Origin of the sequence: Nocardioides sp. (genome assembly GCF_036493135.1) — a bacterium.
Classification (GTDB): Bacteria; Actinomycetota; Actinomycetes; order Propionibacteriales; family Nocardioidaceae; genus Nocardioides.
The window spans coordinates 1-56,591 of sequence record NZ_DASXQG010000024.1 but is presented as its reverse complement, the minus strand read 5'-3'; the positions used below and the strand labels follow the sequence as shown (position 1 = coordinate 56,591).

Here is a 56,591-nt window from a genome sequence, read left to right as displayed (position 1 = left end):
CCGCCCGTGAGAACCCGTGGGCGCTGCGAGGGCTGGCGCTGCTCGCCGAGGATGATGATCGCGCGTGCGACCTCTACGCGCGGGCGCGGCGGCTCCGACCGGACTGCCGGGGGCTGGCCGTGGAGCACCTCGAGCGGCTGCTCGCCGCCGGACGGCCGGGTGACTGCCTGGATGCCATCGCGGCCCTGATCCCTGCGCTGCGCGAACACGGTCGGACCCGGCTGCTGGAGGCCCGCGCGTGGCTCGCCGAAGGTGAGCGCGAGCGTGCCGCCGGGATCATGGAGTCGCTGGTCGTCGAGGATCTCGCCGAGGGAGACATCATCCTCGGTGAGGTCTGGGACGCACTGCACCCGGGCGCGCCCCTCCCCCCACATCTCGACTTCCGGATGACCGACACAGCAGAGACCGGTGAGGGTTGAGTGGCCGGTCAGCGGAACGTGCCCTGGGACACCGATCCCTCCAGCCGTCGCTGGAAGAGTAGGAACACGATCAGCACCGGCACGACCGTGATGACGACCGCGGCGAAGAGCGCTCCGAAGTTGACCGCGTAGCCGGCCTGCGACGCGAACTCCGCCATCCCTTGGGTCAGCACATATCTGTTCGGGTCGGTGTTCAGAGCAACCGGCAGCAGGAACTGGTTCCACAGTCCGAGGAAGTTGAAGATCGCGACGGCGGCAATGCCGGGCCGCGCCATCGGCAGCATGATCTGGAAGAAGATCCGCCAGTCCCCGGCGCCGTCCATCACCGCAGCCTCATACACCTCGTCGGGCAGGGTCTTGAAGAACGAGAAGAGGAAGAACACCGTGAACGGCAGCGCGAACGCGACGTACACCATGATCAGGCCGGGCAGGGTGTTGAGCAGCCCGCCGTCCTTCAGGATGAAGAACAGCGGCACGATCGCGAGGAAGATCGGGAAGGTCAGCCCCGCGAGCATCGAGTAGTAGATGAACCGTGCCCCGGGGAAGACGAACCGCGCGAGCACGTAGGCGCACATCGCGCCCAGCAGCATGACGAGCACGAGGGCGGCACCCACCACGATGATCGTGTTCAGGAAGAAGTGGCGGATCCCGGCGTCGGTCCAGGCGTTGACGTAGTTGTCGAAGCTCCAGTGCTTCGGGAGTGAGAACGGCGAGGACAAGATCTCCTTGGTCGTCTTGAACGACGACAGCACGACCCACAGGAACGGGACGATGACGATGATCGACCAGATGGCCAGGAGCGCGTGCGAGGTTGCCTCCACGGCCCGGTCGCCGCCGGTCCACTCGCTGCGCTTCTCGGTGACGACCCTCTCGTCGGGGGCGACGGCAGTCATCGGCGCAGCCTCCGTTCACCGCCGCCGGTGAGATGGTTGATCGCGAACACGATCGCGGCGAACAGCAGCGTCACGACCGCGAGCACGACACCCATCGCCGTGGCATATCCGAACTGGCCCTTGCGGAACGCCGTGTTGTAGAGGTCCTGGCTCATCGTCCGCGTGGTGTTGTTGGGGCCGCCGTTCGGGTTCAGCGCCTGCATGTAGACGAAGGCGTCCAGGACGGTGATCCCCAGATAGATGTACGCCGTCTGCACGGTGTCCCGGATGAGCGGGAGCGTGATCGAGATGGCCGTACGGAACCGGCCGGCGCCGTCCATGCGGGCCGCCTCGTAGAGCTCACCCGGGATGCCCTTGATGGCCGCGACGAACAACACCGTGTAGAAGCCGACGAAGCTCCAGATGATCACGAACATGGACGCCGGCATCGCCGTACCCGGGTCGCCGAGCCAGGCGAAGTTCTCGAACCCGCTGAGGCCGATCTTGGTGAGGAAGGCGTTGAGGATGCCGGCCGAAGGGTCGTACACCTGGGCCCAGATGAGGCCGATGACGATGGCCGGAACGGTGTACGGGAAGAACGACACGACCCGGTAGAAGCCGGAGCCGCGGATCCCACGGACGTTGCCCTTGCTCGGCCCGCCGACGGTGACGACCGACGCGATGGCGAGCGCGAGCACGATGGTCACGAACGGGACCACGATCGCCAGCTCGAGGTTGTTGCGCAGCGCGCGCATGAAGATGTCGTCGTGGAACAGCTTCGTGAAGTTGTCGAGCCCGACGAAGTTGTACGTCGGCGTGAAGCCGCTCCAGTCGGTCATCGAGTAGTACAGCGCCCTGCCGAACGGGTAGATCACGAAGATGACGTAGATCGCCAGCGGCACTCCGAGGAACACCACCATGAAGCTCAGCCGGTCCAAGCTCGGCATCCGGCGCCGCCGGGCGGCCGGCCGGGGCCGGCCGCCGGTGGTCGCCGTCACACTGGTCCCGGTGCTGGTCACGTGATCTTGAGCTTCTTCACCGAGGAGTCGTTGGCGATCTTGTCGGTGATCTCCTGCAGAGCCTTGGTGAGCCCTGCCACGTCGAGCTGGCCGGACAGGAAGGAGTTCCAGGGCACCAGCTGGTCGGTGTTCATGCCGTAGTAGTCGACGAACTGGTAGTTGAAGGTGTTGCTGCCGGCGGCGTCCAGCATCTTCGTCTGCGAGACCAATGCGGTCGACCCGAACCCGCTGGCCGGCACCAGGCCCTTGACGATCGTCGGCGCCAGGCGGGTCTTGGAGAAGTTGGTCGCGGCTGCCTTCGACAGCATCGCCCGCAGGATCTCCTTGCCGCCGGCGACGTTCTTGCCCTGTGACGGCACGATGAACGGCTCGCCGGCAGCGGCACGGAGCCCCGCCAGCGGGATCGCCGGGCTGGAGGTGAGGGTCGGCTCCGGAGCGCCGGTCATCTGGAAGTTGCTCTTCGTGGCGTCCTTCATCTCGTTCTCGATCCACCCGCCGGACGGGTAGAGGATCGCCTGCTCGTCGTTGCTCCACTTCGCCTGGGCAGCGGTGAACTGGGTGCCCGCGCCGCCGGGGACGAAGTAGCCCTTCTGCACCATCTCCCCGAGGGCCGTGAAGACGCCCTGGATCTGCGGCTTCGACCAGCAGCCCGACTCGAGGTTCTCCAGCGCCAGCCGAACCTCGTCGCCGCCCTCCTTGATGGCGGAGTTGACCGACATCGTCTGGTAGTACGTCGCGGCCTCCTTGCCCCAGACCCAGAGGTACTTGCCCTTGGCCTTGGCCTTGGCGCCGAGGGCCATCGCGTCGTCCCACGTCTTCGGCGGGGTCCAGCCGTTCTGCTGGAACAGCGTTGCGGAGTACCAGATGCCGTAGACCGTCATCACGTAGTTCATCGCGAGGAACTTGCCGTCGAAGGTGCCCGGGAGCTTCACGTTGGGGTACAGCGTGTCCGAGATCTTCGTGCCCTCGTAGTTGTTGGCTTCGAAGACGTCGTCGAGCGTCTCGAGCTGCTGCTCGATGGCGCTGAACCCGATGGCGTTCTCACCGGAGTTGTCGATCAGGTCCGGCGGGTTGCCGCCGACGAAGCGTGGCTGCAGCTGCTGAGCGATCTGCGTCGACGGTGACACCTTGATCGTGACACCGGTGAAGTCCGACTGCTTCGGGACCTGGGCGGCGGCGAACTTGACGTAGTCGTAGCCGTAGCCGCCGTTGAAGATGACGGCCTCCACGCTCGAGCTCTTCGCGAGCCCGAACGGGTTGGTGGCCGACTTCGTGGCGGTGCCGGCGCCGCTCGAGGACGACCCGCCGCAAGATGCGAGCGCTCCTGCGAGCGGCACGAGCGCCGTTGTTGCGAGGGCGCCACGGAGCAGGGTCCGGCGGTCGAATTGTGCAGTTTCTCGGCTCATCGTGGGGGTCCCTTTCGTGATGATCACTTCTACTGGGTGGTGCTGGGGTCCTGCGGGTGTCCAGATGCGGGCTGCCGATCCCTCAGGTCAGGACAGGCCGGCGATGCGTTCGCCGTACCGCGCCTTGAGGGCGTCGTTGTGCGTGTCACCTCCCGGGATGTTGGCGGAGATGTAGAGCGGCGGGACCTCACCCGCGTCCCGGAGTCGCTGAGCCGCGCCGAGGGTGAGGAGCTGGGCGATGTAGGCGGATGTGATCGAGGAGACCGCGCCGGCGGACAGCCCGTCGCCGAGGCCGATCGTGGTGTCGCCGAACGGCGCGCGGTTGTCGATCACGATGTCGGCGACCTCCGCGAGCCGCTTGCCGCTGCTGTGCTTGGGGGTGACGGCGTTCGTGTGCTCCAGGCTCGTCACCGCGATGACGGGGTGGCTGTCGGCCTTGGCACGCAGGGCGAGGCCGACGATCGACCCGTTGACGCCGGAGTTGGACGCGATCAGGAAGACATCGGCCGGGTCGAAGGAGTACAGCCCGTAGAGCTCGTCGGCGACCGACTCGTCGCGCTCGAGGGAGGCGCCCCGGAGCACCGAGACGTCTCGGCCGCCGCGCAGGACGACGTCGCGCAGCACGATCGCGTGCGTCGGGATCAGCCCGCCGGCGCGGCCCGCGACCTCCATGGCGAAGGCCTGGGAGTGGCCGGTGCCGAAGGCCTGAAGGACGCCCCCACGCTGCAATGACGACACGATCAGGTCGATGGCAGGGTCGAGGCCGCCGGCACGGACCTCCTGGTCCAGGTCGTCGAGCCGATGGCGGACCTCGGTGGAGAAGTCGGCGAGGAGTGCGCTCATGCGGTGGCCGTTTCTCTCGACGAGGGCACGGTCCGTCGCTGGGTCGCCGAGCGAAGCGGACGGCGATGCGGCGCGACGGCCGCTGCGGAGGCCGCCAGGAGGCTCGTCGTACGCGAGAAGTCCTGTTGGGCCGCGAGGAGGTAGAGCAGGTCGATCACGAAGAGCTGGGCGTGCTTGGCCGACAGGTCGTCGGGCTGGAGATACTCTCCCGGCGCGTGGCTGGTCAGGTGGGCGTCGGCGACCTGGGCCATCGGGGAGGCCGGGTCGCTGGTCACTGCGACCGCGTAGGCACCCGACGACTTCGCCAGGGCCAGCATCTCGATGGTCTCCTCCGTGCGGCCGGTGTTGGAGAAGGCGATCGCGACGCTCGAATCCCCCAGCAGGGCTGCGCTGGTGAGGCCGACGTGCGCCTCGCTCCACGCGTGCGCGTTGATCCCGATCCGGTAGAGCCGGGCCTGCAGCTCGACCGCCATGCCGGCGCTACCGCCGATGCCGTAGATGTCGACGTGGGTGCTCTGGGCGACGGCCTCCGCCACCCGGCCGACGACCGCCGGGTCCAGCCCCTCCGAGGTGGACGCAAGCGCCACGGTGTGGGCGTTCACCAGCGTGCGCATCACCTCGGTCGCAGTGTCACCCGGGTGGAAGGCGCGTCCGATGTCGGAGTTCCAGGTCTCCTGGGCGCTCGACCGGCCCTGCTCGGCCGCTGCGCCCACGCGAAGGGCGAAGTAGCCGGTGTAGCCGATCGCGCGGCAGAACCTGGTGGCCGTCGCCGGCGACGTACCGGCCCGGGCGGCGAGCTCGGTGATCGACAGCCGCAGCGGGAGGGAGGGGTCGTCGAGCAGGAGGGTACCGATCTTGGCCATGGCCTGCGGCATCTGCGGAAGGGCGGCGCGGATCCTGCTGCTGGCGCCGTAGCCTTCCAGCGCACGGGCGGCCGGCCCCTCAGGAGCGATCATTGAAATTCCTTATCGGCGATGCCAAGTGAATGAGAAAACTATTTCCATGTCGTGGCCCCGGTCACAATGACGTGGAGGTAACGAATAGGTAACGAATGACCGAACAACTCATCGGGTGGGTCGCCGTGGACGCCGGCGGCACCAGCACCCGCACCGTGGTCGTCGATCCCACCGGTCGGTGTCTGGGCTACGCCGTCGCAGGCAGCGGCAACCCGATCGCCGTCGGGCCGGAGGCCGCCGCCGCGTCCGTGGCGCAGAGCGTCAGGCACGCGCTGGGGGAGGCGGAGGTGCCGAGCGCGCGGATCCGGCAGGTCGTGCTCGCGATGGCTGGTGCGGGCAGTACGTCGGTCGCACCAGAGATCCGCCACCGGCTCGCGGGCATCGGCCTCGACGCGCCGCTGGTCTTCGAGTCCGACCTGCTCGCGACGTACTTCTCGGGCACCCATCTGCCGGACGGGTACGCCGTCGTCGCCGGGACCGGAGCGGGCGCGATCCGGGTGGAGGACGGGCGCCAGGTCGCCGTCGCGGACGGGCTCGGCTGGCTGCTGGGCGACGAGGGCTCCGGCTTCTGGATCGGGCAGCGCGTCGTACGCGCGGCCCTGGCCGACCTCGACGGCCGTGGCCCGTCCACGGCGCTCACACCGCTGATGCTCGCGCGGCTCGGCGTGCCCGCGCCGTCGGATGACGGCGACCGGAAGCCGATCCTGGCCGTGGTGCGGGCGCTGTATGCGAGCCCGCCGGTCCGGCTCGCCGACTACGCCGGGCTGGTGTTCGAGGTCGCCGGGGACCGGACCGCCGACGACATCCTCGACGAGGCAGCCGCCACCCTCGCGCGAACTCTCACCGCCGTCAGATCCCCCACCGTCTCGGGTCCGATGGTGCTCGGCGGCGGCATCCTGGGGCGCGGCCGTCAGCTCGCCGATCGACTCGCCACCGCGGCTGACGCCGGAGAGGTCCATACCGTGGCTGATGGGGCCGTCGGCGTCTGCGTCCTCACCCTCCGCCACGCCGGGACGTACGTCGACACCGCCGTGTTCCAACGGCTGACGACCTCACTCGCCACGCTGCGCTGATCCGCGTCCTTCCCCGTCGGGTCACTGTCACCTGGATGGGTAGTCCCTGACGAAACCGTTCGGAAATCGCCCGGATCGGAACGGTTTTGTCAGGGACTACCCCGTCACGACGGGTCGGTGGTGGTGACCTTGGAGAGCCCGCGGGGGGCGTCGGGGTCGAGGCCGAGGCGGCGGGCCAGGGACTCCACGACCAGCTGGGCGGGGACGATCAGGCCGAGGGGGGCGACCGGCTCGGGGAGGTCGGGGCCGGGGAGGTGGTACGCCGCCACGCCCGCCAGTGCGGCGTCCCCGCCGACCGCCAGCACCCGAGCGCCCCGCGCGGTGAGGTCCCGCGCCAGCTCGACGAGGGCGCCGAGCATGGGTCCGTCCTGGGCTGCCACGACGACCGCCGTGAGCCCGGGTCCGACCACGGCGATCGGCCCGTGCCGCAGGTCGGCGTAGGACAGGCCGCGGACCGGTCGTAGGCAGGTCTCCTCCAGCTTCAACGCGACCTCGAGTGCGGTGCCGAAGGCCAGCCCGCGACCGGTCACCAGGGTCTCGTCGGTCGATGCGAGGGCGTCGACGGCGGCCGCCACACCCTCCTCCGCCGACTCGAGCCGGCTCAGCTCGGCCGGGGCTCGCTCGAGAAGCGGCCACAGGACCGCACCACCCTCGAACGTCGCCACCATCCCGGCCAGCGCCGCCAGCTGGGAGGAGTAGGACTTGGTCGCCGGAACCGCTCGCTCGGCCCCGGCCTGCGTGGTCAGGGGTACGTCGGCCTCGGTGGCCAGCGGGCTGTCCGGATCGTTGCTGATCGCGACCGTGGCCGCCCCCAGCGAGCGGGCCCAGCGCTGGACCTCGACGATCTCCTCGGTCCGCCCGGACTGGGAGATCGAGACGACGAGCGTGTCCGACAGGTCCACCCGCGCGTGGTAGTGGGTGGCCACGCTGGGCGCGGCCAGAGCGGCCGGGACGCCGAGCTGGGTCTCGGCCAGGTAGCGGCCGTACACCGCCGCGTTGTCGGAGGAACCGCGAGCCACGAAGAGGATCCGGCGCCGGCCGACGACCGCTTCGCGCACCTGCTCGGCCCGCCGGCGCACCTCCTCCAGCGTGGCCGCGACGGCCTCGCCCTGCTCGGCGATCTCGCGTCGCATCCAGGTCGGAGACACCCTGGGGACTATAGGGTCGCGCTGTCGCGCCCGAGACACCAGGGCACGGCCGACACCGGGCGCGCGACCTACCTCGGCACGGGCGAACGGCTCGGACCGGTCGACGTCCGCCTGCAGCAGGACCGTCCCGTCGTTCTCCGCGAAGGCCGAGGCGAGCACCGCGCCCGACCTCCCGATCAGCTGCGCCAGCGTGCCCTGCGTCGTCGTACGCCGCAGCGCCATCACCGGAGATTCGGGTCGCACCTGGCGCCGCCGTACGCTTGGCGACTGTCATGAGCAGCACGATCGAGTCGTCCGGCGCGCGCACCTACGAGGTCAAGACCTACGGGTGTCAGATGAACGTGCACGACTCCGAGCGGCTGACCGGGTTGTTGGAGGAGGCGGGGTACGTTGCGGCCCCCGATGGGGAGCAGGCCGACGTCGTCGTCTTCAACACCTGCGCGGTCCGGGAGAACGCCGACAACAAGTTGTACGGCAACCTCGGCCACCTGGCGCCGGTGAAGGCGAAGAGGCCCGGCATGCAGATCGCGGTCGGCGGCTGCCTCGCGCAGAAGGACCGCGCCACGATCACGAAGCGGGCGCCCTGGGTCGACGTCGTCTTCGGCACTCACAACATCGGCTCGCTGCCGGTCCTCCTCGAGCGGGCGCGGGTGCAGGACGAGGCACAGGTCGAGATCCTCGAGTCCCTGGAGGTGTTCCCCTCGACGTTGCCGACCCGCCGCGAGTCGGCGTACGCCGCCTGGGTGAGCGTCAGCGTCGGCTGCAACAACACCTGCACGTTCTGCATCGTCCCGAGCCTGCGTGGCAAGGAGAAGGACCGCCGGCCCGGCGACATCCTGGCGGAGGTCCGCGCCCTGGTCGACGAGGGCGTCAGCGAGGTGACCCTCCTCGGGCAGAACGTCAACGCGTACGGCGTGGAGTTCGGCGACCGGCGGGCGTTCTCCTCGCTGCTGAGTGCCTGTGGCGAGGTCGAGGGACTGGAGCGGGTGCGCTTCACCAGCCCGCACCCCGCGGAGTTCCGCGATGACGTGATCGCGGCGATGGCCGAGACGCCCAACGTGATGCACCAGCTGCACATGCCCCTGCAGTCCGGCTCCGACCGGGTGCTGCGGGCGATGCGGCGCTCCTACCGGCGCCAGAAGTACCTCGGGATCATCGAGCGCGTCCGCGCCGCGATGCCCGACGCCGCGCTGTCGACCGACATCATCGTCGGCTTCCCGGGTGAGACCGAGGCGGACTTCGCGCAGACCCTCGAGGTCGTGCGCGAGGCGCGGTTCGCCGCGGCGTACACCTTCCAGTACTCCATCCGCCCCGGCACGCCGGCGGCGACGATGCCCGACCAGATCCCGCCCGAGGTCGTCCGCGAGCGGTACGAGCGCCTTGTCGAATCGGTCAACGAGATCTCGTGGGCGGAGAACCAGAAGCTCCTCGGCTCACGCGTCGAGCTGCTCGTCGCCGAGGGCGAGGGTCGCAAGGACGCCGCGACCCACCGGATGACGGGCCGCGCCCGCGACAACCGCCTCGTCCACTTCACCTCCCCGCCGGTCGAGGAAGGCGCCCTGGCACCCGGGGAGGCAACCATCCGGCCCGGCGACCTCGTCGAGGTCGAGGTCACCTACGCGGCGCCACACCACCTGGTCGCCGACGGTGCGTTGCTGAACCACCGTCGTACCCGCTCCGGCGATGCCTGGGAGTCGCGCGCGACACCCGCGACCGCGGTTGGCCTCGGCATGCCCACGATCGGGACGCCGCCGCCCCCGCTCGAGCCCAGCGTCTGCGCCTGAGGATCCTGGTGCCGACCGAAGGGCGAGATCAGGCGTCCTGGTACGGCGTGTCCTCGCTGCGGGGGTCCTTCGAGGGGTAGCCGGCCTTCGGGGCGATCCCCTCCGGGTTCTTCTCGGGTTCTGCGCTGCTCTCCGCGTCCGAGCCGATCACGTCGCCCACGTCGTCGCGGTGGTCGGGAGCCGACGTGTCGCGCTCGCCGTCCGTCGACTCGGCGCCGCCTCCGGTGGGCCCGACGCGTTCGCTGCTCACACCCATCCCGCCGGCGGCGCGGTCGGGGCCGCCGGCGTTGGGGCTGGAGTCCACGAGCTCCGTGGGTTGCTCGTTCCCGGTGCCATCTTCGGGTCCGCTCATACCGGCGCCTCCTTCTCGGGCTCGCTCGCGCCGTCGGTACCGGCGCCCCGGTCGATCACCTCGGGCTCGGTGATCTCCTCGGGCACCTCCTCCTTCGACGCGGTGTTCCCCACGCCCACGAGGTCGGGCACGAGAGGATCCGGCTCGTACTCGGCGTCCTCGACGGCGTCCACGCCGCCCGGCGGGGGCTCGGACGGCTCGGTCTCCGGGGTGGGTTGCTCGCCCAGGTCGGTCACCATTTCTGTTCTCTCCCTCCATCGCCCCGTCGGGCCGGCGCGCCTCGGTCAGAAGCCGAACGTGGTGTAGCTCTCCACTCCCGTACCCAGCCGGTCGAGAACGAAGCGCTCGTGCGGGACCACCCTCTCCGGGAGCGCGTCCAGCGGGAACCAGTCCATGCCCGCACACTTGGCCGGCTCGACGATGCGCGGCTCGCCGGTCCAGGCGCGACAGGTGAAGAAGAAGTCGATCCGCTCGTCGACCAGCTCGGCGTGCCGGGTGCGCTGCATCGAGGTCACGAAGGACAGGTCGTCGACGTCGACGCCGATCTCCTCGCGCGCCTCCCGCGCGGCTGCGTCGTACGCCGTTTCGCCGCGCTCGACGTGTCCGGCTGCCGCGGCGGCCCAGTGGGCGTCCATGTAGCCGGTGTTCTGCCGGAGCTGGAGCAGCACTTCGTCGCCATCCCCGGTGCCCGGCCGGAGCAAGAAGACATACGACGCCGGGACGACGACGAAGCGCTCGATCACTCGCGGTGGTCAGTGGTCGCCGGTCTGGTTCTCCAGGGCCTCCTGGGCCTTGTCGACCTGGCCCTCGAACTTGCCGCCGGTCTTCTCGTCGACCAGGTCACCGGCCTTCTCGATGCCCTCGTCGACCTGGTCCGCGTGCTCGTCGACCTGCTTCTTCGCGTCGTCGAGGAATCCCATCTCCACCTCCAGGTCCGGGCCGCCCGCTGACGGCCAGTGCGTCCACGCTAGCGCGGACGCGATCAGTGAATCCCGAGGTCCTGCACCAGTCGGATGACGTAGAACACCACCGGCATCCCGAACACTGCGAGCATCACCCACGCCACGACCCGGTGGTAGGTCCGCGACGAGTCCAGCCGGCCCGCGAAGTCGAGGAGCGCGCCGTCCGGCACGTGGTGGGTGAGCCCGATCCGACACGCCTCGTCGGGCATCCGGGTGCCCTGGAACCAGTACGGCGGGGCCGGGTCGTAGCTGGCATCGTCGGGCCCGAGATCCTCGTCGAACTCGTCCTCGCGGATCCCCGCCATGACACCACAGTAGGCCGACCCGAAAGCCGGGTCCGCGGCTGCCAGACTGACCCGCATGTCGAGCGCGGCGGTCCCGCCGATCGTGGCGGTCGTGGGGGCGACCGCGGCCGGCAAGAGCGGTCTCTCGCTCGACCTGGCCGAGCGACTGGGTGGCGAGATCGTCAACACCGACGCGATGGCCGTCTACCGCGGGATGGACATCGGCACCGCCAAGGTCCCGGAGTCCGAGCGCCGCGGCATCCCGCACCACCTGCTCGACCTGCTCGACGTCACCGAGCCGTTGACGGTCGCGGAGTTCCAGGGCCGGGCACGCGCGGTGGTCGCCGAGATCCGTGGTCGGGGTCGTACGCCCGTCCTGGTCGGCGGCTCGGCGCTCTACACGAGGGCGGTGCTCGACCGGTTCGAGTTCCCCGGCACCGATCCCGTCGTACGCCGCGAGCTCGAGGCCGAGCTGGACCGGGTCGGCGCGCCCGCTCTGCACGCCCGCCTCGTGGAGGCCGATCCGGAGTCCGCTGCCCGGATCCTCCCCGACAACGGCCGCCGGATCGTCCGGGCGCTGGAGGTCGTCCAGATCACGGACCGGCCCTTCAGCGCACAGCTCCCCGAGCACGAGTACGTCGACCCACACAGCATCCAGATCGGCATCGACATCGACCGACCGACCCTCGACCCGCGGATCGAGCAGCGGGTGCGCGCGATGTTCGAGGCCGGCTTCGTCGACGAGGTACGACGCCTCCTCGACGCCGGTCTCCCCGACGGCCGCACCGCCCGCACCGCGATCGGCTACCGCGAGGTCGCGTCGTACCTGGCCGGCGAGACGTCCCTCGACGAGGCGATCGAGCAGACGACCACCGCGACCCGCCGTTTCTCGCGTCGGCAGGACGGCTGGTTCCGCAAGGACCCGCGCGTGGTCTGGGTGGGGTGGGACGACCCGGACCGGGTCGACCTGGCGGAGGGGGCCGTGAGGGCCCGGGGCTGACCGGGTCGTTGTGAGGGTTGTCCGGCTCAGGCGCTCGCCGCCTGCGGCTCGCGCGAGAGCAGCCGCGGCAGCTGCAGGGCCGTCTGCTCGTTGGCGGGCGTGTAGACCATCGTCCAGCCGTCGCCCTCGGCATGGAGCAACCGGTGCGGCAGCATCCGGAGCCTGCCGACCGAGCTCGGGAAGACCTTGTAGCCGGGGTCGTTGCGGGCGACGTCGTGCTGCGACCAGATCTCGGCGAAGAACGGCGACGCGGCGAGCAGCCGGCTGACCAGCTCCTGGCCGAGCGGATCGCCGAGGTGGGAGGCCACGTGGGTGCGAAGCCTCGCGACCGCGAGCCTGGCGCCGCCGTCGCGGTCCTCGACGAAGTCGACGTAGTCGGGGTGGGTGAAGAACAACCAGAGGAAGTTCCGCTCCTCGGGCGGTATCTCCTCGAGGTCGCCGTGCAGGAACCGGTACGCCGTGTTGAACGCGAGGATGTCGTAGCGCCACGAGAGCGCGACCGCCGGGAAGGGGTCGAGCTGGTCGAGGAAGAGCTGGTAGCCGGGAGCCAGCGCCGAGCAGCGCCGAGCCTCGGCCTCGAGGTCGACGGTCGCGCTCAGGGTGAAGAGGTGGGCCCGCTCGCGCTGGTCGAGCCGCAGTGCCCGGGCGATGGCGTCGAGCACGGGGGCCGAGACGTTGATGTCGCGGGACTGCTCGAGCCAGGTGTACCAGGTGACGCCGACCCCGGCGAGCTGCGCCACCTCCTCGCGTCGTAGCCCCGGCGTACGGCGCCTGCCACCGCCGGGAAGGCCCACGTCCTCGAGTGTGATGTGCTCGCGCCGGGCCCGGAGGAACGACGCGAGCTCGGCGCGCCGTTCACGCGCTGCTCTGCTCATTCCTTCACGGTAGATCGACCCGACCCGGTGAGCCAGGGTCGGCTGGTACCTGGATAACCCGACTCTGGATACCCCCCTCGCCCCGCGCCACAGTCGAGCCATGAGCACCTCGGTGATGTCCGGGACGACGGCGGATCTCGCTCGGCCCACGGGCGGCCCGACCGACCTCGGGGGGCTCGGGCTCGCCGCCGTGCTGGTCTCCTACGGGCTCCAGGTCTTCAACTTCTTCGTCGTCACCGTGGCGCTCGGCTCTCTGGAGAATGAGCTGCACGCCAGCGCGAGTGTCCTCGAGCTCGTGGTCGCCGCCTTCGGCGTGGCCTACGCCAGCACGGTCGTGCTCGGCGGGCGGCTGGGTGACAACCTCGGCCGGCGCCGCGTCCTCCGGATCGGGCTGGTGTGGTTCGGGGCGGCCTCGGTGTGGTGCGCGCTGGCCCCGTCCGCAGGCCTGCTGGTGGCAGCCCGGATCGCCCAGGGGCTGGGTGCCGCCCTTGTCGCACCCCAGGTGCTCTCGACGATCCAGGCCAGGACCGCAGGGGCGGCCCGGGCGAGGGCGATGGCGTGGTTCGGCGCGATGGCGGGGATCGCGACCTGCGTCGCGTTCATGGTGGGCGGGGTCCTGGTGACGGCCGACCCCGCCGGGCTCGGCTGGCGCGCGGCCTTCTGGCTCGACGTACCGCTGGTGGCAGCTGCCCTCCTCGCGTTGCGTTGGGTGCCGGAGTCGCGCGCCGAGCATCCTCATCGGGTGGACGTGGTCGGCACCGCACTGCTGTCGGTCGCGGTCGTCCTGGTCGTCCTGCCCCTCACCGAGGGCCGCGCCGCCGGATGGCCCTGGTGGACGTGGACGATGCTGGCGGCGTGTGTCCCGGTGCTCGGGGCGTTCGGGTGGTGGGAGTCGAGCATGGAGCGCCGGGGCCGCGATGCACTCGTGCCGCCCAGCCTGATCCGGACCCGCGCGATGACGAGTGGCCTCACCATGGGCGCGATCTTCTTCGCGGTCTTCGGCGGCTTCATGTTCGTGTTCGCACTCGCCGCCGAGGTCGCGGCCGGAATGGACCCGCTGGGCATCGGCTGGACGCTGACGCCGTTCGCGGTGACCTTCCTCGCCTCGTCCTTGGTCGGAAGCCGTATGGCGCAGCGCGACCCGGTCGGGTTGATGCAGCGCGGTGCGGTGGTCGCCGCGATCGGCCTGGCCTCGCTCGCCGTCGTGCTGCACGCGACCTGGCCGGGGTTCTCCTCCTGGCAGCTGGCCCTTCCGCTGCTGGTGCTCGGCGCGGGGCAGGGCATGCTCGTCGTGCCGCTCTACGGCACGATCCTCGCGTCGGTGCCCGCTCACCACGCCGGGATGGGTGGCGGCGTCCTGATCACCACGACCCAGATGGCGCTGGGGGTGGGGTCGGCCCTCGTCGGGACCGTGTTCCTGCAGCTGGGCGGGGCCACCGGTGGCCCCGCACCCGTGGAGGTCGTGCTCGCCGCCTCGGTCCTCCTGCTCCTGGTGATAGCGCCGGTGGCCCGTCGGCTTCGCACCCCCGGTCCGTAGGCCACACTGGAGAGGTGAGCTACCCGTTCCTCAAGGGCCACGGCACGGAGAACGACTTCGTGCTGCTGTCCGACCACGACGGATCGGTGCATGGTGACCTGCCGGCATCACGCGTGCGCGCTCTGTGCGACCGCCGTTCCGGCATCGGCGCGGACGGCGTCCTCCGGGTGGTCCGCGCGTCCTCGGGCTGGTTCATGGACTACCGCAACGCCGACGGGTCGCTTGCCGAGATGTGCGGCAACGGCATCCGCGTCTTCGCTCGGCATCTGTACGACGAGGGGCTGGTGCCGGCGGACGAGCCCGTCCGGATCTCGACCCGCGACGGCGTCAAGACCGTGACCCGGCACGGCGATTTCTTCAGCGCCGACCTCGGACCCGCGACGATCCTGGGCGAGACCAAGGTGTCGGTGGGGGATCGGTCGTGGCCGGCGATCCACGTCGTCGTCGGCAACCCGCACGCGGTGGTGATGGTCGACGACCTTGCCGAGGCCGGCCACCTGTACGACGAGCCGTCGTACGACGCGGACCTCTACCCCGACGGCGTCAACGTGGAGTTCGTCGTACGCCGTGGGCCTGACCACATCGCGATGCGGGTCCACGAGCGCGGCTCGGGTGAGACCCGGTCCTGCGGCACCGGTGCCTGTGCCGCGGCCGTGGCCGCGGCCGGTGACGGACCTGGGCGGTGGCGGGTCGACGTACCTGGTGGTGAGCTCGAGGTGTCGCGCGACGAGGAGGGCCGCGTCTCTCTCACCGGCCCCGCTGTCATCGTCGCCCGGGGTACGACCTCCCTCTGACCCGCCGAAGTGGGAGTTCTCCGCTGCCGAAGTGGGGCTGGTCCCCTGTCGAAGTGGGCGTAGTCCGGCTGAGCAGTTGGGGAGATCCACTTCGTCGCGCCCGGAGAACTCTCACCTCGGGCCCGGAGAACTCCCACCTCGGCGGTGGCTAGGGTCTGCCCATGGAGATCTCAGGGTCCGCCGCGATCGTCACCGGCGCCGCCTCGGGGATCGGCGCCGCGGTCGCCCGGCAGCTCGCCGGGGCGGGGGCGACGGTGCTCGTGGCCGACGTGCAGGACGACAAGGGCCAGGCACTGGCCGACGAGCTGGGCGGGGCGTTCGCGCACGTCGACGTCACCGAGACCGCCCAGGTGCAGGCCGCTGTGGATCGGGCGAGCGAGCTCGGGTCGTTGCGGATCCTGGTGAACTCGGCCGGCATCGGCCCGGCCGCCCGCACGGTCGGACGCGACGGCAGCTACGACTCGGCACACGACCTCGAGCTCTACAAGAAGGTGATCGCGATCAACCTGATCGGCACCTTCGACATGATCCGGATCGCCGGCACCGCGATGTCGCGCCTCGAGCCGCTGGACTCCGGCGAGCGCGGCGCGATCGTGAACATGGCCAGTGTCGCGGCGTTCGACGGCCAGATCGGGCAGGCGGCGTACTCCTCCTCCAAGGGCGGCATCGTCGGCCTGACCCTCCCGGTCGCACGCGACCTGGCCGCGATCGCCGTACGGGTCAACACCGTGGCGCCGGGCCTGATCGATACCCCGATCTACGGCGAGGGCGAGCAGGCCGAGGAGCTCAAGGCACGGCTGGGGGAGTCGGTACTGTTCCCCAAGCGTCTCGGGGCGCCGGACGAGCTCGCCTCGATGGTCCTGGAGTGCCTGCGGAACTCGTACCTGAACGCCAGTGTCGTCCGCGTCGACGGCGGCATCCGGATGCCGCCGAAGTGACGGCCTGAGATGCGCGCCGTCGTCGTCGAGCACCCGGGCGGACCCGAGGCGCTGACCCTGGTCGATGTCCCTCACCCGAACGCCGGCGAGGGTGAGGTCGTCGTCGAGGTCGAGGCCGTCGGGGTCAACCCGGTCGACCTGGGCAACCGCGCCGACCCGTCCTGGGCCGGGATCAGTCCGCCGTACGTCGTGGGGTACGAGCTCGCCGGGCTCGTCGTCGAGACCGGCGAACCGGTCTGGGCGCTGCTGCCGGTGCAGGGTACGACGCGGGGGGCGCTGGCCGAGCAGGTCGCCGTACCCCGTCAGTACGTCGCGCCCCGACCGCCCGAGCTCCACCCGATCGTCGCGGCCGCGCTGCCGATGGCGGGCTGTACCGCGCTTCAAGTGATGCAGCGGATGCCGCTGGAGGCGGGGTCGTGGGTGCTCGTCCACGGTGCGACCGGCGGGGTCGGGCACCTCCTCGTCCAGATGGCCCGCGGGCTCGGGCTGCATGTCGCGGCCGCGTCGCGCCCGGACGAACGCCGTCGGCTCGAGGAGCTCGGCGTCGACATCTGGCTCGACCGGTCCGGCCCGGTCCCCGCTGCCGCCGCTGCCCGCGAGCTGGGCCACGACCTGGACGCGGTGGTCGACCTCGTCGGCGGTCAGCTCGAGCCCTCGCTGCCCCACGTGCGCGTCGGCGGCCACGCGGCCACCATCGTGGATCTCACCGGCGACCTCGACCTCGCCCTCGACCGCAACATCGACCTGCACGGCGTCCTGATGCGCGCGGGCCGGGACCGGCTCTACGAGCTCGCGGCCGAGGTCGCCGCCGGGGTGCGCCCGCACATCACCGACACCTACCCGATCGAGCGCATCGCCGACGCCCACCGCCGCCTCGGGGCCGGCCGCGTCGGCGGCAAGCTGGTGATCACCCTCTGAGTGTCGGGACGTCATACGTTCTGGTCGCTAGAACGACCACTTCGTATGACGTCCCGAGGGTCAGCCGCGCACGCGGGCGCTGGTGGGGTCGTACATCGGGCGCAGCGAGACCTCCGCGGCGTACCGCTCGCAGGCGATGTCTACCTCCCAGGTGCCGGCGTCGAGCCAGTCCTTGGTGACCTTCTGATCGGCACTGAGGAAGGCGAGGCCGACCGAGGCGCCCAGGGTCCACCCGTACGACGCAGCGCGGACGTAGCCGACGACCTCGCCGTCACGGAGCACCGGCTCGGCGTGGTACAGCAGCGGTTCGGGGTCGTCGAGCCTGATCTGCACCAGCCTCTGGGTCGACGGGAACGCCGCCTTGCGCTCCAGCAGAGGCTCCTTGCCGCAGAAGTCGGTGTCCCACGCGACGGCGAACCCGAGCCCGACATCCAATGGACAATCGGTGTTGTCGATGTCGTGGCCGTAGTCGCGGTAGGCCTTCTCCATCCGCAGGCTCGCGAGCGCCTTGAGACCCACGGGCTGCACGCTCTCGCCGGCCGCCAGCGCGTCGTACAGCTCGAGCGCCCGGTCGGCCGCGACGTACAGCTCGTAGCCGAGCTCGCCGAGGTAGGTGATCCGTGCGCAGGTGACCGGGACGCCGGCGACGTCGATTGCGCGGACACCGCGGAAGGGCCACACGTCGGTCGACAGATCGGAGTCGGTGAGCTTCGCCAGTACGTCGCGCGACAGCGGGCCCTGGAGGTTGAGCTGCGCGAAGTCCGTGGTCGCGTCCTCGATGCGTACGTCGCGGCCGCGCGCCGCGCGGTCGAGCATCGCGGCGACGTGGCCGTGCGCGGTGTCGGAGGCGACCACCCAGAACTGCTCGTCGGCGAGCTTCGAGACGGTGAGGTCGGCCTCGATCCGGCCGTCGTCGTTGAGCCACTGGGTGTAGGTGATCCAGCCGGGCTCGCCGTTCACGTCGCCCGCCGACAGGTGGTCGAGCACGGCGCCGGCCTCGGAGCCGGTGAGGGAGAACTTCGCCATGAACGACATGTCCATCAGCCCGACGCCCTCGCGGACGGTGCGGTGTTCGGCCTCCCACCGGTCGAACCACGGCGCCCTGCCCCACGTGGGCTCGGCCTCGGGCGTGAGGCCCGGTCCGGCGAACCAGTCGGCACCCTCCCAGCCCGAGACCTCGCGCATCAGGCCGCCATTGGCGACGAGTCGGTCGTGGACGGGGGAGAGCCGCCGGTCGCGCATCGTGTGCAGCTGCTTGCCCGGGGTGTGCGCGGCGTACACCGTGCCGAGGATCTCGGTGGTCCGCTCACGTCGGTACGCCGGCTCGAGCTGGTCCTTCCGGAAGCGTGCGACGTCCCACGCGGTGACGTCGACGTCGGGCAGGCCGGCGATGATCCAGTGCGCCAGCACCCGGCCGAGGCCGCCGGCGGACAGCACGCCGACGGAGTTCATGCCCGCGGCGACGAAGTAGTTGCGGATGTGCGGAGCCTCGCCGACCGCCGGCATCAGGTCGGGCGTGAACGACTCGGGTCCGCAGAAGAAGGTCCGCACGCCGACCTCGAGCGTCACCGGTACCCGGGTCATCGCCCGCTCCAGGAACGGACTCATCCGGTCCCAGTCGGGCTTGAGCGTGGTGAAGCTCGCCGTGCGGGGGATGCCGTCGACCGACCACGCGGCGGCGTGCGGCTCGAAGAGGCCGACCATCATCCCGCCGCCCTCCTCGCGGTAGTAGCCGTACGACGCGGGGTCCTCGAAGATCGGCGCGTCCGGGTCGATGCCGTCGATGGTGTCGGTGATCAGGTAGTAGTGCTCGGCGGCCTGGTTGGGGATCACCACGCCGCTCCTCTCACCCAGCTCGCGGGCCCACATGCCGGTGCAGTTCACGACGTACTCGCACTCGATCTGGTCGCCGCTCTCGACGCGTACGCCGCGCACCTCGCCGCCGTCGACCAGCACGTCGTCGACACGCACGCCCTCGACGACTCGGACGCCGAGGTTCTTCGCGCCGCGGGCGAGCGACTGGGTGAGGTCGACCGGGTTGACCCGCCCGTCGCCGGGCACGTGGAAGCCGGCCAGCAGGTCGTCGGTCCTCGCCCAGGGGAAGAGATCGGACATCTCCTGCGGCCCGATCTCCTCGACCTCGAGCCCGAGGTGGCGCTGGAACGCCGCGACACGTCGGTACTCGTGCAGCCGGTCCGTGTCGGCCGCCGCCTCGATCAGCCCCACCGGCTTGAACCCGGTCGAGACCCCGGTCTCGGCCTCGAGCCGGGCGTACAGGTCACGCGAGTACAGCCGGATGCCGGTGCTCGTCTCCGACGTCGAGCCGAAGCAGGTCATCAGCCCCGCCGCGTGCCACGTCGTACCGCTCGTGAGCCGATCGCGCTCCAGCACGACGACGTCGCTCCAGCCCTCGTGGGCGAGGTGGTAGGCGATCGAGCACCCGATCACGCCGCCCCCGATGACGACGACGCGGGCACGGTCGGGCAGCGCTGACGTGGGGGCAGTCGGGGTCACCGGCACAACCTAGCCGCCCGGGACGTCATACGTTCTGGTCGCTAGAACAGCCAGAACGTATGACGTCCCGAGCGGCCGCAGGCGTACGCCGTGAGCAAACCGGCTCGCACGGGGGAGCGCGCCGACCTACGCTGGGTAGTCGTATGACGAACGCACGAGAAGACTTCTCCCTCGACTCCGAGCTGGCCGGGACGGCCGGTTGGGACCTCGAGGACGACCAGGACGAAATCCAGGACGAAATCCAGGACGAAATCCAGGACGACATCCGGGACCCGGCCGTCGACGACGACGGCTGGGAGTCGGGCTATGCCGACGACGACCCCGAGCTGATCCTGGGCGAGCTGACGGCGGGCGAGCAGGACCTTGCCGAGCGGTATGCACTGCGCAGGGTCGCCGGTCTGAGCACCGAGCTCGAGGACATCTCCGAGGTCGAGTACCGCCAGCTGCGGCTGGAGCGGGTCGTCCTGGCCGGGGTCTGGACCGACGGCAGCGTCGAGGACGCCGAGAACTCCATGGCCGAGCTGGCTGCCCTGGCCGAGACGGCCGGGTCGGAGGTGCTCGACGCGATCTACCAGCGCCGCGACAAGCCCGACCCGGCGACGTACATCGGCCGCGGCAAGGTCGAGGGCCTCGGCGAGATAGTCCGGCACACGGGCGCCGACACCGTGATCTTCGACGGCGAGCTCGCGCCCAGCCAGCTGCGCAACCTGGAGGACAGGCTCAAGGTCAAGACGGTCGACCGCACCGCGCTGATCCTCGACATCTTCGCCCAGCACGCCAAGAGCAAGGAGGGCCAGGCTCAGGTCGAGCTGGCCCAGCTCAACTACATGAAGCAACGCCTCCGCGGCTGGGGCGGGAACCTCTCCCGCCAGGCCGGCGGCCGGACTGCCGGGGGCGAGGGCATCGGCGGCCGCGGCCCCGGTGAGACCAAGATCGAGACCGACCGGCGCCGCATCAACACCAAGATCGCCAAGCTACGTCGCGAGCTCGCCCACATGAAGGGCACCCGCGACACCAAGCGCCAGGAGCGCCGTCGCCGCCACATCCCGAGCGTGGCGATCGCCGGCTACACCAACGCCGGCAAGTCCAGCCTTCTCAACCGGCTCACCGGCGCCGGGGTGCTCGTCGAGGACGCGTTGTTCGCCACCCTCGACCCCACGATTCGGCGTACGACGACCAGCGACGGCCGCGTGTACACCATGTCCGACACCGTCGGCTTCGTCCGCCACCTGCCCCACCAGCTGGTCGAGGCGTTCCGCAGCACCCTGGAGGAGGTCGCCGACTCCGACCTGATCCTGCACGTCGTCGACGGCTCCCACCCCGATCCCGAGGGTCAGATCGCGGCCGTGCGCGAGGTGTTCGCCGAGATCGGTGCCGACAAGGTCCCCGAGGTCATCGTCGTCAACAAGGCAGACGCGGCCGACCCGCTGGTGATCGCTCGGATCAAGCAGCGCGAGCCGCACTCGGTCGTGGTCAGCGCCAAGACCGGCGAGGGCATCGACGACGCGCTGATGCTGGTCGAGGACGACCTGCCGCGGCCCGGGGTCGAGTTCGAGGCCCTCCTGCCGTACGCGCGCGGCGACCTGCTCGACCGGCTCCATCAGCACGGCGAGATCGAGTCGCTGGAGCACACCGGCGACGGCACGTTCGTGCGCGGCCGCGCCCACGCCGACCTCGCGGGCGAGCTCTCGGCGTACCCGGTCTGAGCCTTCTCGGTCGCCCGGCCCGGCCGTAGGCTCGTGCGGTGTTCACGACGTTGACGCTGTCCGATGGGCGGGCCTTGGAGTACGCCGAGCTGGGTGCACCGTCCGGGCAGCCGGTGCTCTTCTTCCACGGCACGCCTGCGACCGGGGGACAGGCGGCAGTCGTGGCCGACGCCGCAAGCGCCCAAGGCCTACGCCTCGTCGCACCGACCCGCCCCGGGTACGGCGACTCCACGGTCAGCCGGCCGGGTCTCGCAGCCACGGCAGCGGACACGCTGGAGCTGGTCGACCAGCTGGGGCTGGGTCGCTTCGCCCTGATGGGTAGCTCCGGTGGTGGCCCCTTCGCGCTCGCCACGGCGGCGGCGGCTCCCGACCGCGTGAGCGCGATCTGGGTGCACGCCTCACCGGGCTCCTACGCCGAGGTGAAGCCGGACGTGTTGGGGGACGACGACCGTCGCGCGCTCGACCTGGCGGCGGACGGCGACGTCGAGGAGGCGATGCGGGTCATGGACGCGCTCGGTGATGCCGACCTGGGCGAGCTCCGCGGGTTGTCGGAGGAGGAGTTCTCCCAGGCGATGAGCAGGATGGCGCCACCGGGGGAGAGCTGGTTGGACCGGCACCCCGCCCTCAAGCAGGCGTTCCAGGCCGACTTCCGGCGTGCGATCACGACGTCGGCCGGCATGTCACGCGACAACCTGTCGTGGCTTCGCGACTGGGATGTCGACCTGGAGGCTGTCCTGACGCCCGTGCGGCTCGTGTACGGCGACAACGACCGCATGGCCGAGCTCGGGCACGCGGAATGGCTGCAGGCCCGCCTCTCCCGCAGCGACCTCCACGTCGTACCCGGCAGCCACGGCGATGTCGTGTTCGGCGCGGCTGCCGACTCGTTCGCCGCCATCTGAACCGCCGAAGTGGGCTCTCTCCAGCGCCGAAGTGGGAGTTCTCCGGCGTCGAGGTGGGTGCTCCCCGCGCGGGCCGACGGACAGGTCCCACCTCGCGGGCGGACAAGGCCCACCTCGCGGCCGGACAAGGCCCACCTCGCGGGCGGACAAGGCCCACTTCGGCGTCAGGAGGACTTGCGGGTGCGCTGGGCCGACGGGTCGACCAGGCGTACGCCGACTCCGCGCACGCTCTCCAGGTAGCGCGGCTGGGCCGCGGTCTCGCCGAGCTTGCGACGCAGCCACGACAGGTGCACGTCGACGGTCCGCTCGGAGCCACCGTCGGCCTGCTGCCAGACCTCCGCGAGCAGCGTGCGCTTGCTGACCACCTCGCCGGAGCGCGCGGCCAGCGCGAGGAGCAGGTCGAACTCCCGGCGGGCCAGCTCCAGCTCCTCGCCGGCCAGGGTCGCCGTACGCGTCGGCTCGTGGATGGTCAGCTCGCCGACGCGGATCGGCTCGGTGGAGGCGCCCCGGTGGGTACGACGCATCACCGCGCGGATGCGGGCGGTGACCTGCTCGAGCCGGAACGGCTTCACGACGTAGTCGTCCGCGCCGGAGTCGAGGGCACGGACCATCGTCGGGTCGTCGTCGACGGCGGTGATCACGATGATCGGGACCGTACTGGCGGCCCGGATCATGCTGATCACGATCAGTCCCTCCACGTCGGGAAGGCCGAGGTCGAGCAGCACGAGATCGGGGCGGTCGCCCAGCACGGCTTCGAGGCCGGCGATGCCCGTGGCCGCGGTCTGCACGGTGTGGCCGCGTTCGGCCAATCCGCGTTCCAGCGCGGCGCGGATCGAGGCATCGTCCTCGATCACGAGAATGCTGGTCATCGGTGATTCCAACGCCTTTTCGGGTCGATGAACTGGTCAGGGACCCGAGCCCCCTCACGGGTTTCGTCGCGCCCACCCCCATCGGATGGGCCCTCCCCAACGCAGGTTTCCACCCGGAAACCGTTGTCCCCCGTCGCGGATAGGGTGCACCAGTGCCCGACGTCCGTCTACCCGTCACCGACATGTTGGGGACGGCGGTCGAGGCCCTCGGCGGGGAGGAACGCCCCGGACAGGTCGCCATGGCCGAGGCCGTCGCCGACGCGCTGACCGACCATCGGCACCTCGTCGTCCAGGCCGGCACCGGCACCGGCAAGTCGCTGGCCTACCTCGTGCCGGCCCTGCTCCACGACCAGCGGGTCGTGGTCGCGACCGCCACGTTGGCCCTCCAGCACCAGCTCGTGGAGCGCGACATCCCGCGGCTGGTCGAGGCGGTCGCCGGCACCCACCCCGAGGTCGACACGTCGTACGCCGTGCTCAAGGGTCGCTCCAACTACGCCTGTCTCCAGCGGGTCCGCGAGGGGATGCCCGACGACGAGCAGGGCACCCTGGTCGAGGTCGCGCAGAGCACGCGGCCCAGCTCGCTGGGCAAGAAGGTCCTCGAGCTGCGGGCCTGGGCCGAGCAGGAGGCGGAGAACGACGGCAACGGCGAGCGCGACCGCGCCCCGCGCCACACCGACCGCGAGTGGCGCCAGGTCAGCGTCAGCCATCGCGACTGCCTCGGGGCGGCGCGGTGCCCCTTCGGCGAGGAGTGCTTCGTCGAGGTCGCCCGCGAGGAGGCCCACCGCTCCCACCTGATCGTCACCAACCACTCGCTCCTGGCCATCGACGCCATCGAGGGCGTGCCGATGATCCCCGACTACGACGTCGTCGTGGTCGACGAGGCGCACGAGGTGGTCGCCCGGGTCACCCAGGCCGCGACGGACGAGCTGCTCGCCTCCGACGTCGACCGGGCGTCGCGCCGCTCCCGCCGGTACGTCGAGTCCGGCGACGCCGACTCCTCCGCGGCCGACGACCTGGCCGACGCGGGCGATGCCCTCGGCGCGGCGATCGCCGAGTGTCGACCGGGCAGGTTCGACGAGGTGCCGGAGATGCTCGCCGACGCACTGGCACTGGTCCGCGACGCCGCCCGCGCCTGCCTCTCGGCGTACCCGAAGGAGGTCGACTCCGCTGAGCCCGACGCCGGTCGCACCCAGGCCCGCGGCTCGGTCCAGGAGGTCTTCGTCACCGCCGAGCGGATGGCCGCCCGGTCCGAGCTCGACGTGCTGTGGCTGAGCGAGGGAGGTGACCGCATCCCCCCGCGGCTCTGCGTCGCGCCGCTCGAGGTCTGGGGTCCGATGCGCGACAAGCTGCTCACCGACAAGACCGTGGTGATGACCTCGGCGACCCTGATGCTCGGCGGCGACTTCAACGCGATCGCCACCTCGGTGGGGCTCAGAACCACCGAACGTATCGACCTCACCACCGGTGATCCCGCAGCGCCCGGTGGCGACGGCGCCGAGGCGCTGCCCTGGGTCGGCCTCGACGTCGGCTCACCGTTCGACTACGGCCGGCAGGCGATCCTGTACGTCGCGCGCCACCTCCCACCGCCCGGCCGCGACGGGCTGGTGGAGGCCCAGCTCGAGGAGATCGCGTCGCTGGTCGACGCCGCCGAGGGCCGCACGCTCGGGCTCTTCAGCTCACGGCGCGCCGCCGAGACCGCGGCCGAGGCGATCCGCGAGCGGCTGCCCCACCTGACCACGCTCGCCCAGGGTGAGGCGCAGCTGCCCGAGCTGGCCCGGCAGTTCGTCAGCGACCCTCACACCTGCCTGTTCGGCACGCTCAGCCTGTGGCAGGGGCTCGACGTCCCAGGCGACACCTGCCAGCTGGTGCTGATCGACCGCATCCCGTTCCCACGGCCTGACGACCCCCTGATGAGCGCCCGCCAGCGGGCCGCCGACCGCGAGGGCCACAACGGCTTCATGCAGGTCGCGGCCACCCACGCCGCGCTCCTGCTCGCCCAGGGCGCCGGCCGGCTGATCCGTACGACGAGCGACCGCGGGGTCGTGGCGGTGCTCGACTCGCGGCTGGCGACGGCACGCTACGGCGGGTTCCTCCGGGCCAGCCTGCCGCCGATGTGGACGACGTACGACGGCGCGCTGGTGCGGAAGGCCCTCGCCCGGCTCGCTCAGCCGGAGCAGCCGGTCAGCTAGCGACTAAGTGCTCGTCGACGGAACTTGTTCGGGGCCCCCGCGTCCCGGGCACGCACCTCGCTGCGTTGTCGGAGACTCGACGGGCCTCGGCCCGCCTTCGCTCCTCCGCCTTGCGATGCACGCACCCGGACCACGGCTGCCACTCGAACAACTTCCGTCGAGGAGCACTAGCAGTCGTAGCGGCGTTTCGGTGGCGGGTCGGCGAACTCGTCGAGCGCCTCACTGGTGAGCGGCTCCTCGGGCATGGAGCCTGGGATCGTCTCGATCGGCCGCGCGGTGCCGGAGACGCGCCTGTTGAACTCGATCTGGCGCCGCTTGACCAGCTGCCGCTTGTCCTCGAACCACGGGTCGACCAGCCACATCGCCACGATCACCAGTGCCCAGCCGACGGCCACGTCGAGGATCCAGTGGTTGCCGGTGCCGATCACCACGATGGCGGTGATCAGGGCGTGCATCCAGGCCAGGCCGCGGGCCCAGTAGTTGCGCGTCGAGCGACGGACCACCAGCGCGACCCACAGCGCCCAGCCGGCGTGCAGGCTCGGGAAGGCGGCCAGCTCGTTGGTCAGCTGGCCCATGCCCTTCGGCGCGGACGCGTCCGTGCTCCACCAGCCGTCAGCGGCGTGCAGGCTCAGGACGTCGGTGTAGCCGCTGAGCATCCGCGGCGGGGCGGTCGGCAGCAGGAGGTAGCAGGCCAAGGCGATCAAGCAGGAGACCACCAGCGCCCAGCGGGCCGGCGTGTAGTGCTGCGGACCCTTCCGGTACAGCCAGACCAGCACGAACGCCGTCACGACGTAGTGGGCCGCGGCGTACCAGTAGCAGGCCGGGATCGCGGCCCAGGCGTGGGCGACGAACCAGTTGTTGATGTTGTGCTCCCAGTCGAGGTGGAGCACGCCCTCGAGGTGGAGCAGGTCGCCGGCGCGGTCCTGGGCCGGGCCGAGGTCGCCGTCGGCGAAGGTCCGGGTCACGCAGTAGAAGACGTAGAGGGCGCCGATCAGGAGGATCTCGCGCACGCCACGACGCCCGAGGAAACTCCCCCGGGCGATCGTCATCTGCACGCTCGATCGAACGCTCACACTTCATCCTCTCAGGTGATGCAAAGGATTTGCATCAGCCCTATGACGTAGAGGAGAGCACCGAACGTGACGAGATACTTCCCCGTGAGGTACCTCAGATTCTGCGAAGGACCGCGGTGACCTTGCCGAGGATGGTCGCGTCGGTGCCGTCGATCGGGTCGTACGCCGCGTTGTGCGGCAGCAGCCAGACCTGGCCGTCCTTGCGCTGGAGCGTCTTCACGGTGGCCTCGCCGTCGATCAGGGCGGCCACGATCTCGCCGTTCTCGGCGGTCTGCTCCTGGCGGACCACGACGTAGTCGCCGTTGCAGATGGCGGCGTCGACCATCGAGTCGCCGCGCACCTCGAGCATGAACAGAGTGCCCTCGCCGACCAGCTGCTTGGGCAGCGGGAACACGTCCTCGAGGGTCTCCTCGGCCAGGATCGGTCCGCCGGCGGCGATCCGCCCGACCATCGGCACGTAGGTCGCCTCCGGACGCGCGTCGCCCACGTCGGTCTCGTCGTACGACGACTCGGGCGTGTCGGCGCCGCTGATCGACCGTCGGGCCGCCATCAGCTCGGGCAGGAACACCTCGAGCGCCCGCGGCCGGTTGGGATCGCGCTTGAGGAAACCCTTCTCCTCGAGCACCCGGAGCTGGTGGGCGACGCTCGAGCTGCTGGTCAGGCCGACTGCCTGGCCGATCTCGCGCATGCTGGGCGGGTAGCCGCGCTTCTCGATCGCTTCCTTGATCGTGGCCAGCACCCGCTGCTGGCGCGGGGTGAGCCCGGTCGCGTCGGGCGGGCCGTCCGGCAGCTCGCTGAGATTGCCCTGTCGGCTGCTCCGGCCGCTGCCCGACGCGCCTTGTCGCGATCCACTAGCCATGAGCCGAACCGTACGGCCGCGACCGCCCGCGAATCAAACATCTGTTCGAACGGGCGTGTCGCGGCCGCCTGCGGATCGGCCCTGGCTCAGTGACCGAAGCCGGACCGGTGGTGTCGTCGTCCCGCAGGAGGACTCGCGTGGGGCCGGTCCAGCGGCTCTGGTTGACTCGCCGGGCATGGAGAGCTGTGTGGTGACCGGCGGGGCTCGGGGGATCGGGCGGGGCATCGCCGAGCGGATGGTCGGGCGTGGGTACGCCGTGGTGGTCACCGACGTCGACGGCAACGGCGCGCGTCGTACCGCGGAGGAGATCGGCGCGGCGGTCGGCCTCGAGCAGGACGTGCGTGACGCGGCCGGGCACCGGTTCGTCGCGACCACGGCGAGTGACCTGGGCCGGCTGACCGCGTGGTTCAACAACGCCGGTGTCGGCGACGACGGACGGCTCGCCGACCTGACCGACGAGCAGGTGCAGCGGCTCGTCGAGGTCAACCTGCTCGGCTGCCTGTGGGGGATGCGCGCGGCGCTGGACGCCTTCGGCTCCGGTCGTGGCGACATCGTGAACACCGCCTCGCTGTCCGGGCTCGGCCCGGTGCCCGGCTACTCGGTGTACGCCGCCACCAAGGCCGCGATCGTGTCGGCGACGATGTCGGTCTCGGCCGAGGTGCCCAGACGTGTGCGGGTGCACGCACTGTGTCCCGACGGTGTGCAGACCGCCCTGCTCGACGGCCAGGACCCCGATGGGCTCGGCTCGCAGCTGGTGCACTCCGGCTCGCGGATCCTGACCGTCGACGAGACCGCGGATGCCGCGGTGGCGCTGCTCGGCTCGCGCCGCGTCGTCCGCTCGCTGCCCGGGTGGCGCGGCGGCCTGGTGCGATCGTCCACGCTCGCGCCGTCGGTCGCGCAGCACGGCACCCGGCTGTTCGCCGCCCGGGGCCGGAGGGCGATCGCCCGACGTTCACGCCCCCGGGGCGGTGGCTGACCCACCGTTGCCGGCCCTGGGAGCGGGGAGAGTGCGGAAAACGTTCGAACATTTGTTCGTGTCGCCCTTGAAACCGTTCGAACACCTGCTCTACCGTCGTACACATGTTCGATCGAACGTCTGATCGGATCCCCACTGTCGGTGGGCCCGGTTAGACATCAGGTCAAGCACTTCCCCAGGAGGCCCAGAGATGAGCAGCATCACCGCCACCCGCACCCCGCGGCTCACCCCGCCGGCCGCGCCGACGCGCAAGCCGACGCCGCGACGCCGGACCCTGGGTCAGGGTGCGGCCCTGGTGGGCCGCGCCGACCGGCCGATGCTGCGCATCGTCGCCGACGACGAGCAGAGCCCGGTCGTCACCCGGGTCGCTCCTCCGATCCGGCGGGTCGTCCTCGAGGAGTTCTTCGCCGTGGAGTACGACGGCGACGAGCAGGTGCTCGAGGTCGTGCGGGCCCGTCCCAGCTCGCTGCGGCTGACCCGTCGCGGCCGCCTGGCGGTGTTCGTCGCGAGCCTCTCGGCCCTCCTCGGCCTCGGCTTCGTCGCCGCCACGGGCTCGCTGGCCGACGACCAGCCCGAGCCGACCCGCGTCGTCACGGTCCAGCCCGGTCAGACCCTGTGGGACATCGCCTCCCGCGTCTCCGACGGCGACGTGCGGGCCACGATGGCCCACCTCGAGACGATCAACCACCTCGACTCCACGACGCTCCAGGTCGGCCAGCACCTCCGCGTTCCCACCGGTGGCTGAGGAGGCGCGCCCGCGCCGTCACGAGACCAAGGTGCCCGACTCGAGAGCTTCCGCCCGGCCGATTCGACCCCGGCCAGCGCGGAGAACCGGGGAAGACGGGAGGCAGCGTGACCCATGCACGCTGCCTCCCGGCGCTCGAGCGAGGGAAACCCTGGGGAGTGACATTTCGAGGATGAGGGCGCGTGATGAAGGGGAAGCGTGCTCCAAACCCACTCGTGGACAGGCTGGATTCAGCGATCGACCACGCGCCGGACGAACTTCATTCCCGACCACACCTCGCTGATCGCGGCGATCTTCACGTCCACCCAGCCGATCTCGAGCCCGACGCGACGTACGACATTGTCGTTGAGGTCCGTGGCGATGCCGAGCCTCTTGGCCGCCACCTGCTTGGGCCAGGCGACCCAGACCATCCCGTTGGTGACGGTGTGCTCGAACAGCACCGGCAGCCGGTCGGTGAGCGTGGAGAGCTCGGTGTGGAACGTGACGGTCAGGTCGAGCCCGGCCCGGATCCGGCGTACGACGATCGCGGTCGGCGGCAGCCCGAGGTCGAGCCCGTCGGGCAGCCGGTCGAGGAGGACGACGTGACCGTCCTTGACGCCCAGCTTCTTCGGCAGCGGGGTGCCGGAGTAGTCGGCGGTCTGCCCCTGCTGACTCGGTGCCATGGCTCAGCGCGCCGCTCGTCGGCCGCCCGGGGGCCGCGGGGGAGGCGGTGGCGGAGCGGCCGCCCGGATGCGGGTGACGAGCCGCATGCCGAGCATCAGGCCCACGAACAGGCAGGCGATCGCGCCGATCGTGGCCAGCGCGAGAAACCACCAGGCGGTCCCGTCGCCGTTGCGGCCGGTCGTCCCGAAGTCGATCGCGAGGTAGACCAGATAGCCCCAGGCGACGACGGCCGCGGTGACCCCGAGCGCGAGCAGCAGCAGCGGGGCGAACGACGAGGGTTGGCGGGGGGCCTGCTCCTCCTGGAGGCGCGCGGGGCCGGCGTGCCTTCCCGCGCCCCGCTTGCCCGACGTCACCGGGCCATTGTGACCGATCCGCTCGGCACCCGACACGCCGATCAGCCAACCCCGATCCTGGGCCCCGCATGGCCGCTGACCTGTGCATTTGCCGCCCGGCCAGGGGTACGTCGAGACCACCGCGCCGAATCTTCGCGAAGTCCTTGCCAACGTCGCGCGCTCGACGTACGGTTACCACTACATCTAGTAGTTACACCGGTGTGGTTTTCCACATGTAGTTCACATCGACAGGGGTCCGCACCCACAGAAGATCGCCGGTTCTCCACAGGCGTGGGGGTGCCGGTCCACAGGGAGATACCCCCGTCACGGGGGACTTCGGCGCGCCCGTTGAGCGTTACCCCAGCAGGCGTCGTACCGAGCGAGGAGAGGAGACCGAGATGCACTGCCCGTACTGCCGGCACACCGACACCAAGGTCCTCGACTCGCGGGTCTCCGAGGACGGCAGCGCGATCCGCCGTCGGCGGCGCTGCGAGAGCTGCGAGAAGCGGTTCACCACCGTCGAGCTGATGCAGCTGACCGTGCTGAAGCGGTCCGGGACGACCGAGCCGTTCAACCGCGAGAAGGCGATCGCGGGCGTCCGGAAGGCCAGCAAGGGACGCCCGGTCTCCGAGGACGACCTGGCCCGCCTCGGGCAGGAGGTCGAGGACACCCTGCGCAACGAGGGCGCCGCCGAGATCCCCGCCCACGAGGTGGGGATGGCGATCCTCGGTCCCCTGAGGGCGCTCGACTCGGTCGCGTACCTGCGGTTCGCGAGCGTCTACAAGGCGTTCAGCTCGCCGGACGACTTCGAGGACGAGATCGCGCTGCTGCGCATGGAGCAGGCGCCCCTCGCGGCCGAGCCCGAGCCACGCGTCGTACGCACTGGATGACCCACAGACCACCCGGTGCGTAGTGGGGAAGCTGCGCACCGGGTGCACCACTTCGAACAGCACGAACGTCGGTGGTCGGAGAGACCATCAGCAGAGCACCATCAGCAACACTCACGGGAGAACGAGGAGCACAGATGACCGAGACGGCGCACCCGGCGAAGACCGGAGTCAAGGGGTCGAAGAATGCGGGTCAGGGTCACCACACCCCCGGCCTGACCATCGAGCGTGTCTTCTCCACGCCCGGCACCCACCCCTACGACGAGGTCACCTGGGAGCGGCGTGACGTCGTCCAGCAGAACTGGAAGACCGGCGAGACCGTCTTCGAGCAGCGCGGCGTCGAGTTCCCGGACTCCTGGTCGGTGAACGCGAGCACGATCGTGACCACGAAGTACTTCCGCGGCGCGGTCGGCACCGAGGTGCGCGAGTGGAGCCTCAAGCAGCTGGTCGACCGCGTGGTCTCGACGTACACCAAGGCAGGCGTCGACCACGGCTACTTCGCGACGCCCGATGACGCCGAGACCTTCGAGCACGAGATGACCTGGCTGCTCATCCACCAGTACTTCTCGTTCAACTCCCCGGTCTGGTTCAACGTCGGTACGCCGAGCCCGCAGCAGGTGAGTGCCTGCTTCATCCTCTCGGTCGACGACTCGATGGACTCGATCCTGAACTGGTACAAGGAGGAGGGCTTCATCTTCAAGGGCGGCTCGGGTGCCGGACTGAATCTCTCCCGCATCCGGTCCTCGAAGGAGCTGCTGTCCTCCGGCGGCACGGCGTCCGGCCCGGTCTCCTTCATGCGCGGCGCCGACGCCTCGGCCGGCACGATCAAGTCCGGCGGCGCGACGCGTCGTGCGGCGAAGATGGTCGTGCTCGACGTCGACCACCCCGACATCGAGGAGTTCGTGCAGACCAAGGCGCGCGAGGAGGACAAGATCCGCGCGCTGCGCGACGCCGGCTTCGACATGGACCTCGGCGGTCACGACATCACCTCCGTGCAGTACCAGAACGCCAACAACTCCGTCCGGGTCAGCGACGAGTTCATGCGTGCGGTCGAGGACGGCACGTCGTTCGGGCTGAAGGCGCGCAAGACCGGCGAGGTCATCGAGACCGTCGACGCCCGCGAGCTGTTCACCAAGATCAGCCAGGCGGCGTGGGAGTGCGCCGACCCCGGTCTGCAGTACGACGACACCATCAACGACTGGCACACCAACCCCGAGACCGGCCGGATCACCGCGTCCAACCCGTGCTCGGAGTACATGTCGCTGGACAACTCCTCCTGCAACCTCGCGTCGTTGAACCTGCTGAAGTTCCTCAAGGATGACGGCACCTTCGACGCCGCGCTGTTCGGCAAGGCCGTCGAGCTGATCATCACCGCGATGGACATCTCGATCTGCTTCGCGGACTTCCCGACCGAGGCGATCGGCGAGACCACGCGCAACTACCGCCAGCTCGGCATCGGCTACGCCAACCTCGGCGCGCTGCTGATGGCGATGGGTCTGGGCTACGACTCCGACGGCGGCCGCTCGATGGCGGCCGCGCTGACCTCGCTGATGACCGGCGCGTCGTACAAGCGGAGTGCGGAGCTGGCCGCGATCGTCGGACCCTACGCCGGCTACGCCCGCAACGCCGAGGCGCACAACCGGGTGATGCGCAAGCACCAGGCCGCCAACGACGCCGTCCGCACGATGTCGATCGAGGACGCGCGCGTGCACAAGCTGGCCACCGCGGCCTGGGCCGACGTCGTCGAGCTCGGCAAGGCCAACGGTTTCCGCAACGCGCAGGCCTCGGTGCTCGCCCCGACCGGGACCATCGGCTTCATGATGGACTGCGACACCACCGGCATCGAGCCCGATTTCTCACTGGTGAAGTTCAAGAAGCTGGTCGGCGGCGGCTCGATGCAGATCGTCAACCAGACGATCCCGCGGGCCCTGGCGAAGCTCGGGTACGACGACGAGAAGATCGAGGCGATCGTCGCCTACATCGCCGAGCACGGCCACGTGATCGACGCTCCCGGGCTTCTACCCTCGCACTACGAGGTCTTCGACACCGCGATGGGCGCCCGCGCCCTGGCCCCGATGGGCCACGTCCGGATGATGGCGGCCGCGCAGCCGTTCCTGTCCGGCGCGATCAGCAAGACGGTGAACCTGCCCGAGACCGCCACGGTCGAGGAGATCGAGGACATCTACCTCCAGTCGTGGAAGCTCGGCCTCAAGGCCACCGCGGTCTACCGCGACAACTGCAAGGTCGGCCAGCCGCTGGCCGACGGCAAGTCGGAGTCGTCGAAGAAGGACCAGGCCCGTGCCTCCTCTTCATCGGTCGAGCCTGTCGAGACCAAGGAAGTCATCGTCTACCGGCCGACCCGCACCCGCCTGCCGAAGTCCCGCCAGGCCCGCACCACGTCGTTCACCGTGGGCGGCGCCGAGGGATACATGACCTCCGGCGCGCACGACAACGGCGAGCTCGGCGAGATCTTCCTCAAGCTCGGCAAGCAGGGCTCCACCCTCGCCGGTGTGATGGACGCCTTCTCGATCGCTGTCTCGATCGGTCTGCAGTACGGCGTCCCGCTGGAGACCTACGTCTCGAAGTTCACCAACCTGTCCTTCGAGCCCAACGGCCTCACCGACGACCCGGACATCCGGATGTCGAAGTCCCTGATGGACTACGTCTTCCGCCGCCTCGCCCTCGACTACCTGTCCTTCGAGGACCGCCAGGCACTCGGCATCTACTCCGCCGAGGAGCGCCAGCGCTACCTCGAGACCGGCTCCTACGAGCCCGTCGATGACGAGGTCGGCAACGCGTCAGAAGTCATCGGCGACCTGTCCGCCCCCGACCCCGTCGTCGAGGAGGCGGAACTGGTCGAGACCGCCGCCGAGCACGAGGCGATCGACGACCTGGCTCCGAAGGCAGCCCCGGCCGAGGCCCACACCTCCGCCGAGCTCCTGGAGCAGATCACCGGCACCGCCGTCGACTCCCCGCTCTGCATGACCTGCGGCACCAAGATGCGCCCCGCCGGCTCCTGCTACGTCTGCGAAGGCTGCGGCAGCACCAGCGGCTGCAGCTGATCGGCGCGTTCGTCCGACGCGATGGGGAGTCAGTTGATTGACTGGCTCCCCACCGTCCGTCTCGGGGGAGTTCGTGGAGATCGTCAAGTTCGTCAGGAGCTTCGACCGAAGTCGTTTCGACTGCGGCAAGCCGGAGCTCAACGAGTGGCTGTGTACACAGGCTGGGCAGCAGGAGCGCGCCGACAACACTCGTACATTCCTGGCCATCGAGGGTGACGAGATTGTCGGCTACTACGCCACGACCACGTACCGACTGGAACTCGACGATCTGGCCAAGGCATTCGGCGCGGGGCAGCGTAGATATCCGGTCCCTGCTGTGCTTCTGGCTCGCCTGGCGGTCGATCGACGGTGCCAGGGCCAAGGTGTCGGAGCTCGGCTCCTGGTTCATGCGTTGACAGAAATCGCCCGAGCCTCCGACAGCGTCGGCTTCGAGGTCGTTGTGGTTCACGCCATCGATCGGGAAGCGGTGACTTTCTACGCTCGCTACGGCTTCCAGCACTTCCTGGACCAGCCGCTCCATCTCTTCATCACGACGAAGGCATTGCGGGCAACTGTGCGGAACTAGGTTGTTCGTACTCACCTGGTGTGTACACTCGATCCCAGATCGGAAGGACGCACTGCCATGGATGAGCAGCAGACCAAATCGGAGCGCATGAACATCCGCGTGAGCGCTGACGCGCTGAGCACCATTCGTGAGGCAGCAGCCTTGCAAGGACAAGACATGACCTCGTTCGTGATGGGCGCCGCCATGGAACGGGCCCGCGCCGTGCTTGCCGAGGATCAGCTGCTCAGGCTGAGCCCGCAGGCCGTGACTCAGCTGGAGCGAGCCCTCGACCGGGAGCCCGCGGCGATCCCGCAGCTCGCTGCATTGTTCAAGAAGTACGGAACCGATCGCCAGGAGAAGGGCACGGACAGCCGAGAACATGTGACCGCATGACGAGGGCCGGCGCTGCGCGCCGGCCCATCGTGGCTGTCGGTCTCAGCGCCTTGCCATGGTCAGGCGCTAACCATGCGTATCCGCTCGACGCCCGAACCTCCTCGGTCGTACTTCAGCCTTGAAGGGAAAGGTTGTTGCCGTCGGGGTCGTGGAACCACGCGATCCGCGCACCGCTGGGCGAGGTCCAGATGCCGCGTTCGTCTTGTTCCATACCGGGGTAGCGATTGAACGTCACCCCAGCCGCAGCGAGTAGGTCGATCTCCGCGTCAAGGTCCGCCACCGACCAGCCGAGCACGGTGTAGGGGGCTGCGCGAACCTCGTCAACCAGCGTGATGCGGAGTTGGGTCGTCGCGGTCTCATGCACGAGCGCGAAAGGCCGGGCGTCTTCAAGCTGAAGGCGGAGCACGCCACCGTAGAAGTGCCGGGCGACATCGAGGTCAGACACCCCAACGAATCCGACCAGTCTGGCATCGTTCAGCATCTTGCACACGTCTTCCTCATCCGGACGTAACTCCTGTCCAGCATCGCCAGTTCAAGCGCGTCATCCCGCCGGCCCAGGGTGGGCGAGACACCACTCGCGGATCCGGTCGTTGCGAGACATGACGAAGGTCAGGACGTTGTCCAGATAGGTTTGGTAGCCCGAGGCCGAGGTGGGCAGGGGTGGCGCATCGAAGTCCCACACGCTCTCTCCCGATCCGTCCAGCCACCTGATCGAGTCCCCATCGATCATGTCGTGGAGGTGGAAGAAGTTGACGAAGCTGGTAAATCCGGTGGGGCCGTGACCGAAGAGGCCGAAGTAGTTGGCATCGGCCCGGATGACGTCCGCCAAGGGACTTGTGCCTTGGCCCAGGTAGTAGCGACGGATGCACTCGAGGGTCAGGTCGAACCGATCGCAGATCCGCCGGTCAGTGCCACGCCGTTGGTTCAGCGACTGTGGTCGAGTGGGGAAAATGATGAACCCACCGATGGTGTAAAAGGCCTTCTCATGGCGTGACCGTTCCGCCTCCGCCAGGCCACTCCACCACTGCGGGACATCCGAGTTTGCGTATGCGGCATGGGTGGTGGCGATCGTGTCGCTCGAGACACGCAGCGGACCGGCGGACGAGGTGGCAGCGAGGTAGCTGCCGGGTTCAGGCGTCCATTCGAGCCGCTCACCGCTGGGCAGCTCTTCGCTCCACAACACTCCATGCCAATGCTTCAGGCGCCGGCTGTCCCGGTCGGCATCAGATACGTAGTCCGGATCGTCGTAGAAACTCTCGCCGACGTTGATCTCGTCCACGCGACCAACGACGCCGTACACCGCGACCGTGCAGGCGAGCTAGAAGCCGGCGTGGCCCGTCCGCCTGTGCGAGAGCGAGCGAATCCGGCGTGAGGACGACACCTACCGGATGCGCTACGGAGTGGCACGTGAACAGCCAAGGCAGCCTTCGTGAAGGTCATAGTGCCCTGCAGGCCGAAGCGACGCAGGTGGGAGCCCGGGTCCCGGTTACCTCGCTACCACCGCGTCCTGGCAGCACTGCAACGCCGTACCGCTGAGGACATACAGGATCAACGTCCAATCGCCCGTTCGGGCCTGTGCCGCGAACGCGCTGCCCCGCTTCGATCCATAGCAGGCGTGACACCTGCCTGAGGGGCCCGCCCTGTGCCCTTGCCGTTCTCTGCAAGCACGATGATCGAATCACCTGGCCCGAACGTACGGCGCTCCCCCTTCGGCGGATTCAGGTGAACGCCGTAGCTCTTCACGTTCGAGTAAGCGTCCTCGGCGATCCGATACCCCAGGGCGGTCTCCTGACGGCGGGCGGCGGCCGCGGTGACGGTGTAGAAGTCCGCCTCGGCGCCGTCCCGGATGTAGAGCTCGGACGGAACGACGTAGATCTCACTGCCGTCTCCGGAGAACAACTGCTCGAACACCGTGATGAGCTCGGAGTTCTCGCTCACCTGCGCGAGCATCAGGCTCACGAGCCGGCTGCTGACGATGAAGTCGTCGGGCCTCGCGACCTCTGCGAGCTCCCTGTTCCGGTCGTCGAGCATCTCACTGACGATGTTGATGTCCAGGGCTGCTCGGTCGGCGATGTCGCGCAGATGGAGGAGAGTGACGAGGGTCTTGGAGTCGGCCACCTGGACGTCGTAGCGGTCGTGATAGGCGAGCACGAGGACGTGGCCGTAGTTCTCCACACCAAGCCGCTCGAGCACGTGGCGACTCGTCGTGTCAGCTCGGGTCACCCCGACGGTAAGTCCCTCCGGAGGGAGCGGTGCCGGGTCTGTCGAATCGGTCACCACATGGACGGACGATCCAGGTGCGAGGTACTTGGCGAGGTCGTCGAGCATCCGCTGCAGGTTCGAGTTGCTTCCGAGCACGAGGATCCGCTCGGGCTGTTCGGGAACCTCGATGAGATCGCTGATGACGGTCGTGTCGGCGCTCCTCGGCGCAACGCACTCGATGGTGCTGTCGTCGGCGGCGATCAGGATCAACTGGTCGCCCTTCTCGATGGCTGTCTCAGCGGGAGGGTTGAGCCGGACGTCCTCGCCGCGAGCGATACCGATGACCGTGGAACGTGAGAACGCACATTGGGCTTCCAGGTAGCTCACGCCCACGAGCTGAGGCTGCTCGGTGAAGTAGATCTCGTCGCCGGCGAAGTCGAGCAATTCGGTGCAGACCGTGCTGAGACCGCCTTGCAGGCACGTCTGGACGGTCATCCGACTGATCAGCTCACTCGCCAGAAGCCATCGGGCGCGACCCTGGCCGGCGAGCCGGGCAGCATCGAGGTTGAGCGGATCGATCAGCTCCGCGACGATCGCCGGCTCATTGCCCGGGGGCAGTTGATGGGTCAGCGCCAAGGCCGTCTTGATCACCAAAGCGTCCGGGTGCTCGTCCTTGTCGGAGGGGAGCACCACGACGCTGCGGGCGGTTTCCGGGCTGCCCAAGTGGAGGTCGTGGCGGTCGAGCGGGTTGCCTCGACGACAGATGACCTGCGTCGATCCGGTCTTATGAACCTTGGAACGGATCTGTCCCTCCATGTCGATCTTGTCGTGGTTGGCGAGAACCACAATGGTGCTGCGTGCCCTGGATGCGTTGGCCGCGCAGAGCTCGGAGATGATCGTGAACAGTTGACTGTTCCAGCCGAGGATGAGGGTGTGGCCGTTCTCGATCACGCGGCTCCGCCCCCCGGCGTAGCTCGACCATCTTGTCGTCGAAGGCTCCGGACACGATGCCGATCAGGCTGGCGACGATGATCAGGCCACCAACGGTCACGAGCAGCATCAGGGCGCGGAAGGCCCAGCCGGCGTCGGCTCCCATCGTCCCGGGATCCAGGGTTCGCATGAGGTTCCCCCACGCGATGTCCCAGAAGCCGCCGGTGTCCGCCTCGTCGGGGAACGCTTGGAGCAGGATCACGATCAGTGCCACGACGACCACGAACACCAGCGTCACGATGCCCAAGAGCGCCATGATCGCGCCCGGACCACGGGACATCCATTTGTCGAACCGGTAGCGCACGCGTTCGCGCCACGTCACCGAGGACACCTGTCCACCCCCTAGGCTGAGCCTCTACCGACCGGCAACGGTAGGCGCCGAAGGCCACATTCTGGCTGAGATCGCCCACACCAGTGGGCCGTTTCGCCCGTTTCAAGGCTCGCCATGCTCGCGTCTCGAGGCGTCCATGGCGGAGATGTCGGAGAAACGACGGTGCTCCCGCGCTGACCCGCAGGCCCAGAGGCTTACGGAGCGCGTCTTCGATGGTCAGCCGACCGGTCGATCAGATTCGACGTACTGATGTAGCAGGGCGGTTGCTCTGGCGTGCTTCACGATCGTGGTGATCGTGCCGCTGCTGCTGTCGGCTGCGGGGTTGACCGGCATGTTTGCCGACGTCACGGGTGGGCATTGATCACCCCAAGCGGGGGACGCGCGGTGGCGCGTACCCCCGTTGACTGAGCCCCGGTCTCGGAAGCACACGAGGGAGCCGTCATTGTTCGCCAGGGAGCGCTCCGGCGCCGAGACGCCGGCCGAGCGGGCCGAGCGGGGCAAGGCGGTCCGACGGGAGGCGCCGCGCCGTGCGGTGGCGGCGCTGCAGGTGCCGAGCAACCGCCCAGACCCGGTGGACCTGCTCGAGGGTCAGGCGACGACCCGGATCCCCGAGCTGGTGCCGATCCGATACGGCCGGATGCTCACCTCGCCGTTCGCCTTCTACCGCGGCGCCGCCCTGCTGATGGCGAGCGACCTGGCAGGGGGCCCGCAGTCGGGTCTGACCGTCCAGCTCTGCGGAGACGCACACGTCTCGAACTTCGGCGTCTTCGGGTCGGCGGAGCGGCGTCTGGTCTTCGACCTGAACGACTTCGACGAGACGCACCCCGGCCCGTTCGAGTGGGACGTCAAGCGGCTCGGCGCCAGCCTCGAGATCGCCGGCCGCACTGCCGGGTTCTCTGCCGACGAACGCCGCGCGGTCGTGGTCAGGACCGTCGGCTCGTACCGGGAGTCGATGCGTGACTTCGCGGGCCAGACGAACCTCGAGGTCTGGTACGCGCGGGCGGAAATGGACGAGCTGCTCAGAAGTCTCCAACCGATCCTGAAGAAGAAGCAGCTGGCGAGGACCGAGAAGCTCCTCGCCAAGGCGCGCACCCGCGACTCGATGCAGGCCCTCGGCAAGCTCACGACCATCGTCGACGGCCGCCCGAGCATCATCAGCGCACCGCCCCTCGTCGTACCGGTGGCCGAGCTGTACCCCGAGCGCCAGGCCCACGACATCTACGCCGAGCTGGAGTCACTGCTCGCCGGGTACATCGACACGCTCACGCCGGACCGTCGCGTCCTGCTCGACCAGTTCCAGATGGTCGACATGGCGCGCAAGGTCGTCGGAGTGGGCAGCGTCGGCACGCGAGCGTGGATCGCGCTTCTGCTGGGGCGCGACGGTGACGACCCGCTCTTCCTTCAGGCCAAGCAGGCCGAGGCCTCCGTCCTGGAGCGGTTCCTCGGGGAGAGCGTCTACGCCCAGCACGGTGAGCGCGTCGTGCAGGGCCAGCGGCTGATGCAGGCCAGCAGCGACATCTTCCTCGGGTGGCAGAGCCGGGCGGACGACGCCGGCCACGCGGTCGACTTCTACGTCCGGCAGCTGCGCGACTGGAAGGGCTCGGCCGAGCCCGGCGAGATGTCGCCCGACGGCATGGTGGCCTACGGCCGGCTGTGCGGGTGGACTCTTGCCCGCGCCCACGCCCGCTCGGGGGACCGGGTCGCGATCGCGTCGTACCTGGGTGGCGGCACCACCTTCGACGAGGCGATCGCGGACTTCTCGGTGGACTACGCCGAGCAGAACGACCGCGACTTCGCAACCGTCGAGGCGGCCGTGGCGTCCGGCCGGATCGAGGCGGTCCGCGAGGAGGTCTGAGCTCCGACCTCAGCCGTAGAGCGCCTTCCAGCGCGGCCATCTTGTGGTGCCCGGCCACCGTGAGGTGGTTGAGGTGGCCAACCACGTCGCTCTCGCCGCGACGGAGCTTCGCTGGGACACCGCTTCGAGCTTCATCGTCTTCATGATGCCGCCGTCGGTGCGGCAGTTCTCGTACTGCTCGCACACCGAGGTGACGATCGCCCAGTAGCGGTCGACGAGTCTCTGCAGGTGGACTGGATGATCACGAGCTCCGGTGCCGGCTGGGCAGGCTGGTCACGTCCGAACCGTCGATGCCGAAGTTCGCGACGTGACCTTCCGCAGCAGGGTTCTCCGCGACGATCCGCTGGTAGACGCTGTCGACTTCCGGGTTCGTCTCCGTGGCCCAGGAGTTCTCGCGGATGTCGGCCATCGGGTTGTCCGGGTCGGAGCCGGCGCCGGTGGTGCCGGAGTGGCCGAGCACCACGACGGACGAGGGGTACGCCGAGTCCGTGGGCGGCGTCGTACCCGCTCCGGCGGAGCTCGAGTCGTCGCTCGAGCACGACGCGCACGCGACGCGTAGCCCGAGCGCCACGAGTGGTGCAATCGCTCGGCGCAGGTTGGTCGACAGGGCCATCGTCTGCTCCCTCCAGCGCGCGTCGTGACACCGGCGGCGCGGGTGCGGAGCGGCCCGAGGAGGTCGCGATCCCCGCCGGCATGTCCGCGGGACTCGCGCCCGGTCACCGCAGTGTGGCCGTCCTTCCAGATGTCGCGTGCCATCGCGGCTCGGCGCGAGGCCCACGGGCTCGACACCGTCGTGGTCTCGGACCCCGCGCCGGGCACCGTGCGATCTTGCCGGGCGAGCCGGTCGTGAGCGATGGGAGGAGGATGCGGCGAGGCGGAAGTGAGAAGGCCGACGGGCGCCTCGGCGACGCGGCTTGGGTCCAGGTCCACATGATGCTTGAGACAGCGCTATCCACAGCACGGACCGAGCAGGTTGCCGGCCGTTCGCACATGTGTTCGAATTCCAGTATCGAATTCTCGGGAGGTGCCCATGGGTCCGCAACCAGTCGCGATGCACCCGGTGCTGGCCTGTGCCGACGCGGTCGAGGCGGCGTTGAAGGATGTGGCCGGCGTGGATCCGGGGTTCATGCGGACCGGGGAGAAGGCCGAGGCGTTGCGCCGTCTGGACCGGCTGGAGTCTCAGCTGGCGGCGTTGCGGATGCGGGTGATGGCCACCGCTGAGGAGGTCGCGGAGACCACGGCGGATCACAGTGTGGCGACGTGGTTGGCGGCGGAGTCGCGGACCGATCCGCGAGACCGGGCCGGTGAGCTGGGGCTCGCGCGGTCGCTGGAGCGGCGCTGGACCCGGCTGGGCGCCGCCGTGGCCGACGGGAGTGTGCACCTGGCGCAGGCGCGGGTGATCGCCCACGCCCTGGAAGACCTGCCCGAAGCCGAGGTGGGACCGGAGGTGCTGGTCAAGGCCGAGGAGGCGTTGATCGGGTACGCCGCCACATATGCGCCGCGGGCGTTGCGGCGGCTGGGCCGCCGGATCCTCGATGTCGCCGCACCTGAGGTCGCCGACCAGGCAGAGGGCAGGGCGCTGGCACGAGAGGAGCGCCGGGCCGCTGCGGTGACCAGCTTGAGCCTGCGCCGACTCGGCGACGGGACCACTCGGATCAGCGGACGGCTGGCCGATGCGATGGCGGACCGGTTGCGGACCTACCTGGACGCCTACACCTCACCGCGGCACCGGACCGTGGTGCATCAGGACCCGGGGGAGCCGGTCAGTCCGCGGCGCCGGTTGGGGCAGGCGTTCGGGACGTTCCTGGAGGCCGCCGACCCGGCCCGGATGCCGTTGCACGGCGGGGACGCGACCACGGTCCTGGTCACCGTCGACCTGAGGACGTTGCAGTCGGATCTGGCGGGGGTAGGGCTCGTTGGGGAGGAGCCGATCAGCGCCGGCCAGGTCCGCCGGTTGGCGTGCACCGCGCAGATCGTCCCGGTCGTCCTGGGCGGGAAGTCCGAGGTGCTCGATCTCGGCCGGGCGAGTCGGCTGTACTCCCCGGCGCAGCGCAAGGCGATGGCCGTGCGTGACCGACGCTGTCGCGCCGAGGGGTGCACGATCCCGGCCGCGTGGTGCGAGGCCCACCACGCCAACACGCCCTGGGCGAAGGGTGGGCTGACCGACATCGCCGACGGAGTCCTGTTGTGTGCCTGGCATCACCACCGGGCCCACGACGACCGCTACGACGCGCGGCGACTACCCGAAGGCGACTACCGCTTCCACAGACGAACGTGAGCGCAGAAGAGGGCCTGGCGGTTTGGAGACGGGCCCAACGGGGCCTTTCTCAACCACCGGGGGTGGGTGTGTCGATCGGGCGTGCTGCTGTTCGACCTAGGGATGAGAGGGTCGAGAGGGACCCGGACATGAGGAGTGAGTCATGAAGTACATGCTGATCATGCGGGCCACCGACGAGACGTGGGCGGCGTACCAGGACATCGACTTCAACGACGTCATCGAGACGATGGGCCGGTTCAACGGCGAGCTCATCGACGCCGGCGTCCTGGTCGCCGCGGAGGGGCTGGACGACGCGAAAGACACCGTCGTCGTCGACTACTCGTCGCAGCCGCCGGTGGTGACCGACGGGCCGTACGGCGAGACCAAGGAGCTGTTCAACGGCTTCTGGATCCTCGACGTCGCATCGCAGGAGGAGGCGGTTGAGTGGGCCAAGCGTGCGCCGCTGGCCGGTCCCGGCTCGAAGGCGGAGATCCGGCGGGTGGCGAGCATCGACGAGTTCCCACAGGACAACAAGTGGGTCCAGAAGGAGCGGGCGTGGCGGGAGTCGACCGGCCAGGTCTGACCGAGGAACCCGCACCGCCTGGCGACTCCACCGCGAGTCGCCAGGCGGTCGCGGCCGTGTGGCGCATCGAGTCGGCGCGGATCGTCGGCGCGCTCGCCCGCTACACCGGCGACTTCGCGATGGCCGAGGATCTCGCGCAGGAGGCGCTGGCCGAGGCGCTGGTCTCGTGGCCGCGCGACGGCGTACCCAGCAACCCGGCCGGGTGGCTGATGACCGTCGGCCGGCGGCGTGCGATCGACGCGTTCCGGCGGAGGTCGGCCCTAGATGAGCGGTACGCCGCGATGGCGGCCGAGCTTGATCCGGGCGAGGCCACGTCGGGATCGGCGCCGCCCCGGCGAGAGGAGGACGACGTGCTGTACGACCCCGAGCGGATCGACGACGACGTCCTCGCCCTCGTCTTCATCTCCTGCCACCCGGTGCTCTCGCGCGAAGCGAGCGTGGCGCTCAGTCTGCGGGTGCTCGGCGGCCTGACCAGCGACGAGATCGCGCGGGCGTTCGTGACCCCGACCACGACCGTCCAGGCCCGGATCACCCGCGCCAAGAAGACGCTGGCCGCGGCGCACGTGGCGTTCGAGGTGCCCCCGCCCGACGAACGCCGGGAGCGGCTCAGTGCGGTGCTGAGCGTCATCTACCTGATCTTCACCGAGGGCTCGAGCGCCACGTCGGGCGGCGAGTGGATCCGCACCGACCTCGCCCGCGAGGCGATCCGCCAGGCCCGGGTGCTCGCCCGGCTGATGCCGACGGAGCCCGAGACGCAGGGGCTGCTCGCCCTCCTCGAGCTCACGGCCGCCCGCTTCCCGGCCAGGGTGCGGGACGACGGGACGCCGGTGCTGCTGGAGGACCAGGACCGGCGACGGTGGGACCGGTCAGCGATCCGACGGGGCCGCGCGGCCCTGGCCTCGGCCGGGCGCGTCGGTCGCGGGCTGGGTGCCTACGGGCTCCAGGCCGCCATCGCCGAGTGCCACGCGGTCGCACCCTCGGTCGAGGACACCGACTGGGAACGGATCGTCCTGCTGTACGACGCCCTGAGCTCCCTCGCCCCGTCGCCGATCGTCGAGCTCAACCGTGCCGTCGCGGTCTCGATGGCTCGGGGCCCGGCTGCCGCGCTGCCGCTGGTCGACTCGCTGGTGGAGGCGGGAGATCTCACGGGCTCGCACCTGCTGCCGGGCGTCCGCGGTGAGCTGCTCACCCGGCTCGGCCGCACCGACGAGGCCCGTAGCGAGCTGGAGGCCGCCGTACGGCTGTGCCCCAGCGAGCGGGAACGCGGCGTGCTGCAGGGCAAGCTCGACGCGCTCGCCTGACTCGGCGCGCGGCCGCGCCGTACCTGCGCCTGAGCTTGCGCCGGGTGGTTTCGACACGTTCGCCCGGGCGGCGGGCTTAGGCTCGCCGCTCAACGGACACACACGGGAGGACCCATGACCGAGACGCCCGCATCCGAGAGCCCGCAGGAGCCGGTGACCGAGCAAGCACCAGACGCGCCCCCACCGCCGCCCGCCATGTCACCCGCCATGTCACCCGCCATGTCACCTGCCATGCCGCCCCCGAGCGCTGTCGCTACGGCGCAGGTCGGGAAGGTCCGCGACACCGGGATCTGCATCCTGCTCATGGTCGTGACCCTCGGGTTCTACAGCTGGTACTGGTACTTCAAGACCCACGAGGAGATGAAGCGCCACACCGGCACCGGGATCGGTGGCGGCATCGCCCTGCTGCTGGCGATCTTCATCGGCATCGTGATGCCGTTCCTGAACTCGAACGAGGTGGGTCACCTCTACGAGAAGCGTGGCCAGAAGCCGCCGGTGACGGCGCTGACCGGGCTCTGGGCCCTGCTGCTCGGCTGGTTCTTCTTCGTCGGGGCCATCGTGTGGTTCGTGAAGACCAACGGCGCACTGAACGCCTACTGGCGGTCGCTCGGCGCGAGCTGAGGGCGGGTCTCGACGGGCTCGACCCACGGGTTGTCGACAGGAGCGGAAGGGGCCGGTGGCCTGAGATCGCCACACGTAGTCCAGTGAGGCGTGCCCAGGTCTCGGAAGCGCCGTCGTCACCAGAAGCGCCGTCCTCACCAGAAGCGCAGTCCTCACCAGAAGCGCAGTCCTCACCAGAACCGCCCTAGCCCACGCCCGTCGTAGTGGGATCGCGACCCCGGGCGGGTGCCCGAGGAGTCGGGGCCGGGTGAGTGACGAGGGCGTGGCGCCGTCGACGACGAGGCGGCGCCATACGTCGCCGCCTCGGCCCGGAGCCTCGGTTGACCAGAGGCCGTCCTACCTTCGTAGGACGCGGGCGGCGTCCAACTGGCCTACGTTGAGCCGATGGGTCGGGTCTGGCGGTGGTTGGCGACCTGGGGCTTCGACGTCCTGGTGGTGGCCGCGGCAACCGCCACTGCGGTCGGCACGGTGCTGCGCGACGATGCGGACCGCCCGGACGGTCTGGCGCTGTGGCTCGAGGTCACCGCGATCACCGTCGTGCTGCTGGCGCTGCTGGCCCGGAGGCGGTTCCCGTTCCTCGCCCCGGCGTTCGTCTGGATCGGTGCCGCTGGGCTGACCTTCCTCGACCACCAGCTGGTCTCGACCCAGGCCGGGGTGTTCCTGTGCGGCATGGGGGCCGCGGTGCTGTTCGGCGGCCTGCGGAGCGGGCGCGAGGCCCGGATCGGTCTGGTGATCGTGCTCGTCGGCGCAGCGATCGTGGTCTACCACGACCCGACGCATACGACAGGCAACCTGCTGTTCACCCCGGTGCTCTTCGCGGTCGCCTGGATCGCGGGGCGCGCGCTGCGTGACCGGGCCGAGCGGAGTGTCGCCGCGGAGGATCGCGCGCTGCGAGCCGAGCGGGAGAGGGAGTCGGCGGCGCGGGTGGCGGTCGCCGAGGAGCGGGCCCGGATGGCGCGCGAGCTGCACGACGTCGTGGCCCACGCGGTGAGCGTGATGGTGCTGCAGGTCGGGGCGGTACGGCGCCGGATCCCGGCCGGATCCGAGGAGGCAGACGCCCTGAACAGCGTCGAACACGTCGGCCGTACGGCGCTCGCGGAGATGCGCCGGTTGCTCGGCGCCATGCGACAGGGCGACGACCTGGCGGAGCTCACGCCGCACCCAGGGCTGGACGACCTGCAGACCCTCGCGGGAGACGTCCGCGCCGCGGGGCTCGACGTACGACTCCACGTGAACGGCGACCCCGTCGCGCTGCCGCGCTCCCTCGACCTCTCGGCGTACCGCATCGTCCAGGAGGGGCTCACCAACGCCCTCAAACATTCCGGCGGACGCCGGGCCGACGTGACCGTCGCGTACGCGCCCGACCAGCTGCGGCTCGAGGTGCGCGACGACGGCCCGGGCGGCTTCGCGCAGACCGACGGGCTACAGAACGGGCTGGGCCACGGTCTGATCGGTATCGGCGAGCGGGTGAAGGCCTACGGCGGAGACATGTCGGCGTTCGTGGCCACGTCCGGAGGCTTCGTGCTCCGCGCCTCCCTGCCGCTGGAGAGCGCGGACGCATGACCATCCGGGTGCTGGTGGTCGACGACCAGGCGATGGTGCGGGCGGGCTTCCGGATGCTCCTGGGCGACGAGCTCGACATCGAGGTGGTGGCCGAGGCGAGCAACGGGCTCGAGGCGGTCGCCGAGGCGGCACGGACCCGCCCCCAGGTCGTGCTCATGGACATCCGGATGCCCGAGCTGGACGGGCTCGAGGCGACCCGGCGCATCCTCGCGGCCGACCAGGACAGCCGGGTGCTGATCCTCACGACGTTCGACCTCGACGAGTACGTGTACGGCGCGCTGCGGGCGGGCGCGAGCGGCTTCGTGCTCAAGGACGACCCGCCCGAGCAGCTGATCGCCGCCGTACGCACCGTGGCCGGCGGCGACGCGCTGCTCTCGCCGGCCATCACCCGGCGAGTGATCCAGCACTTCACCAAGCAGCCGCGCCAGGCGCCGCCGAAGGCGGTCGAGGAGTTGACAGCGCGGGAGACGGACGTCTTCCGGCTGATCACGAAGGGCTACTCGAACGCCGAGATCGGTGCTGAGCTCTTCATCAGCGACACGACGGTGAAGACGCATGTGACGCGGCTGCTCCAGAAGCTCGACCTCCGTGATCGCGCGCAGGCGATCGTGCTGGCGTACCAGACGGGGTTGTTCGAGGGCTGAGGACTCCTCCCATGTGAGGACGCGTACGACGCACAAGGTGCCCCTCGAGAGACGACCTCGCGACGACGCGGCGACCCCCTCGGCGTACCTAGCGTTCTGGGACATGAGCTACCTACGGATCGACCACCTGACCGAGTGGATCGTCGCGACTTCCCGGTGGACGACACCGCAGCCGCCTCATTCACGCCCCACCACTCCCACGCAGAGGACCTGCCGCCCATGATCACCATCGACTCACTCACCAAGAAGTACGGCGGCACCACCGTCGTCCACGACATCTCCTTCACCGCCCGGAACGGCCGGGTCACCGGCTTCCTGGGCCCCAACGGCGCCGGCAAGTCCACGTCCATGCGGATGATGGTCGGCCTGACGACGCCCGACGAGGGCACGGCGACCATTTCCGGCCGCCGGTTCGCCGACCTGCCCAACCCCGGGCGCGAGGTCGGCGTGATGCTCGACGCCTCCGCCCAGCACGCGGGCCGTACCGGCCGCGAGATCCTGACCATCGCCCAGCAGATCATGGGCGTCCCGGCATCCCGGGTCGCCGAGCTGCTCGAGCTGGTCAGCCTCACCGGGGCCGAAGCGGACCGGCGGGTCGGCAACTACTCGCTCGGCATGCGCCAGCGCCTCGGCATCGCCGCCGCACTCATCGGCGACCCGTCAGTGCTGATCCTCGACGAGCCTGCCAACGGGCTCGACCCGGCCGGCATCCGCTGGATGCGCGACCTGCTGCGCGACTACGCCGACCACGGGGGGACCGTGCTGCTGTCCTCCCACCTGCTGGCCGAGATCGAGATCATCGCCGACGACATCGTGATGATCGGGCAGGGACGGATCGTGTCCCAAGGATCCAAGGCCGAGCTCCTCGCCGCAGCGGGGACCGTGGTCCGCGCCGCGGACATCGAGGCCCTCCAGCGAGCGCTTGCCACTGCCGGCGTCACCGCGACCGTCTGCGAGGACGGATCGCTCCGCACCGACGCGGAAGCCGCCGTCGTCGGGCGCGCGGCGTACGACGGCGGCGTGGTGCTCACCGAGCTCCGCAACGCAGACAGTGGCGGACTCGAGGAGATGTTCCTCGAGCTGACCGCCGACACCCAACGAGACACCACCCCACGAGACAACACACGAGAAAGGTCAGCGGCATGACCGCCACCACCGCACTCCACGCAGACCAGGTCACGACCGGTCGACGTACCGAGTTCAAGCCCATCCCGCTCAGCCGGGTCGTCCGCGTCGAGCTCCGCAAGATGTTCGACACCCGCTCGGGCTTCTGGCTGATCGCGAGCATCGCGATCACCGGCCTGATCGCCACGATCGCGACTGTCGGGTTCGCGCCGGACAAGTACCTCACCTACTACAACTTCGCGAAGGCGGTCGGCTACCCGATCACGGTGATCCTGCCGATGGTCGCCCTGCTGTCCATCACCAGCGAGTGGAGCCAGCGCAGCGGGTTGACGACCTTCACCTACGTGCCGAGTCGGCGCCGGGTGGTCTGGGCGAAGACCCTCTCGGCGGTGATCGTGGCCGTTGCCTCGATGCTGTTCGCGTTCGCGGTTGGAGCCGTCGGGAACGTCGTCGGCAGCACCATCGCCGGTACGCCGACGGTCTGGGACCTCTCGCTCGGGCACGCCCTCACGATCGTGCTGGGCAACCTGATCTCGCTGTCGATCGGCACCATGCTCGGGATGCTGCTGCGCAGCTCGGCCGGCGGCCTGGTCATGTACTTCGTGCTCGTCCTGCTCGTGCCGAACCTGTCCGGTCTCTTGGCCACCAGCCAGGACTGGTACAAGGACCTGCAGCCCTGGGTGGACCTCCCTTACGCGCAGACTTACCTGTTCGAGGGCATGCAGACCGGTGCCCAGTGGGCACATGTCGCCACCACGGTCGGCCTCTGGATCGTCCTCCCCGGGATCTTCGGACTCCGCCGGGTGATGCGCTCCGAGGTGAAGTAACTCCGACCACACGCCCATCAGGATTCAGGGAGGCCCCGTCACTTGCGAGTGGCGGGGCCTCCCTGCACCCGGTGGGCCGCACGAGGTGGGCACGAGATGGGCACGAGGTGGGCACGAGGTGGGCGTGAGGTGGGCTTGAGATCGACCTCAGCTCGACGTCAGGTCGACCCCGCAGGTCTTCTTGGCGTGGCTCGAGATCCGCGTCGCCGCGTCGCTGACGTCGGTGCTGCTCAGGGCCTGCAGCTTGGGGGCCAGTGCCGCGAGCTTCGCCGGATCGATACCCGCGGGCACCTCTCCGTTCTGCATCGCCGCCAGGTCGCTGGGCTTCAGGCCCGCGTCCTTGAGCGCGTTCTGGATCGTGGTGATGGCGCCGTCGAGCGTCTTCCAGTCGGCGGCGACGTCGTCCGGTGCGTCCCCCGCGAGCGTATGCATCCGCTGGAAGACCTGGTCGAGCTGGGACAGGTCCGGGTTGCTGCCACTGAGGTCCGCGAAGTAGGCCTTGTCGGTCTTCAGCTCCTGGCAGTAGTCGCCCGAGGCGTCGCCACCACCGCCCCCGGAGCCACAGGCGGTCAGAACACTGGCGGCCAGGGTGAGGACGACGGAGCCGATGAAGGCGTTGATGACGGTGCCGATGACGGTGTTGATGCGCATGGTTGTTCCCCCGTTGACGACAGGTTCAGCCCTGATGTCGGTGTGGGCAGTGTGCCCGAATCCCTCCCTTCGTGTCTCGCCCCCGCCGCTGATCCCGACCGGAATCACCCGGCACGGGCGATTCTTCCGAACGGCGCTCTTGGCACCTTGGGAGTGAGCGAAGGAGAGGGCATGGCAACCAGCGCCGGCAGCACCCAACCGCGCCCGGCAGACGTCTTCGTGATCTTCGGGATCACCGGGGACCTCGCCAAGGTGATGACGTTCCGATCGCTGTACCGGCTGGAGGCCCGGGGCCTCCTCGACTGCCCGATCGTGGGCGTGGCGGTCGACGACTGGACCGTCGACCAGCTCGAGGAGCGGGCTCGCACCTCCATCGAGGGGACCGGGGAGACGATCGACGACGACGTCTTCAAACGGTTCGCGGCGAGGCTGTCCTACGTCGGCGGCGACTTCACCGACCCGGCGACGTACGAACGCGTCGGTGAGGCGATCAAGGGCGCCGAGACCCCGGTCTTCTACCTCGAGATCCCGCCGTTCCTGTTCGGGAGAGTCGTCCAGGGGCTGGCGGACGCGGGCCTGAACAAGGGTGCCCGCTTCGTCATCGAGAAGCCCTTCGGCCACGATCAGACGTCCGCACGGGTTCTTGCCGACGAGCTGCACGAGTACGTCGACGAGGCGCAGCTGTACCGGATCGACCACTACCTCGGGAAGATGGGCCTCGAGGAGATCATGCACCTGCGCTTCGCCAACGCGATCCTCGAGCCCATTTGGAGTCGCAACTACCTCGAGTGCGTCCAGATCACGATGGCGGAGGACTTCGGCGTCGACGACCGCGGCAGCTTCTACGACCCGGTCGGCGCACTGCGCGACGTGGTGGTCAACCACCTGATGCAGCTCGTCGCGGCCGCGGCCATGGAGCCGCCGGCACGGGGCGACCTGCATACGGTCAAGGAGTCGCAGGTCGCGCTGTTCCGCTCCGTCGTCGAGGCCGATCCGGCCCGCTACGTGCGCGGCCAGTACGACGGATACCAGGACATCAAGGGGGTCGCCGCCGGCTCGACGACCGAGACGTACGCCGCCCTGCGGCTCGACATCGAGAACTGGCGCTGGGCCGGAGTGCCCTTCTTCATCCGGACCGGCAAGCGGCTCCCGGTGACCCAGACCGAGCTGCGGCTGGTCTTCAAACGTCCACCACGTCTGGGATTCTGGCCGGCCAACCACGACCCCGAGCCCAACCAGCTCGTCGTCAAGCTGGATCCGTCCACCGGGATCCGCGTCCAGGTCGACGCCCGCCGTACCGACCTCGGGAGGATCGGACCGATCCAGCTCGACATGGAGTTCGCCACCGAGGGCGGTGAGGGCGCGACCCCCTACGAGGTCCTGCTGCACGCCGCGATGGCGGGAGACAGCACCAGGTTCGCCCGCCAGGACGGGATCGAGGAGACCTGGCGCGTCATGCAGCCACTTCTCGACGCGCCGCCACCGGTCCACTCCTACACCCCCGGCTCCTGGGGACCGCAGGCCGGAGACGACATCACGGCCGGCCTGGGCGGGTGGCGCACTCCCTGGCTGCCAGCCTGAGTCCCGACCTCGGCTCTCGGGGGCGGTGGACGGCTCTGGCCGCGTGGTCGGGGCAGCGGTACCGTCTACAGAATGCGGGGGGAGGGCCGACGCACGTCATCACGGGCGCGCCCGCCTGCCCCGCGGACAGGAACCGGCACCCGGTCGCAGGCGTACGCCGTACCCCCGCCGACGTCTGGTCCGGCGTCTGGTCCGACAGCTGGTCCGACACAGCGTTCTGCCCTCGTCGACTGGCTGATGGCGTCCGACGAGTCGGTGGTCACCATCGTTGCCCCACCGGGCTACGGGAAGTCGACGCTGCTGGATCAGTGGCGGAAGCGACGCGGAGCACGCGTCGCGTGGGTCTCGTGTGACCTGATCCACGACGATCCCAGGTCGCTGGCGAACGCGGTGGCCGCGGCCCTCGGCGCGGACTCGACCGATCTGGTCAAGGGTGCGACCGAGTCCACCGAGGACGACCCGAGCCTTGTTGCCCAGCGCCTGATGGACATCCTCGGCGCGCTCCCGCGCACGGTCGCCCTGGCTCTCGATCAGGTGGAGGCGCTCGCCAGTCGTGACAGCAGGAAGCTCGTCCGTGCGCTCGCGACGGACGTGCCGGCGGGCTCGCAGCTCGTGCTGGCGTCGCGGGACGAGATGCCGTTCCCGACGGCGCGGATGCGCGTCCAACGCAGCCTGCTCGAGATCGGCACGGAGGATCTGGCGATGTCTTCCGGCGAGGCCTCCTCACTGATCGCCACCGCCGGCGTCGCGGTGACCGACGCAGAGACGGACCGGCTGGTGCAGCAGACCGAGGGGTGGCCCGCGGGGCTCTACCTCGCCGCCCTGGCGATCCGGGAGGGTCAGGCGTCGGCCAAGCACGGGGTCAGGGGTGACGAGCGGCTGCTGGCCGACTACCTGCGGTCCGAGGTGCTGGACCGCATCCCCCGCAAGCAGGTGAGGTTCCTCCTCCGTACGTCGATCCTGGAGCGGGTGAACGGCGGGCTCGGCGATGCGGTCGCGGGCGGCGACGGTGGCATGCGGTTGCTGGAACGGCTGAAGCGACGGAACCTCCTGGTGCAACCCCTCGACGGCAGGGGCGAGTGGTACCGGTACCACCACCTCCTCCGAGAGATGCTGCAAGCCGAGGTCCGCCGGGACACTCCCGACCTGATCCCGGAGCTGCACGCTCGCGCCTCCGCATGGTTCGAGGCGGAGGGCGACCTGGAAGAGGCCATCGAGCACGCATTCCTGGCCGGCGACACGCTCCGGTTCGGACGTCTGGTCCTCGAGACGATGCAGGTGGTCTGGGCGAGCGGCCGCGTCGAGACGGTCCAGGGATGGATGGCGCGGCTCGGTCACCGGTCGCCGGCCGCACACACGCCGGCGATGATCAGCCATGGGGCCTTGATCTTCGCCCTGCTCGGGCAGGCCGGTGATGCCGAGCGTTGGGCCGCGGTCGCCGAGGGGCTTCCCACGACCGGCCGCCTGTCCGACGGCAGCACGGTCGAGGGAACGTTGGCCTATCTGCGGGCGAACCTGTGCCGCGACAGTCCGGCCGCGATGCGAGCGGACGCGGCCGCCGCTCTGGAAGGACTCAGCCCCGCCAGCCCCTACCGCGCCACGATGGTCCACACCCAAGGCTTGTCCTACCTGCTCGAGGGCGATCTCGAGCGGGCCGACGCGTCGTTCGCGCACGCCTACGACCTCGCCGCCGGCATCGACTCGGCCCCGTTGGCCGCTCTCGTCCTCACCGAGCAGTTTCTGATCGCCGTCGAACGTGACGAGTGGAGCGCCGCGGACTCGCTGATCAAGCGCTCGCTGCAGATCGTCTCCGAGGGTCCGTACGACGACTACTGGACCAGCGCTCTCGTGTACGCCGCGGCCGCCCATGCCGCGGTGCACCGCGGCAACATGCCCGAGGCACGTCAGTACGTGCGGAAGGCGGCCCGGCTGCGCCCTCTCCTGACCTACGCGTTGCCGGTCGTCTCGGTCCAGGCGTTGCTCGAGCTGGCTCGGACCTACCTGGCGCTGATCGACCCGGCGGGGGTCCGGGCCGTGCTGGAGCAGATCCGGGGGATCCTGAGGCAGCGGCCCGAGCTCGGCAACCTGGTGACGGCCACCCGCCGGCTGGACGAGCGCGTCAGCCAGATCATCGCCGCCACGCCGATCGGGGCGTCGTCCCTGACCACGGCCGAGATCCGCCTGGTCCCGTGGCTACCCACGCGGCTCACCTACTCCGAGATCGGGGAGAAGCTCTTCATCTCCCGGCACACCGTGAAGACCCAGGCCACCTCGATGTACCACAAGCTCGGCGCGTCATCGCGCACGGAGGCGGTCGACCGAATGATCGAGCTCGGTCTCGTCTAATCCGCCGCTCAGCCCGCCGCTCAGCCAGCGCCGCTCAACCAGAGCCGATCAACCCAGTCTGGTCAGCAGGTGGTCGCCCACGCGCAGCGCGTTCGCCATCGCGGTGAGTGCCGGGTTGACCGCTCCGATGCTCGGGAAGAAGCTCGTGTCCACGACGTACAGGTTGTCGACCTCGTGGGCCTTGCAGTCGGTGTCCAGCACCGAGGTCTCGGGCTCGCTCCCGAATCGCACGGTGCCGGCCTGGTGGGCGCACCCCGCGACCGGGATGTCGTTCTTCATGTACACGTCCCGCGGGATCAGGTGGTGCCGGTCCATGCCGAGGTGGCTCAGGTGCTTCTTCACCCGGCGGTAGAGCTGGTCCATGGGCTCCTGGTTGTTCGGCGTGTAGCTCAGTACGACGTTGCCGTCGCGGTCGAGGGTGACGCGGTTGTCGGGGTCGGGCAGGTCCTCGACGGACAGCCAGAAGTCGATGGCGTGCGCGGCGACGTCGCCCAGGGCGAAGGTCGGCGCCAACTTGGTCTGGATCGGCTTCTCCCCGCGATACATGGGGGCAGACGACTTGCCGACCATCTGGAGGTTGCCCATCGGGTAGTCGAAGTCGGCATCCCCGAAGTAGTAGTCGTTGAGCCCAAGCGTCTTCTGGAAGCGGGTGTCGTTGGGTTCGGTCGACACCGCCAGGAAGGCCCGGCTGTTGTGGAAGACGTAGTTGCGCCCGACCTGGTCCGAGCCGTTGGCGAGGCCGTTCGGGTGGCGGTCGTTGGCGCTGGCGAGCAACAGCTTGGCGGAGTTGGCCGCGCCCGCGGAGATGACGACGATGTCGCTGGTGAAGCGCTGCTCCACGCCTTCGACGTCGGCGACGACCGAGGTCACCGTGCGACCCGACTCGTCGGTCTCGAGCCGGCGTACGACGGCGTTGCGGACCAGGTCGAGGTTGTCGTGCTGCATCGCCGGCCGTACGGCGACCACCTCGGCGTCGGACTTGGCGTGCACCAGGCACGGGAAGCCGTCGCACGTCGCACAGCGGATGCACGGGCTGGAGGCAGGCTCCGCCTCGTCGAGCAGGATGCCCGACGGCGAGTGGAACGGATGGAGCCCGACCTGGGTCAGGTCGTCGAAGAGCTTCTGGATGCGGGGCTCGTGCGAGACCGGGGGATGGGGATACGGCGCCGACGCCGGCGGCTCGGTGGGATCCTCACCCCGGGCGCCGTGCACCTGGTAGAGCTCCTCGGCCTGCGTGTAGTACGGCTCGAGGTCGCGGTAGTCGATGGGCCAGGCCGGCGAGATCCCGTCGTGGTGCTTGAGCTCGCCGAAGTCGCGCTCCCTGAGCCGGTACAGGGCCGCCCCGTAGAACTTCGTCGCGCCGCCGACGAAGTAGTGGATCTGGGGCTGGAACGGCTCGCCGTGCTCGTCGTACCAGCGGTCGGTCGACACGTACCGGTTGTCGACGAAGACCGCCGCCGCGTCCCAGTTCTCGATCTCGCGAGGAAGCCAGTCACCGCGCTCCAGGATCAGGATCCGCTTGCCGGACGGTGCCAGCCGGTGCGCCAGGGTGCCGCCGCCTGCCCCGGACCCGACGATGATCACGTCGTAGTGGTCGTTCATGGCTTCCTCTCCGACTCAGGTGTGTTGCGTCGCGGTGCTGGGGGCGGGTTCGTCGACGGCGATGTGCGGGATGTCGGCCTCGTGGTCGCCCCACGCGATGCGCTTCGGGGCCGTGTGCGCCTCGATCGTGGCGGCATGGTCGCGGTCGAAGTAGTCCCACGCCCAGGTGAGGAAGGCATCGGTCTTGCTGTGCGCGCCGCTGAGCAGCGTCGCGTGCACGCCGAGCCACGCCGCGAACGCGATCGGACCCTCGACCAGGTGGTGCCGCTTGCCGACCTCGGCGACCGCGGCGTTGCGGCCGATCATCGCCATGATGCCCTTGTCCTTGTACTTGAAGGGGGTTGTCGGCTGATGCCCAAGCTCACGCAGGATGTTCTCGGCCGCCCACAGGCCCGACTGCTGTGCTACCGAGCCCAGCTGTGGCAATGTCGGCGCATCCTGGTCAGCGGAGGGGATGTTCGCGACGTCGCCTACGGCGTAGACGCCCGGGTAGCCCTCGACGGTCAGGTCGGGCCGGACGTTGAGCCGTCCGCCGCGCCCGAGGACCGGCCCGAGTGCTTGCGCGACTGCCGAGCCCGATTCCCCACCGCCCCACACGACGGTGCGCGCCGGGATCGTGGTCTTGTCGTCGAGCTCGACCCGGTCGGGGTGAACGGCGGCGACACCGACCTCGAGCTTGACATCCGCGCCGACCTCGGCGAGCTTGCGCAGGGCGTACTCGTGAGCCTTGCTCGAGAACTGTCCGAGAAGCATCGGTGAGCGATCAACGATGGTGATCTTCCCGGCGGGGTCGAGGCGGCCGGTGTTTTGCAGGGCCTGCATCAGCTCGGCCAATGCACCGGTGGTCTCGACCCCGGTCGGGCCGCCACCCACGATCACCACGTCGAGCGCTCCTGGCTCAGCGGAACCGCCGCTTGCCATGGCCTTCTGCAGCAAGCGCTGCAGGTGCAGGCGCAGCCGCTCGGCATCAGCCACCGAGTACAGCGGGAACGCGTGCTCGGCCGCCCCGGGCACCCCGAAGAAGTTCGGCCGGGCGCCCGCAGCCATCACCAGGTGCGAGCCCGTCAGGGTCTGCCCATCCGACAGCACCAGGCTGCGTTCGGAGAGCTTGACTGCGGACACGTGCGCGGTCACGAGGGTCACCGACGGGTAGTCCGCGAAGATCACCCGATGCGGCCTGGCGATGTCCTCGGCCGGGAGCTGCGCGCTCGCCACCTGGTA

Annotated in this window: 54 protein-coding genes (1 of these 54 running past the window's edge); 29 read left to right on the top strand and 25 right to left on the bottom strand. The window is 69.8% G+C overall.

Translation table 11 applies throughout. The features are described from left to right. Positions 1-419, top strand: partial view of a DUF5107 domain-containing protein gene (locus tag VGJ24_RS03925; protein ID WP_331499185.1) — the 3' end only. Its footprint begins 1,537 nt before the window's first position; 419 of the gene's 1,956 nt are visible here — the last part of the coding sequence; its start codon lies beyond the left edge, outside the window; its stop codon occupies positions 417-419. A gap of 8 nt (positions 420-427) precedes the next feature. On the opposite strand, the gene VGJ24_RS03920 is transcribed toward VGJ24_RS03925, so the two are convergent. From VGJ24_RS03920 to VGJ24_RS03900, 5 genes are all read right to left on the bottom strand, one after another. Continuing rightward, complete coding sequence (locus VGJ24_RS03920; protein WP_331499184.1) at positions 428-1,312, bottom strand: carbohydrate ABC transporter permease; 885 nt, start codon at positions 1,310-1,312, stop codon at positions 428-430. Next, a complete protein-coding gene (locus VGJ24_RS03915) occupies positions 1,309-2,310 on the bottom strand; it encodes a sugar ABC transporter permease (protein ID WP_331499183.1) in 1,002 nt (333 codons plus the stop codon). Before VGJ24_RS03915 ends, VGJ24_RS03920 begins: the two co-directional genes overlap by 4 nt. Then, complete coding sequence (gene ngcE / locus VGJ24_RS03910) at positions 2,307-3,716, bottom strand: N-acetylglucosamine/diacetylchitobiose ABC transporter substrate-binding protein (protein WP_331499182.1); 1,410 nt, start codon at positions 3,714-3,716, stop codon at positions 2,307-2,309. The genes VGJ24_RS03915 and ngcE overlap by 4 nt, the downstream gene beginning before the upstream one ends. Positions 3,717-3,803: 87 nt before the next feature. Continuing rightward, a complete protein-coding gene (locus VGJ24_RS03905; RefSeq protein ID WP_331499181.1) occupies positions 3,804-4,559 on the bottom strand; it encodes an SIS domain-containing protein in 756 nt (251 codons plus the stop codon). Next, entirely contained in the window at positions 4,556-5,515 is a 960-nt protein-coding gene (locus VGJ24_RS03900) for a MurR/RpiR family transcriptional regulator (protein ID WP_331499180.1), read from the bottom strand. Before VGJ24_RS03900 ends, VGJ24_RS03905 begins: the two co-directional genes overlap by 4 nt. A 95-nt stretch (positions 5,516-5,610) precedes the next feature. On the opposite strand from VGJ24_RS03900, the gene VGJ24_RS03895 reads away from it, so the two are divergent. Next, complete coding sequence (locus VGJ24_RS03895) at positions 5,611-6,588, top strand: N-acetylglucosamine kinase (protein WP_331499179.1); 978 nt, start codon at positions 5,611-5,613, stop codon at positions 6,586-6,588. 104 nt (positions 6,589-6,692) lie between these two features. Here VGJ24_RS03895 and VGJ24_RS03890 read toward each other — a convergent pair whose 3' ends face one another. Next, positions 6,693-7,979, bottom strand: a complete 1,287-nt coding sequence (locus VGJ24_RS03890) for an SIS domain-containing protein (protein WP_331499178.1) — start codon at positions 7,977-7,979, stop codon at positions 6,693-6,695. Between the two features lie 29 nt (positions 7,980-8,008). On the opposite strand from VGJ24_RS03890, the gene miaB reads away from it, so the two are divergent. Then, positions 8,009-9,520: a tRNA (N6-isopentenyl adenosine(37)-C2)-methylthiotransferase MiaB gene (gene miaB, locus VGJ24_RS03885; RefSeq protein WP_331499177.1), complete on the top strand. Its 1,512-nt coding sequence runs from the start codon at positions 8,009-8,011 to the stop codon at positions 9,518-9,520. Positions 9,521-9,548: 28 nt separating this feature from the next. Here the strand turns inward: miaB and VGJ24_RS03880 are convergent, their stop codons facing one another. The 5 genes from VGJ24_RS03880 to VGJ24_RS03860 all read right to left on the bottom strand — a co-directional run bounded on the left by VGJ24_RS03880 (position 9,549) and on the right by VGJ24_RS03860 (position 11,139). Further along, on the bottom strand, positions 9,549-9,872 hold the full coding sequence (locus tag VGJ24_RS03880; protein WP_331499176.1) for a hypothetical protein: 324 nt from the start codon (positions 9,870-9,872) through the stop codon (positions 9,549-9,551). Next, entirely contained in the window at positions 9,869-10,111 is a 243-nt protein-coding gene (locus VGJ24_RS03875; protein ID WP_331499175.1) for a hypothetical protein, read from the bottom strand. Before VGJ24_RS03875 ends, VGJ24_RS03880 begins: the two co-directional genes overlap by 4 nt. Positions 10,112-10,156: 45 nt before the next feature. Beyond that, the gene (locus tag VGJ24_RS03870) at positions 10,157-10,615 is read right to left on the bottom strand and encodes an NUDIX hydrolase (RefSeq protein WP_331499174.1); all 459 of its coding nucleotides are present in this window, start codon (positions 10,613-10,615) and stop codon (positions 10,157-10,159) included. Between the two features lie 9 nt (positions 10,616-10,624). Beyond that, positions 10,625-10,792, bottom strand: a complete 168-nt coding sequence (locus VGJ24_RS03865; RefSeq protein ID WP_331499173.1) for an antitoxin — start codon at positions 10,790-10,792, stop codon at positions 10,625-10,627. A gap of 62 nt (positions 10,793-10,854) precedes the next feature. Next, positions 10,855-11,139 (bottom strand): hypothetical protein, encoded by a 285-nt coding sequence (locus VGJ24_RS03860; RefSeq protein WP_331499172.1) that lies wholly within the window; start codon positions 11,137-11,139, stop codon positions 10,855-10,857. Between the two features lie 55 nt (positions 11,140-11,194). Between VGJ24_RS03860 and miaA the strand changes: the two genes are divergently transcribed. After that, a complete protein-coding gene (gene miaA, locus VGJ24_RS03855) occupies positions 11,195-12,118 on the top strand; it encodes a tRNA (adenosine(37)-N6)-dimethylallyltransferase MiaA (protein WP_331499171.1) in 924 nt (307 codons plus the stop codon). A gap of 26 nt (positions 12,119-12,144) precedes the next feature. On the opposite strand, the gene VGJ24_RS03850 is transcribed toward miaA, so the two are convergent. Next, the gene (locus VGJ24_RS03850) at positions 12,145-12,993 is read right to left on the bottom strand and encodes a helix-turn-helix transcriptional regulator (protein WP_331499170.1); all 849 of its coding nucleotides are present in this window, start codon (positions 12,991-12,993) and stop codon (positions 12,145-12,147) included. Between the two features lie 100 nt (positions 12,994-13,093). On the opposite strand from VGJ24_RS03850, the gene VGJ24_RS03845 reads away from it, so the two are divergent. The 4 genes from VGJ24_RS03845 (at position 13,094) to VGJ24_RS03830 (ending at position 17,180) form a co-directional block, all read left to right on the top strand. Further along, positions 13,094-14,530: an MFS transporter gene (locus VGJ24_RS03845; protein ID WP_331499169.1), complete on the top strand. Its 1,437-nt coding sequence runs from the start codon at positions 13,094-13,096 to the stop codon at positions 14,528-14,530. A 14-nt stretch (positions 14,531-14,544) separates the two neighbouring features. Then, the gene (gene dapF / locus VGJ24_RS03840; protein WP_331499168.1) at positions 14,545-15,324 is read left to right on the top strand and encodes a diaminopimelate epimerase; all 780 of its coding nucleotides are present in this window, start codon (positions 14,545-14,547) and stop codon (positions 15,322-15,324) included. A 161-nt stretch (positions 15,325-15,485) separates the two neighbouring features. After that, on the top strand, positions 15,486-16,262 hold the full coding sequence (locus VGJ24_RS03835) for an SDR family NAD(P)-dependent oxidoreductase (RefSeq protein WP_331499167.1): 777 nt from the start codon (positions 15,486-15,488) through the stop codon (positions 16,260-16,262). A gap of 9 nt (positions 16,263-16,271) precedes the next feature. Then, entirely contained in the window at positions 16,272-17,180 is a 909-nt protein-coding gene (locus tag VGJ24_RS03830; protein WP_331499166.1) for an NADP-dependent oxidoreductase, read from the top strand. A gap of 60 nt (positions 17,181-17,240) precedes the next feature. Here VGJ24_RS03830 and VGJ24_RS03825 read toward each other — a convergent pair whose 3' ends face one another. Beyond that, entirely contained in the window at positions 17,241-19,694 is a 2,454-nt protein-coding gene (locus VGJ24_RS03825; RefSeq protein WP_331499165.1) for an FAD-dependent oxidoreductase, read from the bottom strand. Positions 19,695-19,837: 143 nt separating this feature from the next. On the opposite strand from VGJ24_RS03825, the gene hflX reads away from it, so the two are divergent. Beyond that, positions 19,838-21,400, top strand: coding sequence for a GTPase HflX (gene hflX / locus VGJ24_RS03820; RefSeq protein WP_331499164.1), 1,563 nt, complete (start codon positions 19,838-19,840; stop codon positions 21,398-21,400). Positions 21,401-21,438: 38 nt separating this feature from the next. Further along, the gene (locus VGJ24_RS03815) at positions 21,439-22,299 is read left to right on the top strand and encodes an alpha/beta hydrolase (protein ID WP_331499163.1); all 861 of its coding nucleotides are present in this window, start codon (positions 21,439-21,441) and stop codon (positions 22,297-22,299) included. 164 nt (positions 22,300-22,463) lie between these two features. On the opposite strand, the gene VGJ24_RS03810 is transcribed toward VGJ24_RS03815, so the two are convergent. Next, positions 22,464-23,168 carry a response regulator transcription factor gene (locus VGJ24_RS03810; RefSeq protein ID WP_331499162.1) on the bottom strand — a complete coding sequence of 235 codons (705 nt, stop codon included), beginning with the start codon at positions 23,166-23,168 and terminating at the stop codon, positions 22,464-22,466. Between the two features lie 182 nt (positions 23,169-23,350). On the opposite strand from VGJ24_RS03810, the gene VGJ24_RS03805 reads away from it, so the two are divergent. Continuing rightward, positions 23,351-25,357: an ATP-dependent DNA helicase gene (locus tag VGJ24_RS03805; RefSeq protein WP_331499188.1), complete on the top strand. Its 2,007-nt coding sequence runs from the start codon at positions 23,351-23,353 to the stop codon at positions 25,355-25,357. 167 nt (positions 25,358-25,524) lie between these two features. Here the strand turns inward: VGJ24_RS03805 and VGJ24_RS03800 are convergent, their stop codons facing one another. Beyond that, a complete protein-coding gene (locus VGJ24_RS03800; protein ID WP_331499161.1) occupies positions 25,525-26,430 on the bottom strand; it encodes a phosphatase PAP2 family protein in 906 nt (301 codons plus the stop codon). A 94-nt stretch (positions 26,431-26,524) separates the two neighbouring features. Beyond that, positions 26,525-27,289, bottom strand: a complete 765-nt coding sequence (gene lexA / locus VGJ24_RS03795) for a transcriptional repressor LexA (protein ID WP_331499160.1) — start codon at positions 27,287-27,289, stop codon at positions 26,525-26,527. Positions 27,290-27,464: 175 nt separating this feature from the next. Between lexA and VGJ24_RS03790 the strand changes: the two genes are divergently transcribed. After that, entirely contained in the window at positions 27,465-28,265 is an 801-nt protein-coding gene (locus VGJ24_RS03790) for an SDR family oxidoreductase (RefSeq protein ID WP_331499159.1), read from the top strand. A gap of 190 nt (positions 28,266-28,455) precedes the next feature. Then, positions 28,456-29,010: a LysM peptidoglycan-binding domain-containing protein gene (locus tag VGJ24_RS03785; RefSeq protein ID WP_331499158.1), complete on the top strand. Its 555-nt coding sequence runs from the start codon at positions 28,456-28,458 to the stop codon at positions 29,008-29,010. A 230-nt stretch (positions 29,011-29,240) separates the two neighbouring features. Here the strand turns inward: VGJ24_RS03785 and VGJ24_RS03780 are convergent, their stop codons facing one another. After that, on the bottom strand, positions 29,241-29,672 hold the full coding sequence (locus VGJ24_RS03780) for a DUF3052 domain-containing protein (protein WP_331499157.1): 432 nt from the start codon (positions 29,670-29,672) through the stop codon (positions 29,241-29,243). A gap of 3 nt (positions 29,673-29,675) precedes the next feature. Continuing rightward, positions 29,676-30,026, bottom strand: coding sequence for a hypothetical protein (locus VGJ24_RS03775; protein ID WP_331499156.1), 351 nt, complete (start codon positions 30,024-30,026; stop codon positions 29,676-29,678). Positions 30,027-30,403: 377 nt separating this feature from the next. Between VGJ24_RS03775 and nrdR the strand changes: the two genes are divergently transcribed. From nrdR to VGJ24_RS03755, 4 genes are all read left to right on the top strand, one after another. Next, a complete protein-coding gene (gene nrdR, locus VGJ24_RS03770; protein WP_331499155.1) occupies positions 30,404-30,895 on the top strand; it encodes a transcriptional regulator NrdR in 492 nt (163 codons plus the stop codon). 134 nt (positions 30,896-31,029) lie between these two features. Then, positions 31,030-33,954, top strand: coding sequence for a vitamin B12-dependent ribonucleotide reductase (locus VGJ24_RS03765; protein WP_331499154.1), 2,925 nt, complete (start codon positions 31,030-31,032; stop codon positions 33,952-33,954). Between the two features lie 73 nt (positions 33,955-34,027). Further along, positions 34,028-34,519 carry a GNAT family N-acetyltransferase gene (locus VGJ24_RS03760; protein WP_331499153.1) on the top strand — a complete coding sequence of 164 codons (492 nt, stop codon included), beginning with the start codon at positions 34,028-34,030 and terminating at the stop codon, positions 34,517-34,519. Between the two features lie 57 nt (positions 34,520-34,576). Continuing rightward, a complete protein-coding gene (locus VGJ24_RS03755; RefSeq protein ID WP_331499152.1) occupies positions 34,577-34,891 on the top strand; it encodes a DUF1778 domain-containing protein in 315 nt (104 codons plus the stop codon). 112 nt (positions 34,892-35,003) lie between these two features. Here VGJ24_RS03755 and VGJ24_RS03750 read toward each other — a convergent pair whose 3' ends face one another. The 3 genes from VGJ24_RS03750 to VGJ24_RS03740 form a co-directional block, all read right to left on the bottom strand. Beyond that, positions 35,004-35,372 carry a VOC family protein gene (locus VGJ24_RS03750; RefSeq protein ID WP_331499187.1) on the bottom strand — a complete coding sequence of 123 codons (369 nt, stop codon included), beginning with the start codon at positions 35,370-35,372 and terminating at the stop codon, positions 35,004-35,006. 60 nt (positions 35,373-35,432) lie between these two features. Then, positions 35,433-36,170 carry a DUF6994 family protein gene (locus VGJ24_RS03745; RefSeq protein ID WP_331499151.1) on the bottom strand — a complete coding sequence of 246 codons (738 nt, stop codon included), beginning with the start codon at positions 36,168-36,170 and terminating at the stop codon, positions 35,433-35,435. Between the two features lie 269 nt (positions 36,171-36,439). Further along, the gene (locus tag VGJ24_RS03740; protein ID WP_331499150.1) at positions 36,440-38,044 is read right to left on the bottom strand and encodes a CASTOR/POLLUX-related putative ion channel; all 1,605 of its coding nucleotides are present in this window, start codon (positions 38,042-38,044) and stop codon (positions 36,440-36,442) included. Positions 38,045-38,856: 812 nt separating this feature from the next. On the opposite strand from VGJ24_RS03740, the gene VGJ24_RS03735 reads away from it, so the two are divergent. Continuing rightward, the gene (locus tag VGJ24_RS03735; RefSeq protein ID WP_331499149.1) at positions 38,857-40,269 is read left to right on the top strand and encodes a DUF2252 domain-containing protein; all 1,413 of its coding nucleotides are present in this window, start codon (positions 38,857-38,859) and stop codon (positions 40,267-40,269) included. Between the two features lie 73 nt (positions 40,270-40,342). Further along, the gene (locus tag VGJ24_RS03730) at positions 40,343-40,477 is read left to right on the top strand and encodes a hypothetical protein (protein WP_331499148.1); all 135 of its coding nucleotides are present in this window, start codon (positions 40,343-40,345) and stop codon (positions 40,475-40,477) included. 33 nt (positions 40,478-40,510) lie between these two features. On the opposite strand, the gene VGJ24_RS03725 is transcribed toward VGJ24_RS03730, so the two are convergent. Then, entirely contained in the window at positions 40,511-40,882 is a 372-nt protein-coding gene (locus VGJ24_RS03725; protein WP_331499147.1) for a hypothetical protein, read from the bottom strand. Positions 40,883-41,299: 417 nt separating this feature from the next. Between VGJ24_RS03725 and VGJ24_RS03720 the strand changes: the two genes are divergently transcribed. The 8 genes from VGJ24_RS03720 (at position 41,300) to VGJ24_RS03685 (ending at position 49,190) form a co-directional block, all read left to right on the top strand. Then, positions 41,300-42,547, top strand: coding sequence for an HNH endonuclease signature motif containing protein (locus tag VGJ24_RS03720; protein WP_331499146.1), 1,248 nt, complete (start codon positions 41,300-41,302; stop codon positions 42,545-42,547). 142 nt (positions 42,548-42,689) lie between these two features. Beyond that, complete coding sequence (locus VGJ24_RS03715) at positions 42,690-43,109, top strand: YciI family protein (RefSeq protein ID WP_331499145.1); 420 nt, start codon at positions 42,690-42,692, stop codon at positions 43,107-43,109. Continuing rightward, entirely contained in the window at positions 43,082-44,410 is a 1,329-nt protein-coding gene (locus VGJ24_RS03710) for an RNA polymerase sigma factor (protein WP_331499144.1), read from the top strand. Before VGJ24_RS03715 ends, VGJ24_RS03710 begins: the two co-directional genes overlap by 28 nt. A gap of 231 nt (positions 44,411-44,641) precedes the next feature. Then, complete coding sequence (locus tag VGJ24_RS03705; protein ID WP_331499143.1) at positions 44,642-45,031, top strand: DUF4234 domain-containing protein; 390 nt, start codon at positions 44,642-44,644, stop codon at positions 45,029-45,031. A gap of 384 nt (positions 45,032-45,415) precedes the next feature. After that, entirely contained in the window at positions 45,416-46,594 is a 1,179-nt protein-coding gene (locus tag VGJ24_RS03700; RefSeq protein ID WP_331499142.1) for a sensor histidine kinase, read from the top strand. Next, positions 46,591-47,238, top strand: coding sequence for a response regulator transcription factor (locus tag VGJ24_RS03695; RefSeq protein WP_331499141.1), 648 nt, complete (start codon positions 46,591-46,593; stop codon positions 47,236-47,238). Before VGJ24_RS03700 ends, VGJ24_RS03695 begins: the two co-directional genes overlap by 4 nt. Positions 47,239-47,457: 219 nt before the next feature. Continuing rightward, complete coding sequence (locus tag VGJ24_RS03690) at positions 47,458-48,384, top strand: ABC transporter ATP-binding protein (protein ID WP_331499140.1); 927 nt, start codon at positions 47,458-47,460, stop codon at positions 48,382-48,384. Further along, the gene (locus VGJ24_RS03685) at positions 48,381-49,190 is read left to right on the top strand and encodes an ABC transporter permease (protein ID WP_331499139.1); all 810 of its coding nucleotides are present in this window, start codon (positions 48,381-48,383) and stop codon (positions 49,188-49,190) included. Before VGJ24_RS03690 ends, VGJ24_RS03685 begins: the two co-directional genes overlap by 4 nt. Before the next feature lie 147 nt (positions 49,191-49,337). Here VGJ24_RS03685 and VGJ24_RS03680 read toward each other — a convergent pair whose 3' ends face one another. Then, the gene (locus tag VGJ24_RS03680; protein ID WP_331499138.1) at positions 49,338-49,841 is read right to left on the bottom strand and encodes a hypothetical protein; all 504 of its coding nucleotides are present in this window, start codon (positions 49,839-49,841) and stop codon (positions 49,338-49,340) included. Positions 49,842-50,012: 171 nt separating this feature from the next. On the opposite strand from VGJ24_RS03680, the gene zwf reads away from it, so the two are divergent. Together zwf and VGJ24_RS03670 are read left to right on the top strand one after the other, a co-directional pair. Further along, on the top strand, positions 50,013-51,422 hold the full coding sequence (gene zwf, locus VGJ24_RS03675; RefSeq protein ID WP_331499137.1) for a glucose-6-phosphate dehydrogenase: 1,410 nt from the start codon (positions 50,013-50,015) through the stop codon (positions 51,420-51,422). Positions 51,423-51,659: 237 nt separating this feature from the next. Further along, positions 51,660-53,768, top strand: a complete 2,109-nt coding sequence (locus VGJ24_RS03670; RefSeq protein WP_331499136.1) for a LuxR C-terminal-related transcriptional regulator — start codon at positions 51,660-51,662, stop codon at positions 53,766-53,768. A 48-nt stretch (positions 53,769-53,816) separates the two neighbouring features. Here VGJ24_RS03670 and VGJ24_RS03665 read toward each other — a convergent pair whose 3' ends face one another. Next, a complete protein-coding gene (locus VGJ24_RS03665; RefSeq protein ID WP_331499135.1) occupies positions 53,817-55,370 on the bottom strand; it encodes a GMC family oxidoreductase in 1,554 nt (517 codons plus the stop codon). A gap of 15 nt (positions 55,371-55,385) precedes the next feature. Beyond that, positions 55,386-56,591: NAD(P)/FAD-dependent oxidoreductase (locus VGJ24_RS03660; RefSeq protein ID WP_331499134.1), on the bottom strand; the 1,206-nt coding region annotated here is incomplete at its 5' end.

Bases quoted from the DNA above. Each gene is read 5' to 3' on its own strand.
- ngcE (WP_331499182.1), bottom strand. From the start codon at position 3,716: ATGAGCCGAGAAACTGCACAATTCGACCGCCGGACCCTGCTCCGTGGC.
- VGJ24_RS03685 (WP_331499139.1), top strand. From the start codon at position 48,381: ATGACCGCCACCACCGCACTCCACGCAGACCAGGTCACGACCGGTCGA.
- VGJ24_RS03750 (WP_331499187.1), bottom strand. From the start codon at position 35,372: ATGCTGAACGATGCCAGACTGGTCGGATTCGTTGGGGTGTCTGACCTC.
- VGJ24_RS03880 (WP_331499176.1), bottom strand. From the start codon at position 9,872: ATGAGCGGACCCGAAGATGGCACCGGGAACGAGCAACCCACGGAGCTC.
- VGJ24_RS03690 (WP_331499140.1), top strand. From the start codon at position 47,458: ATGATCACCATCGACTCACTCACCAAGAAGTACGGCGGCACCACCGTC.
- VGJ24_RS03810 (WP_331499162.1), bottom strand. From the start codon at position 23,168: ATGACCAGCATTCTCGTGATCGAGGACGATGCCTCGATCCGCGCCGCG.
- VGJ24_RS03835 (WP_331499167.1), top strand. From the start codon at position 15,486: ATGGAGATCTCAGGGTCCGCCGCGATCGTCACCGGCGCCGCCTCGGGG.
- VGJ24_RS03725 (WP_331499147.1), bottom strand. From the start codon at position 40,882: ATGGCCCTGTCGACCAACCTGCGCCGAGCGATTGCACCACTCGTGGCG.
- VGJ24_RS03865 (WP_331499173.1), bottom strand. From the start codon at position 10,792: ATGGGATTCCTCGACGACGCGAAGAAGCAGGTCGACGAGCACGCGGAC.
- VGJ24_RS03715 (WP_331499145.1), top strand. From the start codon at position 42,690: ATGAAGTACATGCTGATCATGCGGGCCACCGACGAGACGTGGGCGGCG.
- VGJ24_RS03830 (WP_331499166.1), top strand. From the start codon at position 16,272: ATGCGCGCCGTCGTCGTCGAGCACCCGGGCGGACCCGAGGCGCTGACC.
- VGJ24_RS03790 (WP_331499159.1), top strand. From the start codon at position 27,465: ATGGAGAGCTGTGTGGTGACCGGCGGGGCTCGGGGGATCGGGCGGGGC.
- VGJ24_RS03780 (WP_331499157.1), bottom strand. From the start codon at position 29,672: ATGGCACCGAGTCAGCAGGGGCAGACCGCCGACTACTCCGGCACCCCG.
- VGJ24_RS03765 (WP_331499154.1), top strand. From the start codon at position 31,030: ATGACCGAGACGGCGCACCCGGCGAAGACCGGAGTCAAGGGGTCGAAG.
- zwf (WP_331499137.1), top strand. From the start codon at position 50,013: ATGGCAACCAGCGCCGGCAGCACCCAACCGCGCCCGGCAGACGTCTTC.
- VGJ24_RS03845 (WP_331499169.1), top strand. From the start codon at position 13,094: ATGAGCACCTCGGTGATGTCCGGGACGACGGCGGATCTCGCTCGGCCC.
- VGJ24_RS03720 (WP_331499146.1), top strand. From the start codon at position 41,300: ATGGGTCCGCAACCAGTCGCGATGCACCCGGTGCTGGCCTGTGCCGAC.
- VGJ24_RS03920 (WP_331499184.1), bottom strand. From the start codon at position 1,312: ATGACTGCCGTCGCCCCCGACGAGAGGGTCGTCACCGAGAAGCGCAGC.
- VGJ24_RS03900 (WP_331499180.1), bottom strand. From the start codon at position 5,515: ATGATCGCTCCTGAGGGGCCGGCCGCCCGTGCGCTGGAAGGCTACGGC.
- VGJ24_RS03755 (WP_331499152.1), top strand. From the start codon at position 34,577: ATGGATGAGCAGCAGACCAAATCGGAGCGCATGAACATCCGCGTGAGC.
- VGJ24_RS03670 (WP_331499136.1), top strand. From the start codon at position 51,660: ATGGCGTCCGACGAGTCGGTGGTCACCATCGTTGCCCCACCGGGCTAC.
- VGJ24_RS03895 (WP_331499179.1), top strand. From the start codon at position 5,611: ATGACCGAACAACTCATCGGGTGGGTCGCCGTGGACGCCGGCGGCACC.
- hflX (WP_331499164.1), top strand. From the start codon at position 19,838: ATGACGAACGCACGAGAAGACTTCTCCCTCGACTCCGAGCTGGCCGGG.
- nrdR (WP_331499155.1), top strand. From the start codon at position 30,404: ATGCACTGCCCGTACTGCCGGCACACCGACACCAAGGTCCTCGACTCG.
- VGJ24_RS03785 (WP_331499158.1), top strand. From the start codon at position 28,456: ATGAGCAGCATCACCGCCACCCGCACCCCGCGGCTCACCCCGCCGGCC.
- VGJ24_RS03665 (WP_331499135.1), bottom strand. From the start codon at position 55,370: ATGAACGACCACTACGACGTGATCATCGTCGGGTCCGGGGCAGGCGGC.
- VGJ24_RS03805 (WP_331499188.1), top strand. From the start codon at position 23,351: ATGTTGGGGACGGCGGTCGAGGCCCTCGGCGGGGAGGAACGCCCCGGA.
- lexA (WP_331499160.1), bottom strand. From the start codon at position 27,289: ATGGCTAGTGGATCGCGACAAGGCGCGTCGGGCAGCGGCCGGAGCAGC.
- VGJ24_RS03680 (WP_331499138.1), bottom strand. From the start codon at position 49,841: ATGCGCATCAACACCGTCATCGGCACCGTCATCAACGCCTTCATCGGC.
- VGJ24_RS03695 (WP_331499141.1), top strand. From the start codon at position 46,591: ATGACCATCCGGGTGCTGGTGGTCGACGACCAGGCGATGGTGCGGGCG.
- VGJ24_RS03860 (WP_331499172.1), bottom strand. From the start codon at position 11,139: ATGGCGGGGATCCGCGAGGACGAGTTCGACGAGGATCTCGGGCCCGAC.
- miaA (WP_331499171.1), top strand. From the start codon at position 11,195: ATGTCGAGCGCGGCGGTCCCGCCGATCGTGGCGGTCGTGGGGGCGACC.
- VGJ24_RS03850 (WP_331499170.1), bottom strand. From the start codon at position 12,993: ATGAGCAGAGCAGCGCGTGAACGGCGCGCCGAGCTCGCGTCGTTCCTC.
- miaB (WP_331499177.1), top strand. From the start codon at position 8,009: ATGAGCAGCACGATCGAGTCGTCCGGCGCGCGCACCTACGAGGTCAAG.
- VGJ24_RS03875 (WP_331499175.1), bottom strand. From the start codon at position 10,111: ATGGTGACCGACCTGGGCGAGCAACCCACCCCGGAGACCGAGCCGTCC.
- VGJ24_RS03905 (WP_331499181.1), bottom strand. From the start codon at position 4,559: ATGAGCGCACTCCTCGCCGACTTCTCCACCGAGGTCCGCCATCGGCTC.
- VGJ24_RS03705 (WP_331499143.1), top strand. From the start codon at position 44,642: ATGCCGCCCCCGAGCGCTGTCGCTACGGCGCAGGTCGGGAAGGTCCGC.
- VGJ24_RS03700 (WP_331499142.1), top strand. From the start codon at position 45,416: ATGGGTCGGGTCTGGCGGTGGTTGGCGACCTGGGGCTTCGACGTCCTG.